Source organism: Klebsiella sp. CN_Kp091 (assembly GCF_040065095.1).
GTDB lineage: Bacteria > Pseudomonadota > Gammaproteobacteria > Enterobacterales > Enterobacteriaceae > Klebsiella > Klebsiella aerogenes.
Map to the genome: position 1 here is coordinate 57672 of NZ_JBEAIO010000041.1, position 54230 is coordinate 111901.

Here is a 54230-nt window from a genome sequence, read left to right on the forward strand (position 1 = left end):
GATACCGTACAAGCATTCATCGTTAATCCGAACTCAGAACGCAAAGAAGTGCTCAAGGAAATATGGATAGTAGAGCGCCATGAAGAATTTCCGTACAACAACTTTAGATTAAAACGACCTGATAACTCGTATGTAACCCCTTGGAACCAGGCATAATACAGTGGAGCTATCTAGGATATTAGGATATTGAGTTGAAATTTGTGCAAACATCTATACGACAGAAAAGTAACTTTCCTTGAGAAAATATTCCAATATTGAGTTGCTTCCTCATGAATGCAGGAGAAGAAATTGCTAGGGACGCGCTACTATTTGCGTTAATCCATTAGACGAAATCAGGGATGCGCCCCCTGCTCGCCATAATTCATTGGCATCAATCTCCACGAGATTGTGGGCACACAAGAGAGGAATCACGGAGAGCTTTCGCAATCGTCCATCCCCCCGTTTACGGGGCCCGCACTCCGAAAAGACCAACTGCTCTATAACCCCCGCATCCGGGGGACACACGTTGCATGGGCGTTGCTGCCAGATCCTCTTTCCCGATACCCCCCCATGCGGGGGGAAATACAACCCCAGAAAGAAACACGTCCACAACCAGTTCCGATAACCCCCGCTAGCGGGGGACATACCAGCCAAACTGCGAAACTGCGAAACCGGGCCGTTAAGCTGCCGTTAACCCCCAGCAGCGGGGGACATACTTGGCGACCACCAGCGTTTTAGTGCAGGGAACCCGATAACCCCCGCTAGCGGGGGGCATACAGTTTGTATGAAAGCCTCATGTTTTGGGCTTACCGATAACCCCCGCATCCGGGGGACACACGCACCTGTGCCGGTGCATATCATCCTCAGAGCCCGATAACCCCCGCTAGCGGGGGGCATACGCATAAAACCTGCAGAGCTTTTCGGGGTGAGCCCGATAACCCCCGCTAGCGGGGGGCATACCCAAACGGGCATTTCAGTCGCAATAGCGCGTCTCGATAACCCCCGCTAGCGGGGGGCATACTCTAAATCCAACACATTGATTAGAATAAATTAAAATGAGCTAAACAAATATACCAACTTATTGAGTTAGCGGGCAGTAAAATCAAACGACTGATTATCATTGAATGCCTTCACCATCGCGACCAGCTCATCCCCTTTAATATCTACGCCATTAGGTGTGATGCTGATCTCCCCGAGAGTAACGGGAACCAGCTCGCCCGGTTTCCACGTAGTCACTGTCCAGTTTGCCTCCACCAGCCCACAGTTATGGTTTGCATGTCCACCAAAACGAGGCTCGGCAGCAAAGCGGATTAGCGCTGAAATGAAAAGACCAGCTTCTTCATCAGTCGCATTTTTAATGGTCATGCGGTGGCTAAGTTCTGCGCCGGTAATGAATGCTTCGTACGGGTCGATCGGGCGTCGAATAGATTCACGGGATTCCTGTTTCTCGTCCTTCCTGGCCTGAATCTTTTCGTCCAGAACTCTCAATTTGCTCTGGAGCTCAGCCTTCACGTCTTTATCTGCAGACTTCATCTCTTTTTTGATTGCGTCCTGTTCAGATTTAATCTGGGAGATATCAACACTGGCTTCTGCCTGTTCTTCCAACAGCCGTTCAAGACGTTCAACCTGGTCAATCTCAAGGTAATCCATCAGGCTTTCGTTTCGTTCAAACATAATGGAGCGAGCCCCACCGCCAAACATAGCCCATTGGTTATCACCTGTAGGAATGGCATTACCAATACCAGCTTTCCCGCTCAGGCCCCAGCGGCCGAAAAGGCTGAGCAGGGGATTTTTCCTACGCAGCTCAGAACCGGCATTGATTTCGCCTGCGGCAAAGGCTTCCGCCTCTCCATTGATATCCACACCCTGGGCAAGCATGAAATGTTCAGCGAGGTCGAACGGAGCTTTACCTTCGCTGTTGGGACCCACACGATCTACAACGACCAGATGCGCAGCATGGCGGAGGGTGCCACGAATGCTGGTGCCGGGAAAATACGGCGCGGAATTAAATCCACCGTTGCGAGGCAAACGATGACCTGTAGCAGTGACTGCATTCTTTAAGGATACGGTCATTGGTTCTAAAGTCGAAATTTTACCGTTGAAGTTTAAAGTTCTCATAATAGTTAGCCTCGCATTAAAGCAGAAATCAGTTGGGTTCGGACTGGTGCTGGATAAACCACGTTGGTTTTTTCACCAATGAAATAGGGAGGAACGAGTGGAGAAACTCCTCTAATCCCACTCAGCCCCTTATTAACAGGGATGGGTCTTGTCGCCATTCCCTCGTTTGAAATGCTCATGTCGCTATCGAGAGGAATAATGATCACATTATTAAATTCCCCGTTACCCGCAGTGAAGTAGTCGTACCCAACACCAACATGGGCGTGGTTAAGGAGTATTTCTACAGCCTCACTGTCGCCGACAAAATCAAAAGTTAAATAAGGCGCGGAATAAGCAGGCCGGGTTGTCATCCTTCTTTTAGTTGGGCCACCGGCCGTGGTTACCCGGGTGAACTTGCCGCCACGGGAGCGAGGTGAAAACATAGTGGAGCTCAATTTCTCATCTCCGAGGTAATCACACCGCACGCAGCTGGCCGCACCAATCCCCTGTTCTGGCGTAATACCGAAACGAAGAGATGATGCGTGAAATACGCCAAGCTCATTGTTGAAAAGGAGAATCCCTTTAAGCCGAGCCAGTACGGTATCAGGCTCGTTGCTGGGGATGGCCTGAGAGAGTGCTTCATAGAGAATGCCATCTAATGACGGAGCAATCCCGCTGATCACTACCGGTGTCAGCGATGACATAATGACGCGATACGGCTTTAGATTTAACACTGGATGTCCTCTTCACAATGCGCTGGGGAGAGAATTTCGCATGAACGGTATTCGCGGCGGAATCGAACAGGAATGATATGCTCCAGGGACCGGTGCTTTGACGACAGGTCTGCAGGTTCCGGGAAGCGCGGGTCAAGAATCATTATTCTGACGCTATCGTTTTCACTACGGATCCCCCGTCCTACAGACTGTTTCCCTTTGCGGATAACTTTCCGCAAATTTTCGAGGTAAATAGTCCGTTGAACGGATTCCAGGGTGCGCCCATAGCCACGGTCTTTCAGGTAACCGTAAAGGCTTTCAACCTTCATCCTGTCCGGCGGCGAAAAAGGGATTCTGGTGATGAGTAGATTGTGGAAAATCTGCTCACCATGTTCTCCTCTCGGACTCAGTCCAACAGATGCGCCAGCTGAAATCAGAATGCCAGGTTTCTGCTGGTAGAGTTTGATTATTTCAGATAGCGGTTGGCCCGCCAGCTGGATATATACTGGCTGCGAAACGTCACCCAGATACCCGGCGATAGCACGGGTTTCTGAATGACTGGCAGTTAACACCAGAACGGGGCCAGGCATACGTGATAACTGGTCAGTGACTGCAGCCAGCCATTTACTGGAAAACGTCTGTTCTTTGGGATCGCTAAATACTTTAGGGAAAGCGGCACCGGCTATAGTAAGAGTCATAGCGCCATAGCTTTCAGGAGCGAAAATTCTTTTGATTGAAACCATATCGTCATTGAGCGCCAGCGCTTTGCACAACCACTCCATGCCACCCTCTGGTGTGTTGGTAATCGCAAGCGTAGCGGACGTTAGTAATGCGCTGTGCCACTGGGTGCAGTACCTGCCAAGGTTCATACCAATAAACGGATTAACAGCGATTAAGGCCGGTTCATAGCGGACTTTAGAGACACCGATCCCTTTTTGCCCACCGGACATCCCAAGCATTTCCCATCTGTAGATGCAATCAAAGAAAGATTTCCGGGTATCTTCATCTTTGATTTTTCGCCCGACCATCCCCAGAGCTTTGAAGCTCCGATCAAAGAGTTCAACGGCTTCGGGAGAACTACAGAAATGAAGTCCACCAGCGATGTCGGTAACATCGCTTTCCAGCTTTTTGATGATATCTACGCCAGCTCGTGGAATATTTGCGCCGAACGAACTGAGCAGCTCACGGAGATTAAAGCGGCGCTGTTTCCAGACATCGAGCATATCGACAAACATGTCAGCTTCATCGACGATCAGGTACAGATTTTCTTTGTCTCCCAGGATGCCGTGATTGCAAAGGCAATCAATCATCACCATCGAGTGAGTTGTAACGATAAAGTCTGCATTCAGTGCTTCACGACGAATATCATTTACATTCTGGGTATCATCCCAGATAGAAAATGTGACCATGTCCGGCTTAATCAGCGTCGGTAGTTCACCATATTCCTCCTCAAACTCAACTAGAGGTTTCGACCAGCCCCGTAGTTTTTCAAGCAGCTGAATGGTCTCCTGGTCATAGGTATCCCTCATGCGAAGGAGCTCCCGCACTTTATCCGGCGAAATATAACTGGCTTTCCCCATCAGGCGCGAAAAAGTTACTTTTATTCCGGCCTCTTCAGCCATACGTTCCAGACGTTGACGATCACTTCTGAAAATCTGGTGCATCAGGGCATGAGAGCTGGTCGCGATAACAAATTTTGCCCCAGGGTTTTTCACCAGAATCTCCATGGCCGGAACCAGGTACCCTAATGTTTTACCCACGCCTGTTTCGGCGCTGAGTAGCGCCAGTTTGTTCTGGACATTAAGTCCCAGGCCAGCGGCCTCAATGAAGTCCTGCTGGACTTTACGTAAAGAAAGCCCGGCGCTTGTGAAACAAGCAGCTGTATCCATGTTCATTGACCCTCCCCTGTCAGGTGCATGAAGCCGCAACCAAAGACCCGTTTGGGACCAATCCCAAAAACGATCGCTTTCTCTGCTTCCTGTTTGTTGCTGACAAAGACCGTCCCTTGGATCGTGAACAAAGGTAGCGTAAAGCCACGACCGGAATTGCCCTTCCCTACGTGAACAATTTCAGCCCCACCCACGACAATATGGTCGGGTTCGAAACCGGCATTGAGTATTTTTTTAACGGCCAGATCATGTTTTTTATCGTCAGAAGGTGCGTACTGACATCGGCCAGTACCTTCTTTCTGACTGCCTTTATGGAAAATGGCCATTGACGTTATGAACGAAATCCCATCCCCCTCGGAAAGGGTAAGCTCACGCGGTTTCTCCCCTGGCAGCTCCAGAGCTGTGGCTGTGCGGACCAGCAGTCTCGAATCATTCCCGGTACCGGGAAAAATTCTAAAAGAGTACGGCAGCTTCTCTCCCTTACGTTCCTGCATAAAGAAGTCCAAGTGCTGGTGGATCCGGTAAACACTTGAGTGAGGGATACGCAACCGAAACGCATTATCGTAGAAAATCATGGTTATACCTTTTTCAACAGGTGCAAAATGCTCAGACGTTGATGGGGATCAGTCGGCAGAAGAAACAGTAACGGAATGACGTTGTTTTTCTTAAACTCATTCGAGGCGGCTTCAGGAGTTATCCGCGAATAGGCCAGCAGGGTTACTGTTCTGATAAAGATGTCCTTCTCTTTTTTGGAGTAGTTTTTTATTTCCTGGTGGAGTTCTTTAGCCTTTTTTAAATCCAGCATGTAAAGGACTTCGTTCTGCCGGGTCAGTAGTTGATCGGCACAGGTATAAATTGCGTCGGCACTCAGACTGACCCGCAGTGAGCGAACAAGCTCGTAGGTTTTCACGCCGAAGTTTTGAATATAAATCAGCGGGAATTTCAGTTCGGTGTTAAACAGGTAGTCCAGGTGCTGACCGCTGGTGGCCGTGATGACGTCTACGTGATCGAAAAAATGCTCAGGAAGCTTACTGACCACTCCCTGAGGGGCTAAAAGCACCGAAGTATTATCTTCAACGTTAATAACAGCCCCAACACCAGACCACATGCCAAATTTCTGGCCGGTTGTTGGTTTTTTGGGGTTCTCCACGCCCATCAGTTCTGGAGCAGAAACAAAAAATGTCTGGCAAGGGCGGCAATGCACAACACGTTCCCTGTAGGCGTTAACCAGCTCGAAGCCTACCCCGTCGAACTCTGAGGGCGCTCTGCCGCAGCATGAACAATTTCTTTGCACAGGCACAGGCTCACCACCCATATAGGGCAATAAAATACTCGTCAGAGCGCTATATACTGACTCTACAGGATGATTCAAAGTTCCCCCTCCCCTAAAATAACATCTGCCATTTTGATGGCAATTTAGTTAAGTGTCCCTGCTCACAAATACAAAGAATTTTCACCAGCCAGCTTAATAAATAATGGTGAAATTTTCTTAGGCAAATTAAACAGGAGTTGCTGATACAAAGACTCATCTTCCGGACGCCCGGTCAAAACCATTTCCCTTCCAGAGGCAAGTGAATGAAGAACGTATTTCAACACATCTCGCATATCAAAAAGAACAACGTCATCAATGATGATATCTTTATCTGATAAACTCTGAATAATTTTTTCACTTGCTATCAGTCCATCTGATGAAATAACTAAGCCATTAATTAATGCACGCTACACCAGAAGGGTTCTCCCTGACACGGAGGGTCCTATTATAACGACAATAAGGTTAGTATCTTTTCCTGAAAAATAGCTAAAGACCTTATTGATACATTTTTAATTTTGATTGTTATCAAATTTCACATCATGATTCCTTTCCAAGAAAATGCCCTCACCTATGGTTATTCCGCTAATTTTAGGGATAAAGTTTACCAGTTAACCTATGTCCTAATGCAGGACGGTTTTTGTTTCCGAATTACCCTTGTCCTTGCCATCGCCAGACATCTCTTGCAGGTCTTGATGGCCCATCAGAGTCACGTACATAGTACGATAACCCACTGGCAAGCGTGACATTAAACCAATGCACAATTCATGGTCTGACGGTTGACCGGTGACCAGAACCTTATGGCCAGAAGCATGCACAGCCAGAATGCACTCCAGGACTTTGTCAGCATCAAAACGGAAAATGTCATCAATAACTACATCAAAACCTGTGAACATTTCCGAAATGTGCTCACATTCTTCAAATTGTTGAGCAGTCGGGTATAGAGCATCCGGAAACTCAAGTTCAGCCAAACAAGATTTCCCAGATCCTGTTTCTCCGATAATAAATACAAGAGCGTTATCTTCTGTTTGCTTGAGATATTTGGTAATAACCCCCATGTTATCCTCAACATTTTTCATTACTAAAGCAGGTAATTTTTTATCAAGATTCATGTTCAACCTCTTATTAAATTTACTGTTATAGAAAAATTGACAATACGTTGTTTATTCATTCTTCCAGTACGTTACACCATCGTCACAGAGATATCCTGTCTGATCAGGTTCCCCACCAATAAATACACCAGCCTGACCTTTTAATGAAATACCCACTCCAGTCGTGGTAGCACCTTCTCTTTTTTCGATAACTTTACAGTGTTCTTTAGCCCAGTTTCGCCAGCCCTGTTCCTTTTCGTAAATTGGTGATAAAAACAATGCCAGAACATAGAGAAATAGTCCTACCAGTGCAAGACCTATCATAATGTAGCAAAGCCATTCAAAAATAGAACCAGCCCCAAAAAACATGTAGTATATAAAAATCACCAGAGAAAATGCAATAATATATATTGCAACAGTACCTGTCATAAAAGGTGCAACTGTTTTAAAAATAGAAGCAATGAAATTTGAAATTTGAACCATACCCCCTCCATTTGAGTTTCTGGGGAAAATCAAGCAACATCTCAACTGTAAAGCATCGCTGCAAACAGATCGCTACAGCGAAGGTATTAAAACACAAAGACCTTCTCCGATTGTTTGAATCCATCGCTACAATGCCATATATTATTCATTTTTCCAGTAAGTCACGCCATCATCGCAACTGTAACCGGTCTGCCCTGGCTCTCCACCAATAAACAGGCCAGCCTGCCCTTTCAGGGATATACCGACACCAGTAGTTGTTGACCCATCTTTTTTAGCAACAATTTTACAGTGGTCTTTTGCCCAGTCTCGCCATTCAGCTTCATTTTTGTTTTTGGCAGAAAAGAATAAGGTCATAAAGAGTATCGTCCCGCCAAGAGCAATTAACAAAACAAACAATGTGAGCAGTGGTTTTAAATGGGAAAAATCTTTCCTAAAAATACCAAAAACAATCATCAGGAACAGCATGACTAATAACAGAATGCCAAACTCACGAACGGGAAACCAGGAACCCGCCTCCCATATAGAAGACAACTCAACACCATCAGATATAGAAGACAATTCAACTCCATCAGAACTCATATTTTCACCTTAATAAATGTGCGTTAATTGACTGTAAATTCTAAAATCGAACTAAATTCCGATTGTTCAGGAAAAACAGGCTTAAGCCCTGCACGTCTAGCCATCCTCGTTGCCAGGATTAATATGTCTGTTGTGTCGGATAATGTGATCTGCTTGTGTGCTATCTGGATATCTTCATCAGTTAGCACGAATCCAGAAGGTGTAAACACCCCTGACTCAATGGTAATAACGAAGGTAGCACCTTGCTCATTAAAGAGAACCATCTCCGTAAGAGCACCAGCAGCACGATAGCTCGTCAAAATAATTTTGGTGATAATCCCGTGAGCTGCGATACATGAATTAATGAATCCATCGCCTTGCTCAGTCTGAATAATACGGTCGGTAGAAGTCACACCAAACAGAAATTTTGAACCGTTTCTTTCCTGATTGTTCGTGTCAGTCATCACTGTCACCAAAGGCTTCATAGTACGCAGAGTCAACAGCCATTCCCGCTTCATAGGCCTGCACCCAGTCAGCCTTTTCTCCAGCGACATCACCATTCAGTTCAGCCAAAATCTGGAGTTGTTCAAACCAAAGCTCAAACGATGAATTTTGTTTTGTTGAAGCGAAATCAGCCATTCTTTTTCACCTTATCACCTGATTAGTTGACCGCCGGAACATCATCATCACAATACCGATACCAATAAGCACGGTCGTTCCGTATATAAAATAGTTCCCAAGGTTATAGATATTTACGCCCAGCAAGGTTATAGACTGTCCGTCAGGTATAAGAAAATTGAAAACAAAATACCACCAGCCAAAAAGTGTACCTTCAAGGAAAAGCATTTTTGGATAAATACTGATTGAACTTGAAGCAAAAAAATACAGAGCCACCAGCAACACAATCATTATCAAGAAAAATGCAGTTATAACAGCTGAAAAACCAAAGCTCAGAAATGTAAAGGCGACGGAATCTTTGCCTGATAAACCGCTGAATCCATAAACCAGCAAAGCCACAACGGCAAATAAAATAATAAACTTAATAAAATTCATTTTATGTATGTCCCTGGCTTGTCTGAAAACAAGCCGGTAATGTGTTCGAAATGAACTTAAAAGGATGTTAGCCGGGGATATCTCCCCGGTTACGGCTTATTACCTTACTGTTCTGTAGTTTTTTTCTGGATTTTTTCCAGATGTTTATCGTAGCTGTCTTTTGCCGCAGTCAGCAGCAGAAACTCTTCATAGGATAAAGTCAGCTGATACTGCGCTTTAGCGAGAACTTCCGCACCGTCCTCCATAAACGGAATTTCTTTCGCTTCAGTAACGATACGGTTAATAACATCAAGGGAGTTGTCTACAATCTCCTTAGAGATTTTTTTCGGCAGCACATCGAATACAGACGGCTGAGTTTTGATATTTGGTTTAGGTTCGCGTTTCGGCGCCGGAGTTGGTGTTGGTTCGGTATTGTCACTCTCTGCACCTTCTTCCGAGCCACCAGCCGCGCCAGCCACGCTACCCGCAGAACCATCAACCGCACCACCGGATGCGCCAGATGCGCTATCAGATGCGTCACCTGCATCAGTCGTTGTAATGGTTGTCACGTTACCATCAGATTCACCGGTGGGGCCGTTTTCGCCTGTCCGTTGAGCCAGAATGACCTGACCAATAGTTTTGTCAGTGGCTTTACCAAACTTATCAAACGCTTCCTGAATGATAGCAACACAGTTATCAGGGTATTTTTCCATCACGTCGAGCGCCGCGTAATATGCGACAACACCTTTTACGATCAGACCTTTTAACGCTTCAGGCGCGGTGTGAACTTTGAGCAATTTACGAACATGAGTAACGGAGATTTTACGGTCCTTGGCAAGCTCTTCAATGCTCATAGGCTCTTCACTGTCGTTGTGCAGGCGATACAGTGATTCTGCCTGCGCAACGATAGAAACCGGCAGCTGGTCGTTACCTTTAAGGTTAAAAAGTTCTGCTTTACTATCCGAGCCACGAAACTCGTCAACACGGATTTTATCAATCGGGGCTTCACCACGTTCTTCGCGAATTTTATTAGCCAGTGGGATAGCACGTTCACGGCAGTGTCCCTGACGAATGACAACCTGCCCATCACGAACCTGAACAACCATAGCGGCCATTTCCAGAGGATTATCGGCATATTGCTGCGCCAGACGTGCCAGGTGGTCCTTAACCTCAGGAAGGTCCCAGTAGGCCTCACCCAGGCCAGCGGTGCGTGTGTTAAAGCCCGGGATGATATTCAGGTGCGCCGGGTCCATAACAAGACCATTGCCCAGACGACCACCGATACCGTTTTTTTCTAAGAAGGTACGCAGAGAAACATTTTCGTTTTTGGTTTTAGCTGGAGTTGCCAGAGTTGCAGTAGTCATTGAATTTTCCTCTTCCTGTTGTATGTGGTTTAACGGTTATTGCCGTTGTTAGACCCAGGATACATTTTCAAAACGCTCCATCAAGCCCCTATTTTCACTTTGGCGTGAAAAAAGTTACTTTTTTTTGTTCACGGCAAAAATTCTACACATGATTTCTTTGTGACAAGGGAACCAGGAGGCGGATTTTAGTGTTTAGAGGAAGAAAATTTTTGTAGTGGTTTCACTTATTCCATAATTTCTGGAGCATTTTGAATGAGATGCGAGAAATGAAGGTCCATAGAGAAGATGCGTGTTTCATTGGTTTTACGGCATAAATCGTCAAAAGTTACTTTTTTTTGAGGGTGGAAAAGACGATCGAACACGTTTACCAGGACAGAAAAGTAACTTTTTCAGGTGCTGAGTCCGTGTTTTCAAAAGTAACTTTTTGACAAAAGCGGCGATGGGAAAGCTTGTGAGGAAGGAAGAAACCATTTTTATCTGATTGTGAAAATCGTAGATGCTTGACCAGTCATGTTGATTCCTGTTCAAACATAGGCCCCCGAACGCCGATGTAAAAGTTACTTTTCAGGTTCAGTTCCACGCCGCCGGAAACATAGCAGGTACAAGTCTCCTGCTATGCACAGTACAGCACATCTGTTTAGTTCACCTTTGATTGCAGCTCTTTACGGGCGTTTGCGATCAACTCGTTCACTTCATCGCGGTCAAATCCTGGCATTGCAGGCAGAGCCGTATCCGAAGGAACTGCATCAATCCACTCCAGTGCCGCAATCAGTGCACTGAGTAATTGTTCGTTGGTTTCCATTCGACCACCTTTTTAACCGTTTTATTTATGGTGTTTTATATTTAAAAGTTACTTTACCTGACTGCAAACCATAACCATACTGAGCAGGTCAACGTTCGTTCCCGGAATGATGCCTGTTCGATCGAATCTCTTCAATTAACTCGTGGTACTTCTGTTCAACCGCGGTCGTGTCGAGCCCCATTTTTTTGGCTTCTGCAATGCGTAGCTCTAAATCGAGCAGGTCTGAACATCTCGTCACCTGCGCTGTATCGACGCCGTTAAGAATGGCAGGAGGATCGAGATAAAGGGCGGTACATTCCATATTGGTAAAAATTACCGCTGATTCCACTTCCCCCCGCTGGAGTTGGCGCAGATTAACAGCATCCACATATGCAGCTGGTTTTTGACTGGCTCTTGTCAGAAACATTTGAGCCAGCCACCGTTTTTCTTCATCACAATACGGGTTATCGGCAATTTCCTGAATGCGCCCTAAGCTCATTCCACCGCCATCGGGCCTGAAGGCTTTGCTCTCAGACATGTTCCGTCCTCTGCATCACAGTTGAGTTAAAGAATCAATCCAGGGTGACGAGCCTGAATGTCTTCGTCAGAAAATCTATGCCACGTTGATATGCGTCAGCCAGAATGCGATCTTCATCAGAAACACAATTCCAGGACCGGATTGTCTCAAGTCGGCTTCGCCAGATTTTCAGCAGCACAACTTCAAGATATACCCGGCGATCCACCAGCAACTCCGGTGAGGCCTCCAGTATATAAAAGTTAATTTGCTTAACTGCCGGGCATTGGGCTATTTCGGTCATTCTGATGCCCATCCGAGAAGAGCGTTATGCAGCTCCAGAGCACCGGAAGTCCGGAGTTCTGCATCACTGTATGAAATACCCAGTCGGTCCATGACGCAATCCGTATCCAGAAAGTCTGAGCTTGCGTCCAGAGCGTCTTTAACAACCTGCTTATGCGTAACATCCATCAACTTACGGATATGTTCTGCGATCTGCAACGCTTTGCCCGTATCAATGCTATTGCCCTGATTGTGTATCTCAATGGTTGTCTGATGTCCGTTATCTACGATACATACAGGGTGTGCATCTTTAGCATCGCCGCAACTTGCATCTTTCGCTAACTCGATAGCGGCCTGGACTGCGGGTATCATGGCTGCGGAGTCAATATCATCAGCAAAAATGATATCTGTTTCCATTTGAACGTTATCCTCAAGCCAGGCGAGAAGTATTTCTAAAGAAGCTTGCGTGCTCATAATAAACCCCAGAATAAAGTAATCAGATATATCATCTTGTAGTGATAAGCAATTTTCGTGCGAAAACCACAGATAACCAGAACACCAGGGTACATTATTTAATTGCGCATGCAACCCCCATTTTAATAACAAAGACGGAGATTGATTGATATGAGGGTTAACGGAAAATCCATTAATCCGAATTAAGCCAGAAAAAACAACAATAACACCTAAATATACCACGCCATAATTTCTGAATTAAAACAGGGTCATGCCGGTGTTATATATGACGATTTATTTTCATTAAACCCTTTGCAGCCATTTTTCAATTTCACCCTCAATCTGGATGAAATTAATTAACTCTTTCTCGCATTGTTCCTTACCCCAGGAACCCTGCCACTGGCAACGATAAAGGTACTTTCTTTCCAGCATTTCCATTTCATCAAGATTCCCCATTGAGAACTGAGGCCATATATCGTGCCAGCATACATCATAGGTGACGTTTGTTGGTGGAACGAACGTCATCGCATCTGCACAGATATTTTCTACGCGTTTATCGTGCGCAAAGCTCGACGCGACAAGGTTGATCACATCCTGCTCTTTCTCAATAACAGTAACGTGCGTAACGTCTGCTTTCATCAACACTGCATGGAGCACCATGCCAAGCCCCAGTCCATTGATAAGCACGTGCCCTGTAGCCCGCTCGATGAAATCCATGCAGGTCCGTATTTCCATCGGCGTGTTGGACATTACTACATCGCTGTTGCATGAGAGACGGCGATACTCTCCAGGAGGAATAAATTCATCCTGATTGCCTGAAAAGTCGGCACGAATAGCGAGACGTTCTGCGTCATTTTCTGTGACAGTGAACGTATCCAGTGTCCACGAGCCGGACTTACCGTCTTTGACGGGGAGATCAGAAAAAATAGCGTTCATAAGGTCTGCCTGAGTTAACGAAACTGCGATGAAGTAAAATTATCACAGTATTTAAACTGATGCTGAGATACGGGGTCAGGAAATCCTGTTTTCCTGTCGCCATTGTATGTATCGCTCAAGTCGCATACACATTACTGCGGTATCTCGTGCCCCCTGAGCCGCAACAGCACCTGCCGTGCGTCGACCGCCGTTGCCGGTGAACTCTCGCAGGGAGGCTCCTTGCAGCGATTTAATATCGCCTCCCATACGTGAGAAAAGGGCTTGCAGGTCTTCAAGGTTCAGGTGTTTCCACAAATTATCCGACTGTTCGATATCCTCCCGGTTTGCTTTCTCATAGCGCTCATCGCGTGTTAAAAGCTCACCCGGTAGGGCTTTCCTGAATGCTTCTGTCGCCCCTTCAATCGCCCGCGCCTTGCTGCTGGCAAAGATATACTTAGCGCCAGCTGAATAGCGGTATTTCCATCGTTCCCCGAATTTCCGGAGCAGGTCTAAATCAATCAACTCTGTTTCCGTTACCATATTTACTCCTTTACGATCAGGATAAATTCACAGACTCAGGCCAGAGATATTTCGGGCGGAATATATATCCACTTCGCAAATAGCCCTTTAAGAACTCGTTTTAGCTGGTGGCAGTGACTGAATATGAAGGCGTGCTTCACCGTCTTTTGGCTCCGGCCACTCACGTGACTTGTTAACGGCCAGCTTTTCAACCATCGCCCGGGTAATTTGCTCGTCAGAGAAACCGGCACGACGCTGAGCATCCCACATTAAGAACTGCATATCCGCCCACTCGGACAAATCATGCGGCTTAGCGATGACTTCCTTAACTTCTCTTCTCAGGTGCTTCAGCGGGCCAATAGGGCCGACATTACCAAACGTTACCTGTGACCATTCGGCATGCTCCTGGCGTATCTTGTCACGCTCCGGCGATGGGGATCCACCAGCGGGGGCAATCATGTCCGGGCCGTTCAGACAGTTCAGTGCAATTTTTAAAGCTTGTAGCGTGTTGTTCCCATCCTCATCCAGCCCGAACGGGATTTCTTCACGGCACGCTTCCATGCCCTGAATGACGTTTTCCAGCCATTCTTTACCGAAGGTATTCGTCACTACCAATCTCCCCCTTCAACCCTCAAACCAGGCGCAGCATGGGCTAATAGCTCCTGCTGCGCCACGTCAGCCTTGCTGTGGCTTTCCCCCAGCATTAAGCATAATGTGCCGGACGCGGCATAATACGTTGCATCCGGGAAATGCTCGCGGACCTCATCCAGGAGTTTGGAGAGAGTTTTTGCCGTCCGATAAAAACGGGAGGCGGCGTTTGGCATTGCTTCGCTCAACAATTCATGTGCTGTAACATCGCTATTGTTAATTGCGTCTAAAACCTGATTTTGATCCATTGAACAGACCTCCCGATACACATCCTGAAGGGGCTGGTACATACCAGCAATTGGCTCATCATGCTCTCGTTAACTGGCTGGTTGACTGAACGTTACTGAGTCGTTCCTTTCAGTGCGAGAACCCGGTGTTTATGCTCATCACTTTGTGGCATACCTGTGAAGTTAACTGCTATAAAATAGTCCAGACGGTCCTGTGGCGTGGCGTCATCAAGCACTACGGCAGTTAACGTGGGTGATCCAAAGGCGTATTGCTCACCACGAGTTAGGTCCTGCCAGAAAACCGGCACACCTGCCAGTTCCAGCGGAATTTTGTTGTTGATAAACAGCCATAACGTTGTCAGTCTCTGCTTGCCGTCAACAACCTCAATATATGCACCGTCCCGGGACGCCCAATCGGGGGCTCTCGCCAGCGCCACATACCCCAGAGGAAAGCCGGATATCAGCCCCTGTAAAAAAGCCTGTTGTTCCTCATGCCCCCAGACATAGTCACGTTGATAGTCGGCATCGAAATCCAGTGCGCCATCCTTCAGCCACTTGATGTACATGTCAACCGGATACTCCCCCGTTCTGGCCCGAAAGATTTCAGCGTCCCGAACTCTGTTGGTACTGGTCATAATTCTCATCTTCCTTTCATACCGGCCACATTCGAATGGCTAACTACACCAGTGAATCACATGGTTTGAGTCGTATTTTTTTCCGTTGACGATGATAGCAACTCCCGTATCGCGTGTGTTGCGTCCAAAACCAACGCCTAACAAATTACCGTTCTCATCCCATGCGATGATCTGCGCTCCATCGAGTGGCCGCTCTTGAGGGAAGTAAGCAGCATACCTCCCTTCTGCAACGCGGAGCCTTTTACCTTTTCGCTCTGTTTCTGCCGGTGCGACTGACGCAGATTGAGCGTTTATGTAAAGCGGCAACGTCTTACCAGACTTTGGCTCAGTCGTCATGGCTGCAAAACGAGTATGCCCCTTGAGAAGACGTATTGCCGCCTCTCCATCCACGTAGAACATAGGGATGTTTGTTTCTTGTTGTTCGCAATCAGGTGAAGTGTTCCCTTTAAGGAGTTGCTCATGCTCTTTCAGACCAGCAGTAGCTACAGAAATCAACGAATCAAAATCACAGACCATCGTCTTACCATGATGCTCATCTGAATTAGCGATGACCGTTAAAGAACGAACGAGCACTGCATTATCAGCAACAAGTATTTTCAACCAATCCTGTAACTCAATGTTCCCAGGGCATGCGGATATCTGGCGTAACTGTAGTTCGTTTAATGCTTTCATTTAATTCACCATGAAATATTTAAGTGAAAATATCGCGTTACCACTCAGATAACACTAATGTTGATTAAATTATCCCAATCCACCAGCTGTTTAGTTGTTCTTTTTTAAAGCAGGCCTGTGGCCTGCTCTTCCAGAATGGATACAAGCGTAAATGTCCATTGTTGCTGGTGGAAGGTATTTATAGGGTTTGCTGTGTATTATTTCCGTTCTTTACCCATTACCGGCACGACACTTTGTTTGTCACACATTACTGAACTTAATCACCGTCAGGGAACTCTTGTTCCACTGCCTGGACCATTTCAGCCTTCTCTTCATGAGTCAACGCTTCCCAGGCAACTTTAGCCAGTGGCGGGTTACCATCAGTCTCTGCTGTAATGTACGACCATAGCTTTCTGTAAAGATCATCACCCACGCCGTCGAGACATTCAGCCACTTCATCAACAGTCCAGTAATTCAGCAGGTCTGGCATGGCGATTTCATTATCAGGACAATCTTCAGAAGTACAAACATCAGTATCGTCATAGATGCGTCCGCAATGATCGCATTCAAAATTAATTACAGGTGTTTTTTGTTCAGGCACATTGCTCATTTTCATCTCTCCCGGCATGTGGTGTCCAGTCTCGGATAATATTATTCGACCTCAAACCAGGATACTATTTAGAATCGTTTGCGCAAGCCCCTAATTGCATATCACCAGGAAAGTAACTTTTTCTGACAGTATCCAATGGTAGCGTCACAAAAAAAATAACCATGGTGGTTTCATAGACACTGAGAAATAATAACCGATGAATGAAAAGTTTCTCCCGAAGCTTGAAAAAATAAATATGGAGAATATCTAAAAACATCCGTAGTGCCGGGTATTATCACTGCTGGGGAGAAAAGAAAGTAACTTTTTCTGACTGTTATGCTGACAGGTATCGGAGATCAATTGCATCCTCGCACTGTAAGCACCCCTCATCCGGAAAAACCGTGCTCTTCCCTTGTCTGAGATCCATTTGCGGCTTTTGCTCCTTCAGGGGTCAATTTCACGCTATACCAGGTGTAATTCTGCTTTACGCAATCACTGCAAAAATCAACGAGACCATTTCTAAAAAGGACGGGAAGCGACGGGCAGTTTACTCTGCGCATACCGTTGTCCTCATCCCCACGTCTTCCATCGCCCTGTAGAAAGTATCTGGTGCCGCTTTTCATTCGGCGCAGCGTATAGACTTGCGCGTCTGTTAATCTGATTTTCTGTGTCATGACTCATCCTTTTTAGCAGCCAGGCAGGCTTCCTTCAGTACCCACACCACGGCATCTTTCCAGGCCCCCGTTTCTACTGACGGATTAACCTTCACAGTCGCAATACAAATCTGCGCAAAATCCCTCAGTTATGCCCATCTACTCAGTCTCCACCTTGATGCCAGCAGCAGCTAGCAAAACGGCCTCTACTACCTCCATGGAAGGAGTACCCTCCCAACATTCGCATTTGTCGTCGTAGCCTATCGCGTTCTGAACTTTGCTGATAAATTCCGGATCAATTTTCCAACCCGGGCCAGAATCTTTAGGTTTCGGCAGCTTCACGGTGCGGGACTCCATCTCTGCAATCTTTCTTTGCTGCTTTAATAGCTTTAGCTGGAGAATGACTAACTGGTCTCGTGCCACTTCATTCTCGGTTTGTATGTTCTCCAGCGCCTCTAGAATGCAACAGTCTGGATTTACCGGAGCATTGCCAGCCAGCATACGGATAATAGCGGAACCGCGTGCGGCATATTCAGTAATGGATACGTCAGAGCCAGTGTCCACATCGTCGATCTCAAACCGTAAATCTACTGTGTCGCTATCGATATCAGCAGCCTCAAAACCACCGATAAGCTCTAGTACGGCGGCTACATGCTCGACCTCATCTGGCACGACCTGTGCTCGCCGCTCGACCTCGGTTCTCCAGCCGTGATACCACATAAATGCGCAGTACGCGGCAACATCGCGGGGGTCACCTTTAGCGATATGCTCGTGGAAAGCTGTCTGGCACTCAATTTCCCAATTTGCGTATGACCAGTTATCTGAGTGGCCGTACTTGAGTTGCGCCTTATACAGTTTTTCAGCCAGTGCTGTGCAGAAGTTGGTCACCAGCTTTTGCGTATCCGGGTGAAGCCCGGATGGAACTGACGGGATACATTTGCCGTTCAGTTTTGCCACTTCATCAATACATCGATTCCAGACGTCAACGCCTGTGCTTAATTCATGCGCATTTATGCGATCATTCGACATCTTAGGGGGAAGCTTAATGCCCACCGGTTCGCGACCTGTTGCTGCCTTGCGACGTTGCTGTAGCTCTGCCAGAAAGGCTTTAGCATCACTGAAGATTTCAAAATTCTCTCGGTCTGCCGGGTCACTGTAATGTTCTTCCATCGCAACAAAGTAATCACTGATGGTGGAGAGGCGTTCGTCTGTTAATGGTAATTTAGTGGTCATTTGTTAAGCCCTCACCCAACCTTTAGAGGTGCTACGGATTTCTCCGGCTTTACGTAGTGCCTGAAGCCGACGATCGAGGATGCGAAATGGCTCGCTTTTTCCTTCTTTCATGGCAATTTTTTTGCATTCGACCGGGATGTCGTCATGGGAAAACAAGAGGTGAAAAGTGATCGGGGTAACACCGATTTTTTCCATGATTTTTCTGTCAAGCTCGGTATATTTTTTCATTGTCTGTTTTACTCTGGCTTTAAATTCTGTATGCAGAACTGAGTAAGAACCATGGCCTTCTCACCCGTGATTCGATACCGGTATGGTCTCCCATAAGAGTCAATCGTGTCGCCAAGTGCGTACCAGTCGTCAGTATAGGAGCACGATTCGAATTTCCTCCCATCACCCCCGGTAACATAACGATGGCGACGGGTAATCCCCTTGTGAGTACAACAACCGCCCTGCCAGCAGGTCGCGCCAGCAGGGATAAAATCGCGCTTAGCCATTACTCCTCATCCTCTGGTACAGGGACCACTTCTATCTGGCAACCAGCAGCACATTTAAACTCTTGACCACCAGCCAAATATAAAGTTACGTCGTGGTCGTCAAAATCGGTTTCAATTACCCTTAATATCAGACCATTAACATTAACAAAGTCACCGGCATCAATGTGCACCGCCACAATCATTCCAGGCTTGTTCCTGTCGACACAACTTGCCTCAGCGTTCATGCCAGATGCTCGGTCCAGTCGCTCAACTTCGGCTGGAATTAGCAGCCCTGACTTCAGTTCTTGGTTTCTCTTTTCCAACTCGGCAATGCGCTGGAACATCTGCGTACGCTCAGCGAAACTGTTAATGGCTTTACGCTCCCAACCGTCGCTTTGCTCACGTAAAGTTGCAATCAGAAAAAGCGCTTCGGCTAATTCCTTAGGTTTTGGTGGGTTAGATTCCAGTTCTCTGATTCGAGCAGACATGGCATCGCCACACGCTTCCGCATTTTCTTCCAGAGTTGGGGGATCGCACTCAATTCCATCAAATGGTCTGACTCCCCGGATACAGGCTGCGGTTACGACTCCAGTCATTACTGAATGCGCCTTCTTCTGCGCCTCCACCAGCGTTGCAATATATTTTCGTAAGACCCGTGCGTATTGAGTAGAGGGTGTGGGGAATTCGCTGATCTGCTTCAGCTGTGCCAACGCAGCATTAATTTCATCTTGTGTCAGTTCGGTGATATCAGGCATCTCTGTCCTCACCGATAATTTCTGAGATCAAACGATCAACAATCCACTTGTTCAAGTTGTGAACTGAAGGGAAGCGTTTATATCTCCCCCCCCTGCCATTTCTTTGCCCACGCTGAGCATTCCAACGCCGGAGTACGCCATTGTTAATTTTAGGCGGCAGTACGGTGATATCAGTTTTCATGCTGGACTACCTTTTGCGCGGGCGATGGCTTCATGCGCAGCCCATACAGAGTGTTTGTCAGGAATGGCGAGGCCACGCTGTTTTCCATCCTGGTCGCGTTCGCCGGTGTCGCAAGCAGCGGAAAGTCCTTCTAGGGCTGTCAGTAATTCATCACGTTGCCCTGCTACCTTCGCATACTCAATCGCGGCGGCTTCCATTGCGGCTTTATGCTTCTTGTAAGCCTCATAGGCGTGCCAGGACTGGCCTTTGCGCACGCTTGTGGTAATGTCCGCTACCTGTTCTGGCGTCAGCGTGGTCAAAGGCTGTGCAGGGTAAATCAACACCTGACCGGCATCCCAGTCGAATCCAGCCTGAATGGACTCGACTTCTACTGATGGTGTTGCTCCGATACTACCAGGCGAGTGGATTAGGATCGTGACTTCAGGATCGCGGCGCTGGTTGATTTTGTTTGCCCATATGGTTGTCACCAGTTCACAGAACTTCGCAAATTTCATACTGCGCTTTCCTCAAATAGAACTTCGCCATCGATACCGCCTAAGGCGTAAATTATCGAGCCGTCGTCTTTGTTATCTATAGGCGTTGCGCTCCAACCTTCTCCGTCTGGTTCATCATCATCGCCAACTAGCGCAAAACCGCCACTTACAACTCTGGCTTCGTAATATTCGCCCTCGGTCCACCACCCCTCAGTGTCTTTGATGCATTTTATTAACATAAAGCGGATCCTTATTGCCTGGTTATATAGAATGCACCCTGAAGATACTGGGCCCAAAAAGCAGGTAAATTCTTTGTGTGCACGATTTATAATTAGAGCTTCCTGACGTAACCAATCTGTGCGTAAGAACCAAGAAGCTCTTTGTCATAGTATAAACGAAGAACATTTTTAAAACGGCCTGTTGGGCGCATTTTCAGGTTATGCGCAGCAAAAAGAGAATTTATTTTTAAGACAGTACACTTAACTATCCCTGCTTTGCCTTTTTCTCTGCTTTCATTTTGTGATAAACAGCCCAACTCAAAGCATCCAGTTTTTTCAACCCAGATTTGTCATATAGGTAGATCCCATTATTACAGGCATGTTCTTCTTCGACTTTCTTTCTGAGTTGGTCTAACTCGTCGTAAGTGAGTGTAGACAGTTTAACGCGGTTCCAACTAAAGTTACGAATATGAGCGCTCATTTGCCTGTCTCTTTCACTACGTGAATTCTATTATTGTTACCACCAGGATAGCAATTTCGAGTCTTAAATCAACCCCTATTAATATTTTATACGTAATACCATTCATAATCACTGGAGAACTACAGCGAGAATATGATAATCAGAACAGTAACAGCGTGATTATTTTTACTCTGATGGTAATAAGGGGTCATTATAAACAACCTGAGCAGCAACGTTTGCAAAGAATGCCTCCTTTGTGTGACTGTTGAGTGCCCGAGCGAAGGTATTGTTGAGCACCCCTGCATCACTGCCGTCAACAATATAAAGTGCAATTTTTGTAGCAAGCCGTGTCTTGGCCTCTTTTAGCTGCATATCACGGCATGCGCGGGGAATATACTCCACGATCTGGGCAATAGATTTTTCAGTTTGATTAAACATTAAAAACATCCTCGGTATGTTTGATAGCAAAGATGGTATTCCTGATTATAATTTATCCTGCACTAAAACAGGTGTTGATCCCATACATAAGATTCACATGCAAGGGGGGGGGAAACAATATTGTTTTAGGTTAATAGATTCAATAACTCCGTGGTGCAACTGGTGTTCAAACAGATAAAAAGTTACTTTCCAGGTAGTCAGATGATACGGCAGTTATAAACTACTTTCCAGTCGTGATAGTCTTTCCCGTCATTAAGAGGGCTGAGTTTAACGACATTTTCCGCCAATCCATTCATAACCAGCACACGCTCAATTCCGGAAAACCAGTCGTCATCAGAATTTAACGGGAACCAGAGATTATGATTAGCACCACTGAGAAGCTCATTATTGCAGAAATGAATCCCTCTCCCATGTTTTGAAACGCAGCCGGTGACAATAACTTCATGTCGACCGCCATTATCGGTCGCTGGTAAATCCGACTGAACTGAATTACACCCGTGTTCTTTTCCCATTTCCGACCCCTTGTTTTTCTATACTACCCATTACATTTAAGCCTCGGCCCGATAGGTTGAGAGGCCCTGGTAATTAGTTGTTACCAGTCCCAAGCCCGCAGGCCATCTATGATTTCTGCGTCACGGTCAAAATGAACACATTCGTACCCTGCTTTAAGTACTTTTTCGATATTTTCAATTGTAGGCCATGAGATACCATCATCACGTAAAAGCTGTTTCCACCCCGGATTTTCAACGCTGGTCCGAATAATAAAACCATATTCGTTTACGTGAATCCAGCTACGTCCACTATCTGTACGGGGATTATAACTGGCATCCGTTAATAACTCGGTATCTTCTTTAGCAATGTGCGCGGTGCTGATAACAGCGGTGGTATAGCTTTCTTTAATTTCAATAGTCATGTCAGGTTACCTTAACAATTAGTCATATATGTTTAAATAAGTGGGTGTATTTTTCAGACTCTGGATGGTAGAGCGTCAGGGTATCGACTAGCCACAATCTCATTAATTTTTTCAACGAGATCAGGGCGTGTAAAAGTCACATGAGCTGAACCTTTCCAGAAGGATTTAATAGTAAACCACTCACAGCTAAATACACCTTCTAACGTATAGCTGTTTAGGCTAATAAAATCCCTGTACTGGCTTCCTTCAGCAACCCGGGAATCTGGCACGTTTTTCTTGTCGAGCAGGCAAAAAGCACGAGCGAGATCGTTAATCCAGTTCTGAGCATTAGTCCTGACCGAAGCGTATCGGGTTCGTGACACATTTATGGACAATACACCTTCGAGGATAATTTTCTTGCTCAGACGGCAGGGATTATTTGTTTTGTAGTCCCAGGACAGATTACGGAAAACATCAATAATACCAGTAACAAAAGTTTCATTTTTCGAGGCATGAAGATGCTTAAAAGTACTGATGACATTGTCTAGGGTGACTTCCGGGCATTCTTCGCTGTATAGCTGGTCATTCCATTTGTCATGTTGCTCACTGCTCATCAACGTAAACATCCCAGTCTGGGTCATCAAGCGTGTCCAGATACTGCTATCAACGCAACGAGCCACCCGGCGTCGGAGAGCCTCTATATCATTTTCTTTATGACAACGCCTGCCGGTCGCAACGATCTCATCCAGCCCCGAGAACCAGTCCTTTTCAGCCGCAGCGGCAAACAGCTGTTCCGCTTCTCTGAGTTTCTCTAAACCTTCCATAAACGCCGCAATCCCAGCTGTGCGTTGAGCAATGATTAAATCAATAGCAACAGAAGGTATAATATCTCCACCATTCTTTGATGTGTTTAATTCAGCGGTCAGTGCGTGTTCAACGGACATAATAGACTCCAGAACGATTAACTCAAAATTGGAAGTAACTTTCTACTGGAGCCAGGATACCTTTTTTTATCATCCCATCAACCCCCTATTTAATATTTTTGGAAAAAAATCCGATTGCGCGACGACATTAAAATTCATATAAGCAGATAATCATTCAGTGTTTGTAGGGTTAGGGAAATAAATGAAAGATATCAGAAATGGATAAACAATCACTGTTTACAAATAATTTATTTTCGTAAACATTGTGGCATTGCATCCACACTAAACACAAAAATAAATGATTTCATTCTCATCTATTAGATTGAGCATTTTTTACTTGCCATGGGGAAAATTGGTGTGAGAAGTAAAGCCCGTGAATGAGCGAAAGGCTTTACATCGTTATTGCGCTTAACTAATGTTATTGCCATTCTTTCCATTTTTAAACATCAGTTTTATTTCTTCGCAACAATAATTAGTCACGGCATTTTTATTGATTGCGTTCAACTCCTCTTCTGTTAAACAAGTCGACAAGGTTTTTGTGATGTTTTTCTCAACAACCCTTACATTTTCTCGTCGGAAAACAATCCCCGACTCGATTAGCTTCTGGTAATACGCAAGCCCATTATTATATTGGGAAATGATGTTCCTGTGTATATTCAAATCTCTGTAAAATATTAAACTATCAATTTCATATTTAATGTCTGAGGGCGTTAATGGTTTGTAGTCCATAACCTTAATAATAATAATTGGGTATATCAGTATAGCAACAAACATCATTGCCCATTTACACATACGGATAACTCTATCGTCGCTAATGAAAGCAGACAAATTTCGCTCTGTTATTAGCGGAGAGGTGTTCATATTTTTAAATAAAAACACCAGAAAAACAATGAACCCAATATAAACTAAAGACACCAAAAACATCCAGTATGGAAACCAGTTATTAAGCTCTTCCTGACGCTTGTAATACTTATAATCACTCATAATTCCTCCTATTTTAACAACGAGTGCAGATTTTTAAAAGTTCTTATTCTGCTGGCATTATGTATAATTTAGATATTTATTGCCGATTCAAGTAAAGGGAGGCGGTCGATAAATAGACCGTATGAAGAGATTCTTTCTGATTGCAATGTATGCAAAAGCAATGTCTCCATTCTTGACCTGAGAATATCACGCTCCCATACGTCATGCGGCAACTTGTTTATTGCATCCCCGGCTCGGTATGATTCCATTGTCGGTTGAATTTTAACAGGAGCAACATTGTGATAAGAAGCATGGAGTCTTGGTTTATATTCATCCAGACCGATGTTTAAGCCTATGCACTGTGAAACAAGGTCAAATTCGTTGTCAAGCACAATTGTCTTTACCTGGTGCTGAATATTCCCTATGTCTTCAATAGACCATTTATACTCTGTAGTAAAATGGTTGATTTTCTTGTCATATTTAAGCAACAATCCAACCGTCGCTTTACGGCTTTTTTGCATACCCACATTCAACCGTTTATTTGGATACGGTCTTCCACATGAAAGCGCATCACCCTTAATCTCGAATCCTAATTCCGGGATCGTCACTGATTCAAGTTGGCATTTATTTGAAATAATATGGTATAGCGTTGGAACAAGATGCAGATACATGATTCCCTCCAAAACGTTGCAGATCAAGCAACCTAGTTTATTCAAGTCAAAACTGTGTTATTGCTACTCTGTCTCCCCTAAGTAGTTGCTTTAAATTAGCCTCGTGAAAAGCCTGGTAATGCTCAATGTTCGATTCACAAAAGGCTTCAAGTTCTGGTTCGGTCAGTCGAGGTGAATAAATCAGGACTGTCTCGGTTTCATCGTCCGCAAACTGCTCTGTGCCATCTGGATACATGAGCCGTGGAACTCCCCCAATAAGCATTTCTACCTCGGTAATAAATGGGGTCTTATCTTCTCCATGGATATTTAAAAAAATCGCTCTGTCATTCATTGATGTGCTCCTGTAATCAGAAATATAATATTTTGTATTTATCCGGACTGAACCTCACGTTCAGGAACAGCGGCGTATACCCTGGCTCTATGGTGTGTTCATCAAAGAAAAGTCCACGAGCATTATTTTCCCTTATCTTTCTTTTAAGCAGTTTTATAAACTTTGACTTTAAAAATGACTCTTGCGACACTTCCACCTGTGAAATCGGTATGGAATAAATATTTTTCGAGTGCCGGTAACCATCGAGATCATTATAACACAGGTTTATACTAATTAATTCTGGGCGCAAAGCTCTTACTTTAAATGCTAAATCATATGCAGATTTCTTATCTGACTCTTTGATTTTAATAAATGAAGAATCATGATAATTCTCCGGTAATACCGTAACGATACATCCAGATGTTATATCCCTGATTAGTACGTACCAACCTTCATCCAGGCGACTATAAATCAGAATATGTTTTTTTAATATTCCTGGCTTTGAACCCAAATCGACATATTCCCTTTTGTCGATCATATCAGTGAGTACATGCAGGGGAAGTCGGGAACGCTGCATAAGTCTGAGTCTGGCGTGATCGGTTATTCCTGTATATACCATATCTCCTCCTTACCTACTGATTTGTGAGAAATTAATTATTCATCCCTGACTGTTAATCACCCCCACCGCATCCTGAATCTGAAGTGTCCGAATTACTGCAATCGGCACCATTGTTAATGATGCTTTCCGCATGATTGTTGCTTGTTGATGAGTAATAAGCGCTATGCATAATCAGTGAAGAATCACTACTATCATTCTGTTTATACTGATGAGTCTGGGGTTGACCCACGATGGGTAATGATTTCTCTTCGTTCTTTATCGTTCCCGGTTCAAAAGTTGCGTTACGGGTAATGAAAAGATACCAGCTAAATGAAAACAACCATGCGATCATCCCGTAATAGAACAACCAAGGCCAGTCACGTAATAAATAGCCTCCGTGATAGGCCAGAAGTAAGATACAACCCCCACCCAACAGCACCAATTTCCGAAAAAGCATACGCACCTCCATGCAAAAGTAACTTTTGCGAGTGAGTTTTAAGAATGCAGCATGCTTTTCTGGTCCATAGATTGCCCGGAATGCCCAATATCAATAACCGTCGCCGTAGGGAATGCAATACCGATTACATTATCAATAGCGGCACATCGACTTACAGCACCAATAATCATGTGCAAATCATTAAGAGTTAAGGAAAAATCCAGATTCACGCGCCTGATAGCATCTGCTTGAATAGCCGCATCAGCAGTTTTGTACTTGTTGTGGTTATAGAAGGCCACACAGATACTCTCACCCTCACTAATGTCCTCTGTGAGAGCATCATCGACAATGATACCAACCGATGGCTCAATGCCTGCGCACGTGCAGATAGCCTCTGAGATAGCCATAAGTTTGTTCAGGCTGGGATTACAACAGATCTCAATTGATACCGTCGCCCTTGACTTGATAGCTTCAGTTGAGTTTTGGTAGTGTTTCTGACTATAAAATGAAACTGTCATGCTGCTCATAAGATTCCTTTTCTGAGTTAACGTGTATCAGCAAAATGGTGTGGCCCAGAATTATGAAAGTCCAGGCCATCACTGGAATTGTTTACTGTCCGGTTGCGTCACCCGTTTGGTCAGCATCTTTTGCTTCTTTTTTCTTCAGTCCAATGTGGCATATAAAATAGGCCACAGCCAGGATCCCGTATACCTGCCAGAACGCCCAATCCGAGAGGAAATAGCCCATATGATAAGAAAGAATCAGCAGGCCGATGATGGGCACCAGTAATGCTTCGCGTTTAATGTTCTTCATTTTTACCTCAAAAGTTACTTTTATTGGTTGATGTACAGTTCGTGTATTGTGTGACTACCCTTCTTTGCTCTCAGTCGCAGTTCACCCCCACAACAAAAAGGACCAATCCATTACTGACATTAAGTCTGTCAAGATTGATTTGATCTGAGGTTAAAGCCCTGAGGTTTGATTCAGACGCATCCAGGGGGTATAGCGGTTGTGTCAAAAGAAGCGCATTGTCATCCGAGCACGTTAACCCGGCAGACATAACAAATGACTGGTAATCCCGACGGATACATTGTCGAACCTCATCGCTATCAAAGTTAAAATAGTCGAGAGATTTTGGACAAAATACTTCGCCTGCAACCTGCTCCAGTAGCACAATTTTTTCTGGGAGTATTTTTAGCGGTAACACCGCAGCCTGGAACTGGTTACAACTGTACCCTCCACATTGTTCTTCCCCGAGAAACCAGTCCTGTGAGGGTGAATCAGGGACAGTGATCGTTGAGGCCAGCACCAGAACTGGGTATTCATCATTAGGGCAAAACCAGGGCGCGAAATGTTTTTCCGAAATATCAGAAATATTCCTTCCATACAGAAATGGTTCAATAGTAGGGATCATATACCTTCGCTGCTCCGATATAATTCCTTATTAATTATATAAGGACATATAATCTTGTGACCGGCACATAGTTTGTTCATAACATCCGTGCAAGACCTGAATACAACAAAATTGTATCCTGGAGCACAAATAAATTTCTTAGTTATGTAGATGAATTACCCTTTGTAGAAAATTTATTTTCCCTGAATGTCAGGTATGCCTGTTTTCCTTCTCATCAGGTATTGATGCACACGACGCGCAGCAGATGAGTAAGATATGTATTCATGTCCACATTGCCTGCATCGACAGACATAGCCGGTACCTTTGGCTTCCTCGACCGAGACGTCTTCCCAACCAGTATAATCGAGCCCTGCTCTGGCCCGGTGCCAGTTCTTTTCGTAGCAAGGTACGCAACGCAGGCTACGTGTTCTCCGACAGCTTCCTCTCCCCCCCATAAGCGTTCTACACCTTCTTTTACTTCCTAATCAACAGGAACAATTATACAGATTTAAACGCTGTGTAAACCCCCAAAGTTAATATTTAGAAATAAAAATCCTTTTAGTTTCATAAACATTCAGTGATTTTAGAATAAAAAGAATGAAGAGACTGAAGCTACAATGTTGAGATGAAATTGTGCTGATGGAAGTAAAACCCGCCAGCACTAATGTGCTGAGTTATGCTTATTTGCCTATTTTACCTATGAGTTGATATCTTCAAATTTCGACAGACCAATTACGTAAATCACGATTGCACACGCTCCAAGGCCCAGTGATTCGCTAATGTCCCGGGTAGAAACAAGATAAACCAGACAAGCGGTAAGCACCTGTGTAACGAGAGCTCCGGCAAAGAACATGAAAACTCCCCGTCTTATTATTGCCAACAGAGCAACCAGGGCTGGTGTTATGATAAAAACGACTAAAGTACCTATAAGCTCGACTACCTCTGGAAAGTTGCTTTTAAGTGAGTAAAGCAACGCCATAAACAGCAATGCGGGAATACCCACAACAAGGGTGTCTTTGAGTGGTAAATGTTTCATGTTATTCATTTTGTTACCTCGCCCGGAAGTTAAACTATCTAAATAATACTCATTATAACCATCCATCTAAAAGAATTTCCCTGACGTCCTGGCAGTAACGGACTGTTTAAGTTATTTCTTTTCCTCACTGAAAGTTTGAAGATCGATTATTGCATCATCCGCGCACTGTTTATTTATACAGTATTGATATCTAATGAGTTTATTTCCGATATCCTTCCAAAAAAGTCCCATAGTTCCGAAAAATTATTTCAGCACATTGTAAAATTGTTCAACCTGTGATGAGCAACGACATTCCGGTGCTACAGCTGGTGGGTTAGTTTAAAAAAGTTACTTTTGATTGTGATAAGCCTTGAGTGATCAATTGAGGCTAGGACAAGCCAGACGTACAAGTGAAGACTCATTTATGGGCTTCGATGCCTTGCTCAGTCCTATCTCTCATTTATATGTTCGTCCGGATGCACGACGAAATGGGATCAGCTGCTCTGACAGGGCTTATCGCCAAAAGTAACTTTTAGTCCCAGTTAAGTGGTGGAAGATTGAATCTCTAAAGCGCGCTGTCAGGAAAACTCTGATGCGTTTTTAACAGGACAACGCATCGGGCAAGTATGAAAAGTTACTTTTGAGTAAGGGAGTACCGCCGTACGAGTATCAATACCAATTAAATAACGCTGAATGTTAAGGGTTTAGGCCGGAGACTAGTTCCGCACACATCTGTTATCAGATTTTCTGTTCAGTAGAACAATGATTCTGATCCATTTTGTCATCGCTCATACGTACGAACGATGACTTTTTGCGTTGCGCTAGTGATAGCGGAAACTGTCTTTAGAAGACAGTATGAGTGAAGGGAAGGTGTATATGTAGCTTGCGACAATATATCCAATTGATTTTTATTAATTTAATCATCAATTCATACAATCTGTTTTGTTCCAGAACGTTCCTGGCATTTGCCTTTTTGTCGGGAGTATTTTTGACGAGCAAAGTACGTTAACGTACGAACGATGACAATAGGTCCGGATACACGCATCCGTAAACCTTGAACGTACGAACGATGACGTTTTGAAAGTTAGATGGGGTATGCCCCAGGTTTTTTTGCGTCCGAAGGAAGGCAATCAGAAAATGAACGAGTCTCATAGCATCCCTGAACGGTAGGGAAGCGCTTCCCGTGTAGTTTCAGAAATCCAAGTCTCCCTCTGTTAGTTGAGCAGTCTCACTCCTCGCTAAAATCCGCGTCTTCAGCCTCTTCATCATTATTCTTGCCGTTTATCTTTTTCATCTTATCGATGGAAACAAGAACTGCAGCAATCTCTTCGCCGGTAAACCCAGCTGCTTTCATCATTTTCAGTTTTTCAAGCAACGGGTCATCCAGGATCGGGTCATTTTGTGCAGGTGCCAGAATAGGTTCCTTTTTCGCACCGAGAGATGGGCTTCTTTTTAGGATATGAAATTTGATGTTTCTACCGACCTTCTCTTCATGGTATTGCAGATAACCTATCTCATGTAGCTCATGAAGTGAGCGCCGTATAATTTCATTCTGAGCGGAGACGCGGGAAGTTAACCGCAGCCGGTCTCGGAATCGTTTCATGCTGATTGGAGCCGGGTTCTTCGGCAAGCTCGCCAGATAGGTATACAACGCCTGTGCAGACTCTTTTCGTTGTAAGCTGTCCAGTGCCTTAAGCCGCAAAAAAACCTTATAATCAATCGCGTAAAGCTCTTTGATGCGGGGGTCACCTTCTATCTCGATCTCATTTGTTTTGATGTTATAACGTGCCCAGTTTATCAGGCCGGTAGTAAGCGTGGAATCTTCGTTTCTGAACTGAAAGGTCACCATTCTTAGCTTAACCATCGAGGCGTCGATACGCGCTTTCATGTGCTTATTCGATCGTGCCGGGTCAAATCCACAGTTTTTGAGGAACGTTGAGAATGGTAATTTTATTCTTCCCGAAACTGAGACATCGTTAAAATCGTGAATCGTCCTGACAATTCCCAACCAGACTCGAAAATCGGTGTTCATATCCAGCCGGGGGCTAGATAGGGAGATCTCCTTGTACCCTTCACTGGAAGCGACCTCCATATGCTGGAGCTCGTTTGACACGTCCATAGTCACGACTTTATCAATGGAGCGTGTTTTGCCAGTAGCCAAGGGAGTCGGGACAAATACCCCTAGTCTTAGCAGCGCAACGGGTTGGACAGTGCCTGTGTTCCCAGGTGCGAAGTGAGTAACTTTGCCTGTTTGTCCTGTCACTTCAAAAGAAAAATCACCCTTCCCACTGATATCTTTAGATATTTCTTGGTTTACTTTCTTCACAGGCTATCCTTGTGCAAACGTACGAACGAGTACCTAATATCATATCAACGATGTTAAAAATACATACAAACGATGACTAATTTCAACCTACCAATGACATAATCACGTACGAACGGTGTCAAAATCCCGTACGAACGATGTAAAAAAGTGACGATTTTTCTCATATAATCAATGGGATGAAGGAGCGGGGATCCTTTAGGTTTTATTTGGGTTAGATCTTGGATCATATTGGGATCTATTATTGGTTATACCCTGTGGATAACGGTGATAAGTGTCTTGACCCTCCAGGTTGTTCACAAAACCAGCAAAATAGGTCCTTTCCGGGTATTCACCCCCTGCACCTCCCGAAGCTGGATTCCAGATCGGGATAAACAACGGCAAACAAGCGGAAAAAGACAACGTACGAGCGCTGTCATTTTGTTTTAAAAACTGTTATTTATTAATATGATAAAAAAAATGACAATGGGTGTTGTATCTCTGCCGGGCAATGCTGGTGGTAGAATTTTGGAACAGCTAACTGTGAAAATAATCGCCTCTAGGACAAAACGCCCCTGAAACGCCACAGGATTAATCGTAAAATTTTTACGTAGGTAGATACCTTTTTTCTGATAAATGTGTCCAGAGAGCGTTTACGGGCTTCTGAGGGGCTAATTGACTGACGGATTGGCTTGCTGAAAGGTTAGATCCTGTTTGATCCGGAAAGGATCTGCGAAATGTTGGATAAGCGGGCCAAGCGGATCCCTGAAAACCTAGAGACATTGACCATTTTGAGGACGTTAACCGGAACCGTCCATAGGGGACGAATAGATATTTCTTCGTTCGCTATCACCGGCTGGACAGGCGAAGCGCGGCAATCACCTTTCGCTGTTCCACTGCCCTACCGGGGCCGGAATGACGCAAGTTCTGGGCATTCCGATACCTGTATCTACTGAACAGCCGTAGTTTTTTCAGCGAAATTTAAGCCAGTAAACATCGGATATTCTCTACGTCGTAATTCTTTATGAATTACTGGATAGTGCTATAATGATTTTCCTTTCTGAATGTGACAGGTATTTTTATTCTTCGTTTGGAAATTTTAAAAAAGGTGCGACATCATATATAGGCGCACCTCCCTGAATACAAATTATGACCTGATGTTTTTCAGTTCACTACGTGCATCTTCAATATTTCCACGCGCTTCTTCAAACGCTACCCTTAACCATTCCCGGTCAAACCAGTTCCGCACCGGACTATTTTCGTAAATGTGGACCAGTTCGGCATAATGTTGCCCGTAAACTTTTCCTGTAGATTTCCCTCTCACTATGATTTCGAGGTTCTTCAGTACACATTTTCCGTTAAGAATATCCGCTATACACGAATCTTTATATTCATCATCCCAGGTATCAGACGTGTCCCAGAACTCCTCTTCGCTTTCGGTGACAATGATTTCCAAATTGGCTGTTGCTCGTGACATAACAAGCTCGCCTTCATAGGCTGGAGTCATGCTTTCATGAATTTTATAACCGTCATTTTCAAGCGTGTTACAAATCTGCTCAATACTTTCCCTTATGCTCTCCAGAACGTCATTAAAGCGGACTTCATATTCGATGTTGTCAGGGTAATTTTCTAACAGAGTCCGAATTGTATTGGCATGCGAATATCGGTAGCCATAACCGTTGCGCTCAAGGATGAGTGTAGTGCCACTGTCTTTTATTACTTCGGCAACCTCTTCTGCTAGTTTTTCAGAGATGTGGTTATCTTTCAGCAGACCAGACAGTAAGGTCAAAATTTCTTTGTCATGCAGCACACCGTAAAATGCCACTCCATCTCCCTGGCAGTAACGTAATGAATAGTCCAGTTCCAGATCGGCAGGCCAACCATGACCCAGCAGAGTGTTTTGACAGTGACGGTTAAACAGATTGTTAAAAGCGTTCATTGCGGATTCTCCAGCAGTTAAGGATAGTGTGCGGCTTGACCTGTGCCGTGAGACAAACGCAGACGGGGAAAACAGAACAAAAAAGGGCGATGAAGGAAGCCGCAGCTCAAATTTTTTGCAGGCTGAATGCCTGTAAAAAATTTGTGACCGGGTGACTGAGGCGGCGATAGCTTCCCTTTGAAGTGATGTGACCCGGCTAAAGTGGTCTCACGGCACAGGTCCCGGTACCCGGTACCCGGTACCCGGTACCCGGTACCCGGCAAACCGGGGACCGTGGGCCTGTGCTGGTGGATTGAACGAAATTTAAATTGCAGGGGGGTAAAATGGAGAAAAGTGGATCTTGATGATTTACTCGTAACCGTATTTTGTGGCGGCTTTTACGGTTGCATCATAAAATTCCTCTTTAGCCATTTTTTCTTCTCCCCCACAATCAAGTGTCACGGACCTGAAACTTGTGAGATCCGGTTCATTACGCGATTTTAACTGGCAAGATAAATATTCTTTCCCTATTGGTACCAGGCCCATGTTTCTGTCTTGCCAGCTGGAATAAGACACGTACGACGCAGCGATAACGCTAAAGAATACGAGAAATGTCCATTCTTTCCGGTTTAGCAGGTCCTTACGGAAAATTGCTCCGGCGATGGTCATCACCGGCATAATCCACACAACAATACTGGTTAAAACAAAGAGCTGGCTAAACATTAAGACCCCCTAATACCACCTTTCGTTAATTCCTGCAGGCGGTTTGAATTTATCACCGGACGTATGTTTCCTTACGGAACTGTCCGCCTTAAGGATAAACATCATTGCCAACTCTTTATTATCAAAACTATGTCTGGTTACCGTATGCACCGGTGCTTCGATATTGCTCAATGAAATGGTTCCGTCCGATCCTTGTGGACAGATATCGAACCAGTGGTGAATTCGATATATATCCCCATCACATTTCAGCACCGGGAGTGGGCCTTCTGACAGAGACTTGGGCAGTTTGACTTCGAATACATCAACGGCTTCCTGTTCCTGTAGATGAGACGAGCCCAGTAGTTCATCGATGATAAACTCGCCATTATCGTCTTTGAGGTTATCTGCAATATAAATCCGGCGGTGTAGCCCACGGTCAGCTTCCGAGATAACAAAAAAGAGTCGGTTTTCTAACATCCGGAGTTGGCTGTAGGCACTGAACGAAACAGAACCGTATTCAACGTTATCCATACTAAGCTTACGGTCAGCACTAAACATGCCGACATCTGGAGTTTTCTGCGACATGCCCAATGCCAGCCGATTACCCTGTTTTTCAATCCTTTCCCGTTTGCCTTCCTTTTGAGCAAAGCGCGAGACGTACTCATGGAAAAGTTCCTTTTTTAAGGAATCGCTGGCGTTGTGGTAAAAATACCCCACAGCCTCATTTCCTGTGGTTACGTATACGTACTGCCAAACTCCGCGATCGATGTAGATGCCAACAGGTATCATTAAAGTGGGCTGTTGCACTTGGCCTCCGGTTTTGCGGTAATCATTCATTTCGCAGTAAGCCATCATCCATTCACGCACTCCAGCCTCAAATTCTACGGAATTAGCCGGAGACAGCTTTTGCAGATCCTCTTTACCCGTTTCAATAAATTCAAAGGCTCTTTGTTTCTCTTCGAAACTGCCGAAAGCCGATTTCAACCCTTTCCACTCGCTGGCCTCCGGCCATTGGTAGAGTGTGGTTTCACATACGCTATTTTTGCTTAGCAATACAGGTCTGGAAGAATCGAGTTTTAACCCTTTTAGTGACAATTTAAAGGTCAGCAATATAACCCATTTATGGGTTTCCAGGCGGTCATCTCGTTCCTCGTCAGTAGGGGTAACATACAACGCCAGCCGGGAATTAGTGGTAACAACCAGACGTAATGGCAGGCTCCCACGAGAAATGGCCATCTCCACGGCGGCCTCTTTATGGCTCAAACCACGCCAAGCGATCAGGTCCATCATGCCAAGTATTTCTTTCCAGCTTTTCTCGTTTTCAATGCCTTCGCTAAGTGGTTGACCTTTTCTATCCGCACGCCAGTTGATGATTGTCTTATCGACGATCTCCGCACGGTTTGCTTTCGTCCCTATGTTGCCATCCACCAGCGCTCTGAGGAGCTTTTGTCGATATGGCTGCTCATGTTCTTCTTCCTTTCGAAGAACGGCAGAGAGACGCTTGAATAGCTTTATGAAGTACATGAAACCTTTACGGCTTGGTCGGCTGTGAATGTAATAGTCGAGGTCGTCCGCTTTTACCGCATCTAGACAGAGGTATCCCACACTGCTGGAATCTTCCCACACATCACGTTTGAAATTCGTGAGTGACACTTTCGCATTAAACTCGCGCACATCATTAGGCCGTTTACGCCGGTAGATATCCTTTTTGACCGGTACATCCACGCAGATCTCATTGTTTCGGGTATAGGCCACCGCCATTCCCTCATCATTGATAAAATCGGCCGTAAAATAATAGGAGCCCCGATAACTGGAGCCAGTGTCAGGTTTCGTAGCACCCGGCGCGGTTTTAGGGTTACAAACAGTTCTCCATTCGCAAAACACCCTTGAACCAGGCCGCAAATGGCTGTTGGCCTCACTTATGTATTCTTCAATAGAAGGACGGACTTTTGCGTCAGGATCGTCCAGTAACCCGGTACCGTCATGGTCATGAATAAAGCGACAATACTTTTCCTGGAATTCCATAGAAACAAAACTAAAGCGATCCTGCGGGTCGTAGAACTCACCAAACAGCTTGAGCCGGTGGTCAAGACCACAGCAGAGGATGAGGAACCGATAATAGTGCAGAGCAACCATCTCATGCGTTTTCAGGCGGTCCGTATAGGACACGTCATTGAAGGTAACCTGTGCACCATCAGCACCGCGAAAAATATTCCCCTGTTCATCAGTTGTCGGGAAAAGCGTATGGGCGCCGAGGTGAGATTCTACACCGGAATATACCTGGAACAGTCTTTCTCCGTCCCGGATCATCAGGAAAACGGTCTGGTTTCTGGCATTCATCTCCCAGTTAGCCCACCGGTCCTGATAATCAATATAGCGGCGGGTGGTTGTCATACACACGACACACCGCTCAGACGGGAATATCTGCTCTACCAGGCCAGGATGGTCATTCAGTGCTTTGAAAAACAGTGGTAGTTTTTCAAAATCGAACCATTCTCCGATATCGAGGTAAACCGCCGTTTCTTCATCGACCACCAGCTTACGTTGAACAAAGGTTAACGGAACGTGTGCCGGTGCCGAATCGCCTTCTTTGATAGTGTTCACGACAACATCTTTTCCGATGTAGAGGTCGAGGGATTTAATACCATCCATCAGCTTGTTAAGCGTTTCCCGGCTTTCTTCCGCGACAGCAAGTTGAGCTGCTGCTGATTCTTCCAGATAGGGTGTGATAGCCTGAACCGCCCTCGAAATCGCAGAATTTTTTTCTTTAATCCAGTCGATTTGAGCCTGTGCAATTTCATGTCTGAACTCTACGACCTGTTGCAGCTGCGCTATCTTTGTTTCGTCGATACCAGATGACAGAGCGGAGCCAAGAGAGGTTATTTCGGTAGACGGCGAGTGACGCGTAAGCATGGGCAGCTGTTTTTTATCATTACCTGCAGCTGATGAACTAGCCTTCTTAGCTTCTACGCGCGAGAGTAATTCAGTTCGCAGAGCATCAGGGTCAGCCATGGTTTCGGTCATTTGCTGAGTAAGCTGGCTCACACGGTTCTGAGCAGCCATAAGTTCGTGGCTACGGATATCCTGTCCGTCATCTGCAAATTCAAACTTGCCCAGAAAGTCGTTGAATAGAAAGCGATGCTCTTTGAACGATTTTGCTGTGCTGCAGCTGCGACCAGCTGCATCGGTATATTTGTAAACAAAGTCCTTATTGAATTTTGATGGGTGGGTGCGGAGGATCACAGTGTGCAGAGCATTATCGACCCAGCGGAGCGACTCAATCAGTAGCACTTCATCCTGTTCAATACGTTCTTCAGGAATAGCGTGCTTAGCACGCCAGTATTGTCCACCCTGGAGAGAATGGAATTTCTGAAAGCGCTCTGGTTGCTGTTCGTGTGGGATAATGTCAGGCATAAAGCCATCTCCTGTGATTGTTCACTCCGCTACAGGCAGAATGAATAATGAGTTTTTTACCTACAACGGCCACTACGCGAATAACTCACCGTTATCAATAATCGGGTTCATCTCAAATCCCGGAAATTCTGAGAAAAAACCGGTGGCCGAAATTCGTAACCATTCGAGAATACTATCAAAACACATCCACCTGCGGTTGAGCCGTTCGGCGGCAAGGCCTGTTTTGAGAGACCCGGCGAAAGGATCAACGACAAGTTCGTTTTCGTCTGTCAGGAACCGAATGAAAAAGTCAGGGATGGCCGTCGGGAACATTGCCCCATGTGCCGGCAGCCCTAAGCGCCTAGCCTCCTGATGAAACCGGCGAGTGTCTGCACATGCATGCCCTCTGATAATCACATTTTTAGGGATAGCCCCGTTTGTGTTGTGAGAAAAGGCCCCGGGTTTCAGGGTATGAGCACCGTCGCCGTACATGGCCGTACGCATCTCTCCGCCCTGGGCGATCAATGCGCTATGCCTCTCAGTATGGGGCTGCAACACACGCTGGTTACAGGAGCGGACAGCATCAGGATTATTGGTCAGCCAGAAAATCATTTCATGGCCTGCCAGCAGGTGGATTTTTTTGCGGCAAGCCCAATATGTCGGCGAAGGTGCCTTACTCATATTGACCCATGGCACCCTGTCCATAAGGTAGAGGTCAAGCTTCTCGCACAAAGACAGTAACAGTCGCTCCGGATAGAGAGAACGTGAAGGCTGACCCGGATTAAAAATGTCCTGACCGATATTCAGTACGACAGAACCACCGTCGACCAGCTGGCGTGCAATCGGTCGAATAGCGTCCACGATGAAATCAATATAGTCACTGTCGGTTCTGAAGGCGGCGGCATAATCCCGCTGTTTTCTTAGCGGATATGGCGGCGACGTCAGGCAAAGATGAACCGGTTCTGTATTTCCTGGTAGAGCCATCGTAGAGTTACCAAAAATAGCGACTCCAAGGTCCGTACTGAATGCCACTAAACGTGCCCCTTCCCGCGCTTCGGATAGTCCGGATTTGTTTTTCCTGCAGTGACGCCATAGAGAACGGCCAGAGCTCAAACGTTCGATGACATTCATGGATTTTAGTGTTTGTTGAAACCAGCGAATACGGTGTTTAATTTTATTATGGGCAACACCCGCCGTACCGAATTTTTCTTTTGTATTGAACGCATCATCTGAAATAGCAAGGCGAGACTGAACTTCCCGATACAACTCATCATTGGTGAGTTCGCGGTCAGATTCAGAATAAATAGCTTCGATTAAATCCATGTTCAGACGTGACATAAAAGACTCCAGTGAAATTCACAAACTCATTATCTCACATTTAGATCTGTGCGCCAGGGGTAGATTATAAAAAAGGAAAATTTAATGTGTGTTGCTGATGGCACCAATATAAACATTAACTGTTTATGGTTTGTTTGTATTAATATTTTGATAAACCATTTGCTTCTGATTGTATTGTCTGATGGTTCTCTGGTTATGTTTGCGAGCCCCTCCTGAACACAGAGAGGCTCGATAGTTTCATTCGAGTTAAGTAGATAATTTACTGGGTGGAAATTTGCGGTAAGGTCAGACTCAAAAAGTTTAATAAGATATCCTGGGATTCTTCCATAACTTCATGGGCAACTTCATGAGACATCCGGCCATTTTGAAATTTAACATTATCACAGGACAAGATTTTTTCCGCCCATTCAATATTGTTTACAGCTAAACAGCTTTCGTCAGATAACAAGAATAAAAAACCTCCATGTTTGATAAACTCACTCTGCCCCAGAAAAGTTGTGTACATAAACGTCACCCTTTAAATGCATTTAATTGCTGACTGCGTTAATTCGTTCTTCCGGTGTATTCCCAAGTTCAAGCTGAACACCCTATTAAACCGAATGCCCAGCTCATCAACCATACAGATTCAATAATTAGGTAAAATATTTTGACTGTGATGTTCCAGTAACGCATTGAGCTCTTTACTACGTAAACAGACGATACGATACAGATTTTGTCTCTCAGGTTCGTCCATAGACCGGTAGATCGAGATCAGAAGCTCTGAATCAGTCTTATCGAAAGAATTAACCGTTTCAGGCGATTGTTCTTGGTTCTCTTGCGGTTCATTAAGCTCGATGAGAGTATCCAGCGCCTGACATTGTTCAAGCTTGAGCCTGAAGCTTCTTGCCAGAGTAGTGATTTCTTCATCTGGAAGCTTCTGAAGTTCTTTAGCCAGACCGTCACAATTAGCCTTCAACGAATCCTCATCTCCGGATACAAAGCCGCGTATCCATTCCGTTGACACACCAATAGCACTAGCGATGTTATATAAGTCTGATTCGCGGGCAAGGCCGGTGTGAAACCATGATTCGACATCAGCAGAATCGACACCCGCGATCACCGCAACTTTATCCGCGTCCAAATTATAGGCCATCATAATATGAGTCAGATTGAGAGGTTTGAAAGAGACCTTTCTGTCCAGGCCTGAAGAAACATAATGAGCTAAAGCAAGACGTTGTGCAGTTTCAGCAGGATCAGGTGAGAGGTATTCATAGTTCACAGATGCTTTGTCCAGAGGCCCACCACGAAGCTGGTCGAGGAAAATCTTATTTACTCCCGGCGTATGTGCCAAAATGCTGCACTCTTTGCCCTGGTCTTTTTTATCACAACCCTTCTCATTCTTACCTGCATCATTATTCTGAGGGGACTTGCTGTCTTCATAAGCCATGATTTTTCTCTATGTAATTTTGAGTGTTAACTATCACTGAATTTTCTACCCAGTGGTGAGACTATCAGATTCGAAATGAGCGTTTCCCGTTTGGCACCATTAAACGCCGTTACAGACAATTTATATTTTGAAAGTTACTTTCTCTGACTGTTAAGGGCAGAAAGTCCCCTCATTTTCTGAAGTGCTGCACACTTGATAGTGCGTCAGCTGCTGGCTATAAATCCTGGCGTCGATAACATGTTGCCCGTCATCACACATCAGAACGACGATGGGATAACCAAGGCCGCTTACTTCGGGTCCTTGCTGGTCAATGAACGTACACTGAGTAAAGTCCCTGGAGCCGGACGATACTTCCTCATTTCCAACCGCAACAGAGGTTTCAAGGGAATGGAAAGCCAGACAAATAACCAGGGCGCTGACTGTTAAAGTCAGAGCGAGTGGACTACGTCTGCACCATGCTAAAACAAACCCACAGGTAATAAAAAACGCAATCAGAATAAGGGCGAGGTAGTAAATTTTCTCTAACATTTTAATCTAATGACCGTTCTATGATTAATGTCAGTCAGTACAAAGCTGGTGGCGTCTCATCTGACGATTGGCTATACGTTGTTTGATCCGTACCTGGGCTTCTGCTCTTTCATCTATGCAGAGCATCTGTCCTATCAACATAAGATGCCTTTCTCCGCGCTCCTCATCCGTAAGAAAATCAACCGGAGTACCCGAATAATCAGGCGGCAACGGCTTTGCATCCTCCCAGCGTGATATCGCTATAGCCGAAAGGCTATCAAGACGGGTTTGTACGCATTCCCGACCGAGAGACTTGAACAGTTCGATCGCCCGTACCTCGTCCAGAGTACTTTCCGTTTCTGGCTGTTTCATCATAACTCCTTAAGCATGGGCATGAGCGGTAAGCTTGACCCGGCTTGCGCCACCATCACCCCAGGTAAAGAGCAGGCGGTATTTTGATGAAACCCGGATAGACGACATTTCGCCTGCCCTTTCACGTTCACGCAGCCGGGTATGATGGATTTTTTCATAGTTGCGGCTCTTCAGGCGTATCAGGTCAGCTTCGCTTGCCGCATTATGCAGCTCCTCAAGCGCCCTTTTCAGACTGTTAGTTATATCCGTTGGAAGACCTGACTGCGATTTCCCGCTTTTAAATAACTTCTCAAGGTTCTTTTCTTCAAATGAATGAATCATATTTTCTCCTTTGTTGAAAACATGATTGCATATTAAAACGCTGCATCAAGGGGTCATTTTTAGTTTGATCGTAAAAATTCATAAATTAATTACCATAAACATACGCCATTTATGATTGATTATTTTCCAACAGGGCCGGTTCTGATTTCATAATTTCTGAATGTTTATGATGATAAAACTTTCCCGGGATGATTTTTCACTCATCGCATAATTAGGGGGTTATGGTGGCTTGGTGAAATGATATAATAAGATATAGATAAAGGGGGCGGCTTATGTCAGGTTATATCAATTGTCAGACTATCTTTACTGAAAAAAGCAAAATGCTTATAACCTCAGAAAATAGTGCAAACTCTATCCTGGAGCAACTTGAGTCGGCGGGGGTTCCTGTTGAATCACAATGCCGTTCAGGTTTTTGTGGTGCATGCAGGCTCAAGAAAAAATCAGGAGAAGTCACTTACGACTGCGTCCCCCTGGCTTACGTGGGTGCGGATGAAATTCTTCCATGCTGCTGCCGTCCCTGTGGCGATGTAGTCCTTGATATTTGATAATTTACCCTGATTGCTACGCTTTAAAACCCGGGGGGGCTATGGCGAAGAAAGGAATAGAAAAAATCGTACAGGAGGCTCTGTTAAAGGGTTATACCGTAAACAGAAGTGGAGACCGGTTTGAAATTTCTAAACCAGGTAAAAAACTAATTAGCCTGGTGATCTTGCCTGATGGTACGGCCTATCGCGGTGATGTAGAACTGACCATTACCAAAACGATATGGACACAGAAACAGATGAAAGAAGTTCTTGGGCTTTCTGTCTCAGAAAAGTAACTTTTTTGATTGCAGCAACTATCAACAACACGAGAGAGACCACTATGTCGGACCAGGCTAAGTATTATGATTATTACCTTGTTGAAGGGCCAAAGGTTAAGGAGTTAATTGAATCCTATTATGCACTCGGCGAACAACGTTCCAGGGTGCTTGATGAGGCCTGCAAGTCAGTCGGGGCAATTGCATTCATTAATTCAAGCGGTTTGGGGGATAAAGGGGATAAATTGCGCGCCTTTGCCTGGGATGCCGATTTTACGTTTCCGTGCCCCATCACGATAAAAGAACGATCTATATTCAATAATAAACCGGTACTAATTGTACGTGGCAAAGGCAACACAAAGGAAGGTCGTGAGTACAATATAAAACTTGATTCAGTCATTAAATCAGCAAATGAAAGCCTCGGTTCGTACCCTTGTTGGGCATCTTACATCATTAACCACTATGGCGTGATGCGTACAGCACAAGGAGGACCATCCTCCTTCCACAAGCATGCAACAGCCATGCTGACAACAAATTGCGGTATGCTCCGGGAAAGAAAAGATGCTCTGGTATTTTGTATTCCGAATAGTGAAGATAGATTCAGAAACGAAATATCTATCCCCCCTGAGTTTAAAAAATTAACCTATGGACAGTATTATGATATGACTTCCACTCAGTGAGTGTTTGTGATTATCTTAAACTGACATAGCAAGCAACATTTATTTTAATAGAAAAAGGAAAGAGCATGAGTGATTTTATTATGGAGCTATATTTGTATTAATTATAATTCTAGATGTTAGGGGGTTGATGGGCGAGTTAAATGGAGTAGGATAACACTAATAACTAAAGAGAGGTGGTGATGAAACTTCAACAAAATGAAAACTGGCAAACCCGTTCTCGTGGTGATAACGACAGTGAATACCAGAGTTATCTTGCCTGTGCAGATAATGGTAACGGTATTGACGTCACTACCGGAAAACCACTAAAAACTTACGATGAATGGTGTAACAGCTGATTAAGGGAGCCATAAATGGGTAAGTATTATTGGGCAATTTGTCATCACTGTGAAGGCCACGGTACCATGGACAACCCGGCGTTTTCGGATGGTTTTACCAGCTCTGAACTTTACGATATGGAGCCAGAGGAACGGCACAGGATCCTCAACGGTGCATATGATGTTGCCTGCAGCAGCTGTAAAGGCAGTGGGAAAATTAAGGTCCCCATCATCAGTGCCCTGACTTTCAGTGAAAAAAAAGCGTTGGTCTTAGAACGCCGCGATCGTCGTGAGTTGGCTGACTTAGCTCAAATGGAAAAAATGGAACGGATGATGGGGTGCTGATTCTATCAGCACCTATCTGTTGCGGGCATACGCAAGACTGACTTTGCAAAAAAAAAAGCTAAATCCTTTTTTATGGTCAGTAAAGACAGAAAATCAACAGCATTGGCCTTTACGATAGAGAGACTACGATCCAAAAAGTTCAGGAAGCTATTATGACCCCCCCAAAATTTTCAAACGTGCCCCGTGCCCTACTGCCAGCCCTTCTGCTGACGGTATTCATGAGTTCTGGTTGCTTTGCCAGCCGTATTGATGAGCCACCCATAGATACATTTTGCTCTAATGATTCACGAGAGTTGAATCACATTACCGATCTGATGAATGAACGAGGCCCTACCTCTGTGAAGATTTCAGAGGAAACCACAGTTCATCCAGAACTGGACGAACTGTCAAATAAAATGTCCCTTATGTTGTTGAACACAGTTAAAAAAGGTGACATTGAAGAGCTTAATTCAAACATCAAGCACCTGATTACTATTATTGAAAGCAAAAACAACGAAGCGGATATTTCGAAGGTTGGCGCGGAACTCAATAAGTTAACATTATCAAAGAGTGAGATTGCTGATTTGATGGCTTCTGATATCGCAAAAGAAGCTCAAACGACTCTTGTAACCATTGATAAAAATTCGCTCTTTCGTTCGACGATATTAGCAGGTAAACAGGAAGTGAATGATGTCAGTAACGATCTCAAGCAACTTGAAGACTTGAGAAAATTGAGCATTCGGCTTGAGTTTTATTTAAATTGTTTCCATCTTTTTATTCTGTCTATTGGTATGATTTCATTGATGACATTGATCGTATATAAGTACACCCCGATCAGGAATATATTAGCCAAGCTAAAAAAGTAACAAAGTAACAAAGTAACAAAGTAACAAAGTAACAAAGTAACATGATGTTAGTCATCTGGTTGACACTAAAATCTTCAATTTGGATTTTGCTGGGGGGTTATTTAAATGATTTCTAACGCACCAACAGGTCGGATGGTAAAAGTCATTAGGACGACTGGCCGGGGTAGTGACTATCTGGGGCCTTGCGAGATTTGCTCGAAAAATATGTCCGAGTCGTATGCAGCCCGCTATGGAAGGGAAAGGTTGAGAGCAAATGGAGTCGTATATATCGATAAATCAGGGGGTAGCACATACGGGCATAAAGAATGTTTATTGGCAATGGTTGATGTTAAGCCTGATACCTTAGCACTCCATCTCTGCTGCGGAAAATCAAAAAAGTAACTTTCCTCTACCTGATTGCACTTCACTTTAAGCCCGGTTCCGGGACTCTTCTTTGAAAAAAAAGCCTGTCATAGACAGGCTAAACTAAAAATTCAATCTCAATGCACTACATGAATATTTTAAAACTGCAATGTCACTGAAACTCACCTTCTTCGAGCATCAGCGCATCACCGACTATGTAATCATCAGGCCTGATAGCAGTGACCGCCATTAGGGTCGCATTGTTGTTAAATGGCAAGGATAGAAGCTTCCCTTCTTCATTGATAACTAACCAGGTGTAACGCGTATCTTCATGTACGATAACAGGATTAAGTCTCACTGCCTGAATGTAACCGCCTACCATTTGTTGCATATCTGCAAGCGAGAATGCACCATCATTATCACGACTACCTTCAAGGTCCCGAGGGGATAGCTTTCGAATGCTATCATCTGCTGAAATCAGTAATGCCATAGGTTCTTCCTTTCCAGGGATGCAGTATTCATTCGTCTTTGGCTGCATGCATTTTTTCAATGAACGGGATAACCCATGGCTGAACATAGTGGAAATACTGTTCATCATCAGTTTTAGTGTCAGAGTTTGGCGCTTTTTTTACCTTTGTCATTGTATTGTAAACAACAACATTGTTCACAGACTCCAGAATAATACGACACATTTTTATATTACCCGTCTCTCCCTCTACAGATGCCTGGTAATTCAATTCTGCAGTAATCTGGTCTCGGATTTTCATATGTTACCTTTTAGAGTGATACGGGATGCATCTATCTTTCCACATATAAATGCATAGTCAATAAAATCCCGCATTTTGATTGTAATAAATAATAATGAGTACGCATGGTGTCGACTTATCGGAACGAGTTCAATGCTCTTTCCTCCGAGTCTTTCATTGATAAGAACATCGCGCATATCTATTCTTACATTTAAAGTTGCTTCGTCAATCCCCTATATCTTTCGAATGTCATTTTTAAATATGGAGGCATTCCTCATCTCATAAACAGTGAGAAATTATAAAGAAAAAATAACACTGCTGTGTTTTCTAACTAGATTTTAAAATGTAGGCGTGAGTACTTTAAAGAACAAAATGTGAAGGTGGTGATGATATTTAAACCCTGGTCATTATCGATTTTATAAAACAATCAGTGCTAGTATTCACGTCTTTTTATGAGTGTAACCTCTTGAACATATATATAAATTCAGAGTTAGTTATTCCCTCTCCCCAGCCGCACTCTGTCTCTTTTAGCCTTGCTTCTAAACTCAGGATCCGTAACATCGCTCATAAACAGTGAGTGTTTATGGGGGAGTGGATTGGATGAGTCTTCTGGCTGAGTGGTTGCAAACAAAGTGCTCTGCGAGTGTCTGGGTATACGTTAAGCGCTTATCTGCGAACGATACCGGTGCAACAAGATCACACCAGTCTGGTCTTTACATGCCAGGGGCTGTCATTGATGAGCTGTTCCCTTCACTCCGTGATACTCAGTTAAGAAATCCAGAAGCTCTTTTTTCAGTGCATGTGTCATCTCATCCTGATTGCCCTGACCTTCATAATGTAAGGGCCATTTACTATAACAATAAATTTTTCGGTGGCACCCGCGATGAAAAACGCCTGACGGGCTTTGGTAGACAAAATCCTATCCAGAATCCGGAGAATACCGGAGCTCTGGCACTTCTCGCGTTCGACCATATCCCCGGAACATCTTCCAGTTATTGCGATGTCTGGGTCTGCAAGGACCTGTCCGAGGAAGAGGTTCTTGAACCAATTATTGGTGAAGTTATCCCGGGAGCAACAATATTTGGTCCTGGAGACAAAATAATTGGGGGATTCGTTACCGAACTCTCTCCAGCAAGAACTAAGTATGAGCTGCCGCCGGAATGGACCCACCACTTCCCTTCAGGAAGGGAAATTATTGGTTTTGCCGCATGTCATTACGATAGAACAACTGACGATCCGGACTCACAACTGACGCGGAGAAGGAAAATTGAGTTTGAAATTTTTCTTGCCGTTGAGGAACTGCACGTGCTGGGTCAGATAGCTGAAGGCTTTGCCACGGTGAATGATTTTATTACGCTTGCTAACTCAGTGAGTAACCGCAGGAAGTCTCGTGCCGGGAAAAGTCTTGAGCTTCATCTAGAAGCTCTTTTCACAGAACACGGTGCAACAAGTTTTGAAACCCAGGCTATCACGGAAGGTAAGAAAAAACCCGATTTCATCTTTCCTTCCGGTGCCGCCTATCACGATCCTGATTATCCAGTTGAACGGTTACGCATGTTGGGGGTTAAAACCACCTGTAAGGACCGCTGGCGGCAGGTACTGAATGAGGCTGACAGAATTGATACAGTACACCTGTTCACCGTACAGCAGGGCGTATCTGTGGCCCAGTTCAGGGAAATGCAGTCTGAGGGGATACGGCTCGTTGTACCGGTAGGGTTGCATAAGGCCTTTCCCGAGGAAATCAGGGGTGAGCTAATGTCACTATCTGCGTTTATCGATGAAATCAAAAAACTCTATTGGTGAAATCCACCCCCACATCTGGCGAATGTCTTATGCGCAATGGGATGATACCAGCATAGATTTTTGAAGAGCCCCTTAGGGCTCTTTTAATACATTTATTTCCGCGCCTTCACAGCCTCGATGATCCGTGACTCCAGCAATTTCGCTACTGCATCGAATACAGGCACGATGACGGAATTTCCGAACTGCCGATAGGCCTGAGTATCGGATACGGGGATTCGGAAAGTTACTTTCCCTGGCTGCTCAAATCCCATTAGCCGAGCACACTCACGAGGCGTTAAGCGGCGAGGACGTCGGCTCATGTTTTCCGGGTCATTAAAGTCCTTTTCACCGAGTTCGGTATCCCAACCACGGTCAACAAGCGATTCACTTCCGTCTTTGTGGTATCTCGCTGAAATTGTTCGAGAAATTGCATTATCATTATCAGGTTTAACCAGGCCAAAACCGAATCCATTTCCTTTTTGCTGGTGTTTTTTGGCGTACTTATAGAGATAATCCCACAGCTTTGGCGTTAGTGTATATTTGTCTTCAACATCACTATCAAGAAGCTCTCTGAACAGGACCTTTCTTTCCGGGAACAGAGAAGAAATGTCAGCAAGACTAAATCCCTGGCTTAAATTTAGGTCACGTCTGAACCCCACCAGAACAATACGCTCCCGGTGTTGCGGAATGAAATGTTTACCATCTATAACTTTTGGATCATCTGCACCTGTTGCTTCAGCGTCGGCAACGTCGTAACCGAGTTCATTTAGGGTATCCATAATGACGCGGAATGTTTTGCCCTTGTCGTGGCTCTTGAGGTTCTTGACGTTTTCAAGGACAAAGATGGCTGGCTTTTTCGCCATGATGATGCGGGCGACATCAAAAAATAGCGTTCCCTGAGTATCGCACTCAAAACCATGTTTGCGGCCCAGAGAGTTTTTCTTACTGACACCGGCAAGGCTGAAAGGCTGGCATGGAAACCCAGCTAACAGAACATCATGATCGGGTATAGATTTGTCGATATTGGCATAGGCGGATTCTTCGCTGACATCATCTTTATGACTGAGCGTGACATCCCGGATGTCCGAATTAAAAATATGCTCATCGGGGTCACAGTACCAGTTCGCCTTATAAGTCTTGACTGAATAGCTGTTCCATTCACTGGTGAAAACACACTGGCCGCCAATGGCCTCAAATCCATGACGGATGCCGCCGATACCGGCGAAGAGATCTATGAAGCGAAATGCATAATCGGGGTGGTTAGCAGGCGGCTGAGGGAGCATCTTTTCGAGCAGAGACGCTTCGGTTACGGTGAGCGAACGAGGTCCACATTTACCATTAATCCAGCGATTTAGCGTTTCCCTGGTCCAGTCTGAATTACCCAGCTTACGGAGAAGCTCTGCAACGAACTTCTGATCATAAATTTCCAGGACTTTACCTATCAGTGTCAGGTCCCGTTGCTGTTGCTTGGCCTCTTCATTTCTTGCTTCTTCTACCAGCTCTTCCGCAAGGGATTCAAATTCAGACATTCTTACCTCCAAAGGTTATATGAGTGATAGTCTATCACTCATATAACCCAGGGGGAATGATATCTGTGTTTTTAACCAGTACAAAGAGCTCTGCCGAGCCAGGACTCCCATTGTTTGTCCTTTCTTATAGGACTCACGGTTGGTTATATTCTGAACGGTGATTCTCTATAATCTGATGAAGGGTCTCATGGACATGGTCATCAATGGTGATTTGGTGGCCCTCAATATACTCTGGAGCATCCTTTAGCCCTTTGTATACGATTTTGTCCATGCCAAACTGATCTGCCGTGATATCGACAACAAAAAGCATTCCATGTACGTTGGCAACAACCCAATAATGCCCCTTCATACCGGCGGCAGTAAGAATTCCACCATCATCAACACCATCTCCACCGGCGATGCGTGTCCTGACACCTGAAAATTTCTCGAGGAGCATGGAAACCAGAATCGAACCATACATACAGGTTCCTGTGGTATCAGAAGTATTGAGGCTACTGGAGATTAAATTTTCAAAAATACGCCGGGACATCTCCACGACTTCACGCGGAGGCGAGAATTGTTGCGTCACTTTCCCCCCTCCCTACTGTCAGCTCAATGAACCTATACGTTCTCATTCGTCCTGTCTTGAATGTGTTTAGCTATCAGAGCTATTTCGGAACTTCGGTCATTCAGTAGACCACTCAGGTCATCCCATATTCCAACTGGAATTGGTCTGTCACCAGAAAGCCACTGACGGATGCGCCTGCCGTCTGACAGGCCAAGGGCTCTGGCGAGTTCCGTTTGCCAGCGCTCACCAAACAACAACTGACCTGCACTGATGAGTAATGCCCTACTATCGTCTTTCTCATTGGTTGATTTCATCTCTGCGGGTGAGCTCCAATCTTGCGTATTGCCGAAATACTTTCGTCAACGCCAAAAAGGGCTTCAGCTGGTGGTTTCTTGCCTGAGAGCTGGCAGGCGGTGCAGGCTGCATAATATGCGTTAGCTCGCTCCCGGTGAAGAGCCTGGAGAGCGACTACAACCAGAGTACGGTCGTCACCTGTTAAATCTTCAAGTTTCATACAAGCCTCATAAGTTATGGGTCAGTAGGAGCTGAGAATGGTTAATCCTGATTAATACCGTACGCTGTAAAGTCCTGAGCGTTTCCTGTCACAGCAGACAGAAGGCGGAGGATGTTCTCTTCTCCGATGACAGCGAGCGCGGTCGGCATCAATCCGAACTCATCGTTTGTCAGACCAATTGCCATTTTATGCTCGCTGTGTCGACTAGCCGACTCGATACGGTCTATAAAGACGTCAATGCAACCATCGATACCACGTGCTGCGGCAGCTTTGGTCATATCACAGGCATGGTCCCCGTTCAGTACGAAAAAGACACGGCCATCCAGAACCAGAGCGGTTGTATCGCAGCCATACCCGGCAGATGAACTGTTATAGCTGATATTAAAGCGCTCAAATCCGCGAGTCATATTGGGCGCTGGGGTATTGATCACAGGTATAACATCTGAGGTAAAACCCAGCTCAGCTAATTGAGGGATAGTTGACATAAACGCCTCCTGAGGCAGTTATTGGGCGGCTCGGTAGCCTTCCCTTTCAATATGCATTGTACCTTAAACTAGGTACAATGCAAGCTACTATTTATACTCTAAATTCATCTGGAAGATAAACCATATTTATATGAAACATATGGTTTTTTTGGGATATAATATAAGCGAGACCGCAGGTCTTATTCGTCCTTGAATGACGATACTTCAGGGACATTTTATAAATGAGAATGGAGAAAGCCTATGGCCTAATCTGTTGTAAGGAGGTGTTTTATGGATAAATGGATTTTTGAAGAAGATAAAGTGACGCAGGGAATTGTAGCGTTACAAAAGGTAGGACGTATTCCGACAGTGACAATCAATCCGGCTTCAGCTGTTTTGAAGCGTCACCAGAAGAAGCGTTATGCAAGTGCAGTACAGTTCAGTGCGCCAGTGTTATTTGAAGATTGTGGACGCTACAACCCACCCGGTGGTTCGATTGCCGTGTGGTACGCTGCAGACTCATCATTAACGGCAGCGGCGGAAGCATACGGACGTTTACTTCATTTGGGTGGTCCTGTTAATTACCCAGAGAAAGTCTTACATCAGCATTATATGTGCTCGATAGATGTCAACAGAACGGTAAAAGTGATCGATATTGTTGGTTTATGCCAGCTGCTTCACATTCCACCTGACAGCGTTGAAAACGAAAACTATACCTTCACACAATGGCTTATGTCGTATTTGCATACGCATTTTGGAAGTGATTTTGATGGGATCTCTTATTCTGGAAGGCACTATCGCTACAAGCGTTGTTATGCTTTCTGGGAAATGCCTGGTAAGCCACCAGCTTTCACTGATACTCCCGGGGGGATGGTACCTTATGCATCTTTCAGGGAGACAGATACAGGGATTTTTCCTGTAGGTTGGCATGGTACGTTCATGACCGGCGAAGAGATGTTTGAGGAATTACTAAACTTCAGAATTATGCCCGAACCGAAGTAATTAAAAAGGGGCGCGGTATGCCCCTTTTTCTTAATCTCAGCTGGCAGTATGACTGCCGAATAGTCGTGCGGCCCGAACGGCCAGAGCCAGTTCATCTTCAGCTGCGCCATCAGTCAGGATCTGGACGGGTGTTTTGGTTTTCTCATCGCTGACCGCAATCGGTGCTTTGAAAACCTCCAGCCGCAACACCGGATGAGTATCTTCATCGAATGCGTCCATGATGTCTTTAAATCCAGGTCTCAGACCTTTATCCGTAAACTGGAAGACCGGGAACATAAAGTCACCGTTTTGCTTAAAGGCCAGAAGCTGATTCTTCTTCACCCGGATGTTCACTGCCTGTCGGGTAATCCCCAGTATGTCAGCCACATCATTGACTTTAAGGGTGCCGCCTATTTCCTGAAGGCTTCTGTAAAAAGCTTCCAGATTTTCACGACGGCGATGAACCTTACGCATTTCATACTCAGATGCACGCGTTTTCTGCTGCATTTGCACAGAGTACAGCAACTGCATCAATGAGCCATCATCCAGTGTGATCGCTTCCATGGCCTGAGATTTGTCCTCAAACTCAGGCATCAGAGACAGTGCAATATTGTTTATTCTTTTCAGTAGATTAAGCTGAAAATCTGTCAGGTTACCAGTAGTGTCTGGTAGTTTTTCCGCTGTGGTGTTTTTGTACATAAGCCACCTCCATTTGACGATTATTATATATCCGTTTCGCGGAATGGTCAAACACAGAGGCTAGCACCAGGAATTAGCCAGGTTCCAACTATCACGGAATGTCCGTATGATCGGTGTGATGAGAATAAACAGGATAAGTCGTTATGTTTAAAAGCCTTGCCGAGTATCTGCAGTCTCAACGAGACAGGGAGGAAGCACAGAAACGTAAACTAAGCCTGTTAAAGCGTACCGTCAGAAATGGTGACGAAAGGGAGATAATCTCAGCCCTGATTGATATCGGAGCAACTGGAGTTGACTTTAAACAAACGCCGTTCGACTATATATATGAGTATTTTTCCTCAGCCCGCATTATCGATGTACTGGTGATTATGTTATTCCTAAACATGAAACATCCTCTCTCTGAAGGTGCAATAAAAAAAGCCTACGCAAGGCTGTCCGACAGTGAGGAGTCGAGATCTGCTTACATAAGTCTCATTGTAGACACTATTGAGAAGCGTTGACAGGTGTTTAAGTACTGTTTAACAAAACCATTATTGAAAGCAAACTCTCAATTAATGCTCCGTTATCACCAAGTGGTATTAAGCTAGTAAAAGAAAATCGGATTTGTGTCCAGCAAAATATATCTGAGAAATGAGACATATCCCCATGGTTTAAGTTGAGATGTCTGGCGACGACTGATACATTGCTATAAAATTGTTTCAGACAACAGAGAGAAGACCATGAAAACTTACGATATTCATGAGGTAGAAGAAAACCGAGCTAAACTAAGGGCTGGTAGAGGAACCGTAAGGATCGAATCCTCGATGACTGACGAACATATTGGGAAGCTTATTAGAATGAAGCTGGAACAAGCTTGCGGCGCAGATATTAGTGTTACGTATGATTTAATCACAGATGAAATGCAACGAGCTGCTCAAGATTTTTAATATCTTCAGGAAAAAAATCATGACATCTTCATTTGTTAGAAATATCTTCTTAAAGAAGGTAATAATATCCTCATAAAAATGAACGGAAAATCTAAAGTGGTATCTGAGATGGCATGCGTTTATCCGTTTTAACCATGTTGAGGCATAAAGCCGGACAGACGCGATACGATTACTGGTAGATGCATAATGTCCGATAATGCCTAGACTTGAAAAATCATATATAACAGGGAATAGGAACAATGCAAAAAAAATTGCTGGTTATGCTGGTCTGCGCCACAGGACTTCTTTAAGGCAGTAAAGACGAAGCTATCACCCCAACTGGTAAAGCATGTCTGGGCACTGATATGACCGTCTGGTAGAAAGTCTGGAAGGAAAGTGCCAGAAAGGCGATACCGTTGCGACAAAGCATCCGGCATACAAAAGCGAGATTGCATTTAATATTTTCAACAGTCCGATATGTATTTATACCGGGAAACAAGCTGAGGAACGGATTAAAGAAGCCGACAGCAGCCCAAGAAAAGACAGCAAACCTCAACCCTGATAAGCCTCCCGGTGTGCCAAAAAATATGAAAGCTGGGGTTCAAGTTCTTTTGAGGCATCGTACGCCTCAAACCAGAAAACCACAGGTTTCTCAATAACCGTTATCAGCCCAAATCGTTGGGCTGTGCGGAAATTGACTGAGTATGCCTGAGCCCGCTCCGGCTGGTGGGCAATCTGTTTCCTGAATCCCTCGATCGAATATGTCGCTTTAAAAAGGTTGCATGCTGAACATGCAGGGAAAAGATTATCTAAATCATGGCGATCAGGATGAAATACTCGTCCATTGCTTCGTGCAACGTGAGTCACCCTACTCCCCTGGGGTGCGCGAACTATATCGAAATCTCTACGAACTGGCTCTACATGATCGGCATGCCATCCCTTTTCCTTCAACTCACAGCCGCAATAGGCACACCGGCACGCAAATTTTAATCTGAGTTCTGCTCTTTGTGCTTTGGTGATTTTCGTTTTGGGTTTTTCTGTCTTGGCCTGCATATCGGCTTTTCCGGCATTGTTATTGTGAGAGGGCAACTCTATGAGCTCTCCTCCCCTTTTGATTATCTTTTCAGACATAGCTCCCCCAGAAAGTAACTTTCCGAAATTTGATAAATGGAACTTAATGAATTAAAGCTATTACTACCAAGAAGTTCTGTTTAATTTCCATGTTATGCCTGCTTATAAAGCATCTATTTAAATGTGAATTTAAAATAAAGAAATGTTTGTAAATATTATTACCACTCATCTTTTGTAAAGTACTTTAACGCTTGTTTTTGCTCATTTAATGCTTTTCTTTGCTCATTTAGATCTTCGCTTCTTAATTTATTTCCCTGACATTGGATGGCAATAGAATTTGCTCTGACGATACTTATCGGATTTTGCTCTATGACTCTGGAGATAGGTTCTAAAGCGCATGGGGTAGCTTCAATGATATCAATTAACTCTTGTTTCGTTGCGGGCTCATCTGTTTTTGAAAGTTCTTTTGCAAGAAAGTATGCGACAAGCAAACTTAATATTATAATAAATGATGTGTATATATAATGCGCTGAATGACTAAATGAGTTGCTGATGATTTTCGTTCTCATATAAC

70 protein-coding genes and 2 pseudogenes (2 of these 72 cut by a window edge) are annotated in these 54230 nt (G+C 44.8%); 11 read left to right on the top strand and 61 right to left on the bottom strand.

From position 1 onward, the window contains the following. Nucleotides 1-156 carry the final stretch of a hypothetical protein gene (locus ABLV17_RS16095; RefSeq protein WP_348854394.1) on the top strand. Its footprint begins 258 nt before the window's first position, so 156 of the gene's 414 nt are visible here — the last part of the coding sequence; its start codon lies off the left edge, out of view; the stop codon is at nucleotides 154-156. Between the two features lie 909 nt (nucleotides 157-1065). On the opposite strand, the gene ABLV17_RS16100 is transcribed toward ABLV17_RS16095, so the two are convergent. The 53 genes and pseudogenes from ABLV17_RS16100 to ABLV17_RS16360 all read right to left on the bottom strand — a co-directional run bounded on the left by ABLV17_RS16100 (nucleotide 1066) and on the right by ABLV17_RS16360 (nucleotide 41093). Further along, a complete protein-coding gene (locus tag ABLV17_RS16100) occupies nucleotides 1066-2097 on the bottom strand; it encodes a CRISPR-associated protein Csf2 (protein ID WP_348854395.1) in 1032 nt (343 codons plus the stop codon). Nucleotides 2098-2102: 5 nt separating this feature from the next. Continuing rightward, nucleotides 2103-2810 (bottom strand): hypothetical protein, encoded by a 708-nt coding sequence (locus ABLV17_RS16105; RefSeq protein WP_348854397.1) that lies wholly within the window; start codon nucleotides 2808-2810, stop codon nucleotides 2103-2105. Further along, nucleotides 2804-4684, bottom strand: coding sequence for a helicase C-terminal domain-containing protein (locus ABLV17_RS16110; protein ID WP_348854399.1), 1881 nt, complete (start codon nucleotides 4682-4684; stop codon nucleotides 2804-2806). Before ABLV17_RS16110 ends, ABLV17_RS16105 begins: the two co-directional genes overlap by 7 nt. Then, complete coding sequence (locus ABLV17_RS16115) at nucleotides 4681-5253, bottom strand: type I-E CRISPR-associated protein Cas6/Cse3/CasE (RefSeq protein ID WP_348854400.1); 573 nt, start codon at nucleotides 5251-5253, stop codon at nucleotides 4681-4683. The genes ABLV17_RS16110 and ABLV17_RS16115 overlap by 4 nt, the downstream gene beginning before the upstream one ends. 2 nt (nucleotides 5254-5255) lie before the next feature. Next, the gene (locus ABLV17_RS16120; protein WP_348854401.1) at nucleotides 5256-6050 is read right to left on the bottom strand and encodes a hypothetical protein; all 795 of its coding nucleotides are present in this window, start codon (nucleotides 6048-6050) and stop codon (nucleotides 5256-5258) included. A 560-nt stretch (nucleotides 6051-6610) separates the two neighbouring features. Next, nucleotides 6611-7099 (bottom strand): hypothetical protein, encoded by a 489-nt coding sequence (locus ABLV17_RS16125; protein WP_348854402.1) that lies wholly within the window; start codon nucleotides 7097-7099, stop codon nucleotides 6611-6613. A gap of 51 nt (nucleotides 7100-7150) precedes the next feature. After that, nucleotides 7151-7561 carry a hypothetical protein gene (locus ABLV17_RS16130; RefSeq protein ID WP_348854403.1) on the bottom strand — a complete coding sequence of 137 codons (411 nt, stop codon included), beginning with the start codon at nucleotides 7559-7561 and terminating at the stop codon, nucleotides 7151-7153. 141 nt (nucleotides 7562-7702) lie between these two features. Further along, complete coding sequence (locus ABLV17_RS16135; RefSeq protein ID WP_017900691.1) at nucleotides 7703-8140, bottom strand: hypothetical protein; 438 nt, start codon at nucleotides 8138-8140, stop codon at nucleotides 7703-7705. A 23-nt stretch (nucleotides 8141-8163) separates the two neighbouring features. Next, nucleotides 8164-8583 carry a hypothetical protein gene (locus ABLV17_RS16140; protein WP_017900692.1) on the bottom strand — a complete coding sequence of 140 codons (420 nt, stop codon included), beginning with the start codon at nucleotides 8581-8583 and terminating at the stop codon, nucleotides 8164-8166. Next, complete coding sequence (locus tag ABLV17_RS16145; protein ID WP_009654202.1) at nucleotides 8576-8758, bottom strand: hypothetical protein; 183 nt, start codon at nucleotides 8756-8758, stop codon at nucleotides 8576-8578. The genes ABLV17_RS16140 and ABLV17_RS16145 overlap by 8 nt, the downstream gene beginning before the upstream one ends. A gap of 6 nt (nucleotides 8759-8764) precedes the next feature. Continuing rightward, a complete protein-coding gene (locus ABLV17_RS16150; RefSeq protein WP_069476683.1) occupies nucleotides 8765-9172 on the bottom strand; it encodes a hypothetical protein in 408 nt (135 codons plus the stop codon). Between the two features lie 104 nt (nucleotides 9173-9276). Further along, complete coding sequence (locus ABLV17_RS16155) at nucleotides 9277-10515, bottom strand: hypothetical protein (RefSeq protein ID WP_348854404.1); 1239 nt, start codon at nucleotides 10513-10515, stop codon at nucleotides 9277-9279. A gap of 637 nt (nucleotides 10516-11152) precedes the next feature. After that, nucleotides 11153-11317 carry a hypothetical protein gene (locus ABLV17_RS16160; RefSeq protein ID WP_176221077.1) on the bottom strand — a complete coding sequence of 55 codons (165 nt, stop codon included), beginning with the start codon at nucleotides 11315-11317 and terminating at the stop codon, nucleotides 11153-11155. Between the two features lie 88 nt (nucleotides 11318-11405). After that, on the bottom strand, nucleotides 11406-11834 hold the full coding sequence (locus tag ABLV17_RS16165) for a hypothetical protein (protein WP_348854405.1): 429 nt from the start codon (nucleotides 11832-11834) through the stop codon (nucleotides 11406-11408). Nucleotides 11835-11868: 34 nt separating this feature from the next. Further along, nucleotides 11869-12114 carry a hypothetical protein gene (locus ABLV17_RS16170; RefSeq protein ID WP_069476686.1) on the bottom strand — a complete coding sequence of 82 codons (246 nt, stop codon included), beginning with the start codon at nucleotides 12112-12114 and terminating at the stop codon, nucleotides 11869-11871. After that, the gene (locus ABLV17_RS16175; RefSeq protein WP_348854406.1) at nucleotides 12111-12788 is read right to left on the bottom strand and encodes a hypothetical protein; all 678 of its coding nucleotides are present in this window, start codon (nucleotides 12786-12788) and stop codon (nucleotides 12111-12113) included. The genes ABLV17_RS16170 and ABLV17_RS16175 overlap by 4 nt, the downstream gene beginning before the upstream one ends. A gap of 60 nt (nucleotides 12789-12848) precedes the next feature. Continuing rightward, entirely contained in the window at nucleotides 12849-13481 is a 633-nt protein-coding gene (locus tag ABLV17_RS16180; protein WP_348854407.1) for a hypothetical protein, read from the bottom strand. A gap of 75 nt (nucleotides 13482-13556) precedes the next feature. Then, complete coding sequence (locus ABLV17_RS16185) at nucleotides 13557-14000, bottom strand: phage tail protein (protein ID WP_348854408.1); 444 nt, start codon at nucleotides 13998-14000, stop codon at nucleotides 13557-13559. A 117-nt stretch (nucleotides 14001-14117) separates the two neighbouring features. Continuing rightward, nucleotides 14118-14540: pseudogene (locus ABLV17_RS16190) on the bottom strand (dATP/dGTP pyrophosphohydrolase domain-containing protein); the annotation flags it as partial. A 47-nt stretch (nucleotides 14541-14587) separates the two neighbouring features. After that, a complete protein-coding gene (locus ABLV17_RS16195; RefSeq protein WP_348854409.1) occupies nucleotides 14588-14875 on the bottom strand; it encodes a hypothetical protein in 288 nt (95 codons plus the stop codon). 92 nt (nucleotides 14876-14967) lie between these two features. Then, entirely contained in the window at nucleotides 14968-15489 is a 522-nt protein-coding gene (locus ABLV17_RS16200) for a DUF262 domain-containing protein (RefSeq protein ID WP_348854411.1), read from the bottom strand. 39 nt (nucleotides 15490-15528) lie between these two features. Continuing rightward, nucleotides 15529-16161 (bottom strand): hypothetical protein, encoded by a 633-nt coding sequence (locus ABLV17_RS16205; RefSeq protein WP_200795711.1) that lies wholly within the window; start codon nucleotides 16159-16161, stop codon nucleotides 15529-15531. Nucleotides 16162-16417: 256 nt separating this feature from the next. Beyond that, nucleotides 16418-16750 (bottom strand): hypothetical protein, encoded by a 333-nt coding sequence (locus tag ABLV17_RS16210; RefSeq protein WP_348854413.1) that lies wholly within the window; start codon nucleotides 16748-16750, stop codon nucleotides 16418-16420. A gap of 365 nt (nucleotides 16751-17115) precedes the next feature. After that, nucleotides 17116-17403, bottom strand: coding sequence for a hypothetical protein (locus ABLV17_RS16215; protein ID WP_348854414.1), 288 nt, complete (start codon nucleotides 17401-17403; stop codon nucleotides 17116-17118). A 138-nt stretch (nucleotides 17404-17541) separates the two neighbouring features. Beyond that, nucleotides 17542-18615 (bottom strand): hypothetical protein, encoded by a 1074-nt coding sequence (locus ABLV17_RS16220; protein WP_348854415.1) that lies wholly within the window; start codon nucleotides 18613-18615, stop codon nucleotides 17542-17544. Nucleotides 18616-18618: 3 nt separating this feature from the next. Then, nucleotides 18619-18843, bottom strand: a complete 225-nt coding sequence (locus tag ABLV17_RS16225; protein ID WP_348854416.1) for a hypothetical protein — start codon at nucleotides 18841-18843, stop codon at nucleotides 18619-18621. Between the two features lie 265 nt (nucleotides 18844-19108). Then, on the bottom strand, nucleotides 19109-19843 hold the full coding sequence (locus ABLV17_RS16230) for a hypothetical protein (RefSeq protein ID WP_348854417.1): 735 nt from the start codon (nucleotides 19841-19843) through the stop codon (nucleotides 19109-19111). Beyond that, the gene (locus tag ABLV17_RS16235; protein ID WP_064371377.1) at nucleotides 19836-20024 is read right to left on the bottom strand and encodes a hypothetical protein; all 189 of its coding nucleotides are present in this window, start codon (nucleotides 20022-20024) and stop codon (nucleotides 19836-19838) included. Before ABLV17_RS16235 ends, ABLV17_RS16230 begins: the two co-directional genes overlap by 8 nt. 176 nt (nucleotides 20025-20200) lie before the next feature. Continuing rightward, nucleotides 20201-20518, bottom strand: a pseudogene (locus ABLV17_RS16240) (hypothetical protein); the annotation flags it as partial. Then, nucleotides 20515-20736 carry a hypothetical protein gene (locus ABLV17_RS16245; protein ID WP_042928365.1) on the bottom strand — a complete coding sequence of 74 codons (222 nt, stop codon included), beginning with the start codon at nucleotides 20734-20736 and terminating at the stop codon, nucleotides 20515-20517. The pseudogene ABLV17_RS16240 and the gene ABLV17_RS16245, both read right to left, overlap by 4 nt. A 244-nt stretch (nucleotides 20737-20980) precedes the next feature. After that, entirely contained in the window at nucleotides 20981-21196 is a 216-nt protein-coding gene (locus tag ABLV17_RS16250) for a hypothetical protein (protein WP_085551611.1), read from the bottom strand. Between the two features lie 165 nt (nucleotides 21197-21361). Beyond that, nucleotides 21362-21613, bottom strand: a complete 252-nt coding sequence (locus ABLV17_RS16255; RefSeq protein WP_085551667.1) for a hypothetical protein — start codon at nucleotides 21611-21613, stop codon at nucleotides 21362-21364. A 197-nt stretch (nucleotides 21614-21810) separates the two neighbouring features. After that, nucleotides 21811-22125: a hypothetical protein gene (locus tag ABLV17_RS16260; protein WP_348854419.1), complete on the bottom strand. Its 315-nt coding sequence runs from the start codon at nucleotides 22123-22125 to the stop codon at nucleotides 21811-21813. Between the two features lie 80 nt (nucleotides 22126-22205). Further along, complete coding sequence (locus ABLV17_RS16265) at nucleotides 22206-22526, bottom strand: hypothetical protein (protein ID WP_085551609.1); 321 nt, start codon at nucleotides 22524-22526, stop codon at nucleotides 22206-22208. Between the two features lie 53 nt (nucleotides 22527-22579). After that, nucleotides 22580-23449 carry a DUF4942 domain-containing protein gene (locus ABLV17_RS16270; protein ID WP_348854420.1) on the bottom strand — a complete coding sequence of 290 codons (870 nt, stop codon included), beginning with the start codon at nucleotides 23447-23449 and terminating at the stop codon, nucleotides 22580-22582. Nucleotides 23450-23836: 387 nt separating this feature from the next. Beyond that, entirely contained in the window at nucleotides 23837-24412 is a 576-nt protein-coding gene (locus tag ABLV17_RS16275) for a hypothetical protein (RefSeq protein ID WP_348854421.1), read from the bottom strand. A gap of 68 nt (nucleotides 24413-24480) precedes the next feature. Continuing rightward, complete coding sequence (locus ABLV17_RS16280; RefSeq protein WP_085551606.1) at nucleotides 24481-25062, bottom strand: DUF6012 family protein; 582 nt, start codon at nucleotides 25060-25062, stop codon at nucleotides 24481-24483. 46 nt (nucleotides 25063-25108) lie between these two features. Further along, nucleotides 25109-25393 carry a hypothetical protein gene (locus ABLV17_RS16285; RefSeq protein WP_348854422.1) on the bottom strand — a complete coding sequence of 95 codons (285 nt, stop codon included), beginning with the start codon at nucleotides 25391-25393 and terminating at the stop codon, nucleotides 25109-25111. A 16-nt stretch (nucleotides 25394-25409) separates the two neighbouring features. Beyond that, the gene (locus ABLV17_RS16290; RefSeq protein ID WP_348854423.1) at nucleotides 25410-25991 is read right to left on the bottom strand and encodes a hypothetical protein; all 582 of its coding nucleotides are present in this window, start codon (nucleotides 25989-25991) and stop codon (nucleotides 25410-25412) included. 52 nt (nucleotides 25992-26043) lie between these two features. Further along, entirely contained in the window at nucleotides 26044-26427 is a 384-nt protein-coding gene (locus ABLV17_RS16295) for a hypothetical protein (RefSeq protein ID WP_348854425.1), read from the bottom strand. Between the two features lie 38 nt (nucleotides 26428-26465). Then, nucleotides 26466-26933, bottom strand: coding sequence for a hypothetical protein (locus ABLV17_RS16300; RefSeq protein WP_069476703.1), 468 nt, complete (start codon nucleotides 26931-26933; stop codon nucleotides 26466-26468). A gap of 82 nt (nucleotides 26934-27015) precedes the next feature. Continuing rightward, on the bottom strand, nucleotides 27016-27219 hold the full coding sequence (locus ABLV17_RS16305) for a hypothetical protein (protein ID WP_009654220.1): 204 nt from the start codon (nucleotides 27217-27219) through the stop codon (nucleotides 27016-27018). Nucleotides 27220-27289: 70 nt separating this feature from the next. Then, nucleotides 27290-27820 carry a hypothetical protein gene (locus ABLV17_RS16310; RefSeq protein ID WP_085551603.1) on the bottom strand — a complete coding sequence of 177 codons (531 nt, stop codon included), beginning with the start codon at nucleotides 27818-27820 and terminating at the stop codon, nucleotides 27290-27292. A gap of 676 nt (nucleotides 27821-28496) precedes the next feature. Continuing rightward, the gene (locus ABLV17_RS16315; RefSeq protein ID WP_069476705.1) at nucleotides 28497-28901 is read right to left on the bottom strand and encodes a hypothetical protein; all 405 of its coding nucleotides are present in this window, start codon (nucleotides 28899-28901) and stop codon (nucleotides 28497-28499) included. Nucleotides 28902-30042: 1141 nt separating this feature from the next. Next, nucleotides 30043-31140 (bottom strand): RepB family plasmid replication initiator protein, encoded by a 1098-nt coding sequence (locus tag ABLV17_RS16320; RefSeq protein ID WP_009654211.1) that lies wholly within the window; start codon nucleotides 31138-31140, stop codon nucleotides 30043-30045. Nucleotides 31141-32263: 1123 nt separating this feature from the next. Next, the gene (locus ABLV17_RS16325; protein WP_348854426.1) at nucleotides 32264-33055 is read right to left on the bottom strand and encodes an NgrC; all 792 of its coding nucleotides are present in this window, start codon (nucleotides 33053-33055) and stop codon (nucleotides 32264-32266) included. A 348-nt stretch (nucleotides 33056-33403) separates the two neighbouring features. Further along, a complete protein-coding gene (locus ABLV17_RS16330; RefSeq protein WP_348854427.1) occupies nucleotides 33404-33757 on the bottom strand; it encodes a hypothetical protein in 354 nt (117 codons plus the stop codon). A gap of 9 nt (nucleotides 33758-33766) precedes the next feature. Then, on the bottom strand, nucleotides 33767-37150 hold the full coding sequence (locus tag ABLV17_RS16335; protein WP_348854428.1) for a hypothetical protein: 3384 nt from the start codon (nucleotides 37148-37150) through the stop codon (nucleotides 33767-33769). Between the two features lie 72 nt (nucleotides 37151-37222). Further along, nucleotides 37223-38467, bottom strand: coding sequence for a site-specific DNA-methyltransferase (locus ABLV17_RS16340; protein WP_200795697.1), 1245 nt, complete (start codon nucleotides 38465-38467; stop codon nucleotides 37223-37225). A 259-nt stretch (nucleotides 38468-38726) separates the two neighbouring features. Continuing rightward, on the bottom strand, nucleotides 38727-38972 hold the full coding sequence (locus ABLV17_RS16345; RefSeq protein WP_348854429.1) for a hypothetical protein: 246 nt from the start codon (nucleotides 38970-38972) through the stop codon (nucleotides 38727-38729). A gap of 120 nt (nucleotides 38973-39092) precedes the next feature. Then, the gene (locus ABLV17_RS16350) at nucleotides 39093-39893 is read right to left on the bottom strand and encodes a hypothetical protein (protein ID WP_348854430.1); all 801 of its coding nucleotides are present in this window, start codon (nucleotides 39891-39893) and stop codon (nucleotides 39093-39095) included. 558 nt (nucleotides 39894-40451) lie between these two features. Then, nucleotides 40452-40772 (bottom strand): hypothetical protein, encoded by a 321-nt coding sequence (locus tag ABLV17_RS16355; protein WP_348854431.1) that lies wholly within the window; start codon nucleotides 40770-40772, stop codon nucleotides 40452-40454. Between the two features lie 9 nt (nucleotides 40773-40781). Then, nucleotides 40782-41093 (bottom strand): type II toxin-antitoxin system RelE/ParE family toxin, encoded by a 312-nt coding sequence (locus ABLV17_RS16360; RefSeq protein WP_064371306.1) that lies wholly within the window; start codon nucleotides 41091-41093, stop codon nucleotides 40782-40784. A gap of 272 nt (nucleotides 41094-41365) precedes the next feature. Between ABLV17_RS16360 and yfaE the strand changes: the two genes are divergently transcribed. The 6 genes from yfaE to ABLV17_RS16390 all read left to right on the top strand — a co-directional run bounded on the left by yfaE (nucleotide 41366) and on the right by ABLV17_RS16390 (nucleotide 44076). Then, nucleotides 41366-41638 (top strand): class I ribonucleotide reductase maintenance protein YfaE, encoded by a 273-nt coding sequence (gene yfaE, locus ABLV17_RS16365; RefSeq protein ID WP_071984198.1) that lies wholly within the window; start codon nucleotides 41366-41368, stop codon nucleotides 41636-41638. 41 nt (nucleotides 41639-41679) lie between these two features. Further along, on the top strand, nucleotides 41680-41913 hold the full coding sequence (locus ABLV17_RS16370) for a hypothetical protein (protein WP_069476765.1): 234 nt from the start codon (nucleotides 41680-41682) through the stop codon (nucleotides 41911-41913). Between the two features lie 44 nt (nucleotides 41914-41957). Continuing rightward, the gene (locus ABLV17_RS16375; protein WP_348854432.1) at nucleotides 41958-42572 is read left to right on the top strand and encodes an Eac protein; all 615 of its coding nucleotides are present in this window, start codon (nucleotides 41958-41960) and stop codon (nucleotides 42570-42572) included. Nucleotides 42573-42751: 179 nt separating this feature from the next. Beyond that, nucleotides 42752-42907: a hypothetical protein gene (locus tag ABLV17_RS16380; protein ID WP_348854433.1), complete on the top strand. Its 156-nt coding sequence runs from the start codon at nucleotides 42752-42754 to the stop codon at nucleotides 42905-42907. Nucleotides 42908-42922: 15 nt separating this feature from the next. Next, nucleotides 42923-43231 carry a hypothetical protein gene (locus ABLV17_RS16385; RefSeq protein ID WP_348854434.1) on the top strand — a complete coding sequence of 103 codons (309 nt, stop codon included), beginning with the start codon at nucleotides 42923-42925 and terminating at the stop codon, nucleotides 43229-43231. A 152-nt stretch (nucleotides 43232-43383) separates the two neighbouring features. Next, complete coding sequence (locus ABLV17_RS16390; RefSeq protein WP_348854435.1) at nucleotides 43384-44076, top strand: hypothetical protein; 693 nt, start codon at nucleotides 43384-43386, stop codon at nucleotides 44074-44076. Nucleotides 44077-44590: 514 nt separating this feature from the next. Here ABLV17_RS16390 and ABLV17_RS16395 read toward each other — a convergent pair. Both ABLV17_RS16395 and ABLV17_RS16400 read right to left on the bottom strand, forming a co-directional pair. Further along, complete coding sequence (locus ABLV17_RS16395) at nucleotides 44591-44908, bottom strand: DUF3846 domain-containing protein (protein WP_348854436.1); 318 nt, start codon at nucleotides 44906-44908, stop codon at nucleotides 44591-44593. 28 nt (nucleotides 44909-44936) lie between these two features. Beyond that, the gene (locus ABLV17_RS16400) at nucleotides 44937-45185 is read right to left on the bottom strand and encodes a hypothetical protein (protein ID WP_200795688.1); all 249 of its coding nucleotides are present in this window, start codon (nucleotides 45183-45185) and stop codon (nucleotides 44937-44939) included. 579 nt (nucleotides 45186-45764) lie between these two features. Here ABLV17_RS16400 and ABLV17_RS16405 point away from each other — a divergent pair. Beyond that, a complete protein-coding gene (locus ABLV17_RS16405) occupies nucleotides 45765-46967 on the top strand; it encodes a type II restriction endonuclease (RefSeq protein ID WP_348854437.1) in 1203 nt (400 codons plus the stop codon). 92 nt (nucleotides 46968-47059) lie between these two features. On the opposite strand, the gene ABLV17_RS16410 is transcribed toward ABLV17_RS16405, so the two are convergent. The 3 genes from ABLV17_RS16410 to ABLV17_RS16420 form a co-directional block, all read right to left on the bottom strand. After that, nucleotides 47060-48475, bottom strand: coding sequence for a DNA cytosine methyltransferase (locus ABLV17_RS16410; RefSeq protein ID WP_069476717.1), 1416 nt, complete (start codon nucleotides 48473-48475; stop codon nucleotides 47060-47062). 133 nt (nucleotides 48476-48608) lie between these two features. Further along, nucleotides 48609-49043 carry a hypothetical protein gene (locus tag ABLV17_RS16415; protein WP_348854438.1) on the bottom strand — a complete coding sequence of 145 codons (435 nt, stop codon included), beginning with the start codon at nucleotides 49041-49043 and terminating at the stop codon, nucleotides 48609-48611. Nucleotides 49044-49577: 534 nt separating this feature from the next. Then, the gene (locus tag ABLV17_RS16420) at nucleotides 49578-50021 is read right to left on the bottom strand and encodes a hypothetical protein (RefSeq protein ID WP_348854439.1); all 444 of its coding nucleotides are present in this window, start codon (nucleotides 50019-50021) and stop codon (nucleotides 49578-49580) included. 270 nt (nucleotides 50022-50291) lie between these two features. On the opposite strand from ABLV17_RS16420, the gene ABLV17_RS16425 reads away from it, so the two are divergent. Continuing rightward, the gene (locus tag ABLV17_RS16425) at nucleotides 50292-51002 is read left to right on the top strand and encodes an RES family NAD+ phosphorylase (protein ID WP_009652442.1); all 711 of its coding nucleotides are present in this window, start codon (nucleotides 50292-50294) and stop codon (nucleotides 51000-51002) included. A gap of 36 nt (nucleotides 51003-51038) precedes the next feature. Here ABLV17_RS16425 and ABLV17_RS16430 read toward each other — a convergent pair whose 3' ends face one another. Next, the gene (locus ABLV17_RS16430; protein ID WP_348854440.1) at nucleotides 51039-51680 is read right to left on the bottom strand and encodes a DNA-binding protein; all 642 of its coding nucleotides are present in this window, start codon (nucleotides 51678-51680) and stop codon (nucleotides 51039-51041) included. A gap of 143 nt (nucleotides 51681-51823) precedes the next feature. Between ABLV17_RS16430 and ABLV17_RS16435 the strand changes: the two genes are divergently transcribed. Further along, the gene (locus tag ABLV17_RS16435; protein ID WP_069476723.1) at nucleotides 51824-52180 is read left to right on the top strand and encodes a hypothetical protein; all 357 of its coding nucleotides are present in this window, start codon (nucleotides 51824-51826) and stop codon (nucleotides 52178-52180) included. Between the two features lie 219 nt (nucleotides 52181-52399). Then, nucleotides 52400-52606 (top strand): hypothetical protein, encoded by a 207-nt coding sequence (locus tag ABLV17_RS16440; protein ID WP_069476724.1) that lies wholly within the window; start codon nucleotides 52400-52402, stop codon nucleotides 52604-52606. 531 nt (nucleotides 52607-53137) lie between these two features. On the opposite strand, the gene ABLV17_RS16445 is transcribed toward ABLV17_RS16440, so the two are convergent. Then, nucleotides 53138-53716, bottom strand: coding sequence for an HNH endonuclease signature motif containing protein (locus ABLV17_RS16445; protein WP_069476725.1), 579 nt, complete (start codon nucleotides 53714-53716; stop codon nucleotides 53138-53140). Between the two features lie 158 nt (nucleotides 53717-53874). After that, a protein-coding gene (locus ABLV17_RS16450) for a hypothetical protein (RefSeq protein ID WP_348854441.1) crosses the window boundary here: on the bottom strand, nucleotides 53875-54230 show its 3' portion. 43 nt of this gene lie beyond the right edge of the window; 356 of the gene's 399 nt are visible here — the last part of the coding sequence; the start codon falls outside the window, past its right edge; its stop codon occupies nucleotides 53875-53877.

What these genes read in the sequence shown, in the direction of transcription:
- ABLV17_RS16100 (WP_348854395.1), bottom strand. Translation starts at nt 2,097, where the DNA reads ATGAGAACTTTAAACTTCAACGGTAAAATTTCGACTTTAGAACCAATG.
- ABLV17_RS16110 (WP_348854399.1), bottom strand. Translation starts at nt 4,684, where the DNA reads ATGAACATGGATACAGCTGCTTGTTTCACAAGCGCCGGGCTTTCTTTA.
- ABLV17_RS16115 (WP_348854400.1), bottom strand. Translation starts at nt 5,253, where the DNA reads ATGATTTTCTACGATAATGCGTTTCGGTTGCGTATCCCTCACTCAAGT.
- ABLV17_RS16125 (WP_348854402.1), bottom strand. Translation starts at nt 7,099, where the DNA reads ATGAATCTTGATAAAAAATTACCTGCTTTAGTAATGAAAAATGTTGAG.
- ABLV17_RS16130 (WP_348854403.1), bottom strand. Translation starts at nt 7,561, where the DNA reads ATGGTTCAAATTTCAAATTTCATTGCTTCTATTTTTAAAACAGTTGCA.
- ABLV17_RS16135 (WP_017900691.1), bottom strand. Translation starts at nt 8,140, where the DNA reads ATGAGTTCTGATGGAGTTGAATTGTCTTCTATATCTGATGGTGTTGAG.
- ABLV17_RS16140 (WP_017900692.1), bottom strand. Translation starts at nt 8,583, where the DNA reads ATGACTGACACGAACAATCAGGAAAGAAACGGTTCAAAATTTCTGTTT.
- ABLV17_RS16145 (WP_009654202.1), bottom strand. Translation starts at nt 8,758, where the DNA reads ATGGCTGATTTCGCTTCAACAAAACAAAATTCATCGTTTGAGCTTTGG.
- ABLV17_RS16150 (WP_069476683.1), bottom strand. Translation starts at nt 9,172, where the DNA reads ATGAATTTTATTAAGTTTATTATTTTATTTGCCGTTGTGGCTTTGCTG.
- ABLV17_RS16155 (WP_348854404.1), bottom strand. Translation starts at nt 10,515, where the DNA reads ATGACTACTGCAACTCTGGCAACTCCAGCTAAAACCAAAAACGAAAAT.
- ABLV17_RS16160 (WP_176221077.1), bottom strand. Translation starts at nt 11,317, where the DNA reads ATGGAAACCAACGAACAATTACTCAGTGCACTGATTGCGGCACTGGAG.
- ABLV17_RS16165 (WP_348854405.1), bottom strand. Translation starts at nt 11,834, where the DNA reads ATGTCTGAGAGCAAAGCCTTCAGGCCCGATGGCGGTGGAATGAGCTTA.
- ABLV17_RS16170 (WP_069476686.1), bottom strand. Translation starts at nt 12,114, where the DNA reads ATGACCGAAATAGCCCAATGCCCGGCAGTTAAGCAAATTAACTTTTAT.
- ABLV17_RS16180 (WP_348854407.1), bottom strand. Translation starts at nt 13,481, where the DNA reads ATGAACGCTATTTTTTCTGATCTCCCCGTCAAAGACGGTAAGTCCGGC.
- ABLV17_RS16185 (WP_348854408.1), bottom strand. Translation starts at nt 14,000, where the DNA reads ATGGTAACGGAAACAGAGTTGATTGATTTAGACCTGCTCCGGAAATTC.
- ABLV17_RS16195 (WP_348854409.1), bottom strand. Translation starts at nt 14,875, where the DNA reads ATGGATCAAAATCAGGTTTTAGACGCAATTAACAATAGCGATGTTACA.
- ABLV17_RS16200 (WP_348854411.1), bottom strand. Translation starts at nt 15,489, where the DNA reads ATGACCAGTACCAACAGAGTTCGGGACGCTGAAATCTTTCGGGCCAGA.
- ABLV17_RS16205 (WP_200795711.1), bottom strand. Translation starts at nt 16,161, where the DNA reads ATGAAAGCATTAAACGAACTACAGTTACGCCAGATATCCGCATGCCCT.
- ABLV17_RS16210 (WP_348854413.1), bottom strand. Translation starts at nt 16,750, where the DNA reads ATGAGCAATGTGCCTGAACAAAAAACACCTGTAATTAATTTTGAATGC.
- ABLV17_RS16215 (WP_348854414.1), bottom strand. Translation starts at nt 17,403, where the DNA reads ATGACACAGAAAATCAGATTAACAGACGCGCAAGTCTATACGCTGCGC.
- ABLV17_RS16220 (WP_348854415.1), bottom strand. Translation starts at nt 18,615, where the DNA reads ATGACCACTAAATTACCATTAACAGACGAACGCCTCTCCACCATCAGT.
- ABLV17_RS16225 (WP_348854416.1), bottom strand. Translation starts at nt 18,843, where the DNA reads ATGAAAAAATATACCGAGCTTGACAGAAAAATCATGGAAAAAATCGGT.
- ABLV17_RS16230 (WP_348854417.1), bottom strand. Translation starts at nt 19,843, where the DNA reads ATGCCTGATATCACCGAACTGACACAAGATGAAATTAATGCTGCGTTG.
- ABLV17_RS16235 (WP_064371377.1), bottom strand. Translation starts at nt 20,024, where the DNA reads ATGAAAACTGATATCACCGTACTGCCGCCTAAAATTAACAATGGCGTA.
- ABLV17_RS16245 (WP_042928365.1), bottom strand. Translation starts at nt 20,736, where the DNA reads ATGTTAATAAAATGCATCAAAGACACTGAGGGGTGGTGGACCGAGGGC.
- ABLV17_RS16250 (WP_085551611.1), bottom strand. Translation starts at nt 21,196, where the DNA reads ATGAGCGCTCATATTCGTAACTTTAGTTGGAACCGCGTTAAACTGTCT.
- ABLV17_RS16255 (WP_085551667.1), bottom strand. Translation starts at nt 21,613, where the DNA reads ATGTTTAATCAAACTGAAAAATCTATTGCCCAGATCGTGGAGTATATT.
- ABLV17_RS16260 (WP_348854419.1), bottom strand. Translation starts at nt 22,125, where the DNA reads ATGGGAAAAGAACACGGGTGTAATTCAGTTCAGTCGGATTTACCAGCG.
- ABLV17_RS16265 (WP_085551609.1), bottom strand. Translation starts at nt 22,526, where the DNA reads ATGACTATTGAAATTAAAGAAAGCTATACCACCGCTGTTATCAGCACC.
- ABLV17_RS16270 (WP_348854420.1), bottom strand. Translation starts at nt 23,449, where the DNA reads ATGTCCGTTGAACACGCACTGACCGCTGAATTAAACACATCAAAGAAT.
- ABLV17_RS16275 (WP_348854421.1), bottom strand. Translation starts at nt 24,412, where the DNA reads ATGAGTGATTATAAGTATTACAAGCGTCAGGAAGAGCTTAATAACTGG.
- ABLV17_RS16280 (WP_085551606.1), bottom strand. Translation starts at nt 25,062, where the DNA reads ATGTATCTGCATCTTGTTCCAACGCTATACCATATTATTTCAAATAAA.
- ABLV17_RS16285 (WP_348854422.1), bottom strand. Translation starts at nt 25,393, where the DNA reads ATGAATGACAGAGCGATTTTTTTAAATATCCATGGAGAAGATAAGACC.
- ABLV17_RS16290 (WP_348854423.1), bottom strand. Translation starts at nt 25,991, where the DNA reads ATGGTATATACAGGAATAACCGATCACGCCAGACTCAGACTTATGCAG.
- ABLV17_RS16295 (WP_348854425.1), bottom strand. Translation starts at nt 26,427, where the DNA reads ATGCTTTTTCGGAAATTGGTGCTGTTGGGTGGGGGTTGTATCTTACTT.
- ABLV17_RS16300 (WP_069476703.1), bottom strand. Translation starts at nt 26,933, where the DNA reads ATGAGCAGCATGACAGTTTCATTTTATAGTCAGAAACACTACCAAAAC.
- ABLV17_RS16305 (WP_009654220.1), bottom strand. Translation starts at nt 27,219, where the DNA reads ATGAAGAACATTAAACGCGAAGCATTACTGGTGCCCATCATCGGCCTG.
- ABLV17_RS16310 (WP_085551603.1), bottom strand. Translation starts at nt 27,820, where the DNA reads ATGATCCCTACTATTGAACCATTTCTGTATGGAAGGAATATTTCTGAT.
- ABLV17_RS16315 (WP_069476705.1), bottom strand. Translation starts at nt 28,901, where the DNA reads ATGGATGGTTATAATGAGTATTATTTAGATAGTTTAACTTCCGGGCGA.
- ABLV17_RS16325 (WP_348854426.1), bottom strand. Translation starts at nt 33,055, where the DNA reads ATGAACGCTTTTAACAATCTGTTTAACCGTCACTGTCAAAACACTCTG.
- ABLV17_RS16330 (WP_348854427.1), bottom strand. Translation starts at nt 33,757, where the DNA reads ATGTTTAGCCAGCTCTTTGTTTTAACCAGTATTGTTGTGTGGATTATG.
- ABLV17_RS16335 (WP_348854428.1), bottom strand. Translation starts at nt 37,150, where the DNA reads ATGCCTGACATTATCCCACACGAACAGCAACCAGAGCGCTTTCAGAAA.
- ABLV17_RS16340 (WP_200795697.1), bottom strand. Translation starts at nt 38,467, where the DNA reads ATGTCACGTCTGAACATGGATTTAATCGAAGCTATTTATTCTGAATCT.
- ABLV17_RS16345 (WP_348854429.1), bottom strand. Translation starts at nt 38,972, where the DNA reads ATGTACACAACTTTTCTGGGGCAGAGTGAGTTTATCAAACATGGAGGT.
- ABLV17_RS16350 (WP_348854430.1), bottom strand. Translation starts at nt 39,893, where the DNA reads ATGGCTTATGAAGACAGCAAGTCCCCTCAGAATAATGATGCAGGTAAG.
- ABLV17_RS16355 (WP_348854431.1), bottom strand. Translation starts at nt 40,772, where the DNA reads ATGAAACAGCCAGAAACGGAAAGTACTCTGGACGAGGTACGGGCGATC.
- ABLV17_RS16360 (WP_064371306.1), bottom strand. Translation starts at nt 41,093, where the DNA reads ATGATTCATTCATTTGAAGAAAAGAACCTTGAGAAGTTATTTAAAAGC.
- yfaE (WP_071984198.1), top strand. Translation starts at nt 41,366, where the DNA reads ATGTCAGGTTATATCAATTGTCAGACTATCTTTACTGAAAAAAGCAAA.
- ABLV17_RS16370 (WP_069476765.1), top strand. Translation starts at nt 41,680, where the DNA reads ATGGCGAAGAAAGGAATAGAAAAAATCGTACAGGAGGCTCTGTTAAAG.
- ABLV17_RS16375 (WP_348854432.1), top strand. Translation starts at nt 41,958, where the DNA reads ATGTCGGACCAGGCTAAGTATTATGATTATTACCTTGTTGAAGGGCCA.
- ABLV17_RS16380 (WP_348854433.1), top strand. Translation starts at nt 42,752, where the DNA reads ATGAAACTTCAACAAAATGAAAACTGGCAAACCCGTTCTCGTGGTGAT.
- ABLV17_RS16385 (WP_348854434.1), top strand. Translation starts at nt 42,923, where the DNA reads ATGGGTAAGTATTATTGGGCAATTTGTCATCACTGTGAAGGCCACGGT.
- ABLV17_RS16390 (WP_348854435.1), top strand. Translation starts at nt 43,384, where the DNA reads ATGACCCCCCCAAAATTTTCAAACGTGCCCCGTGCCCTACTGCCAGCC.
- ABLV17_RS16395 (WP_348854436.1), bottom strand. Translation starts at nt 44,908, where the DNA reads ATGGCATTACTGATTTCAGCAGATGATAGCATTCGAAAGCTATCCCCT.
- ABLV17_RS16400 (WP_200795688.1), bottom strand. Translation starts at nt 45,185, where the DNA reads ATGAAAATCCGAGACCAGATTACTGCAGAATTGAATTACCAGGCATCT.
- ABLV17_RS16405 (WP_348854437.1), top strand. Translation starts at nt 45,765, where the DNA reads ATGAGTCTTCTGGCTGAGTGGTTGCAAACAAAGTGCTCTGCGAGTGTC.
- ABLV17_RS16410 (WP_069476717.1), bottom strand. Translation starts at nt 48,475, where the DNA reads ATGTCTGAATTTGAATCCCTTGCGGAAGAGCTGGTAGAAGAAGCAAGA.
- ABLV17_RS16420 (WP_348854439.1), bottom strand. Translation starts at nt 50,021, where the DNA reads ATGTCAACTATCCCTCAATTAGCTGAGCTGGGTTTTACCTCAGATGTT.
- ABLV17_RS16425 (WP_009652442.1), top strand. Translation starts at nt 50,292, where the DNA reads ATGGATAAATGGATTTTTGAAGAAGATAAAGTGACGCAGGGAATTGTA.
- ABLV17_RS16430 (WP_348854440.1), bottom strand. Translation starts at nt 51,680, where the DNA reads ATGTACAAAAACACCACAGCGGAAAAACTACCAGACACTACTGGTAAC.
- ABLV17_RS16435 (WP_069476723.1), top strand. Translation starts at nt 51,824, where the DNA reads ATGTTTAAAAGCCTTGCCGAGTATCTGCAGTCTCAACGAGACAGGGAG.
- ABLV17_RS16440 (WP_069476724.1), top strand. Translation starts at nt 52,400, where the DNA reads ATGAAAACTTACGATATTCATGAGGTAGAAGAAAACCGAGCTAAACTA.
- ABLV17_RS16445 (WP_069476725.1), bottom strand. Translation starts at nt 53,716, where the DNA reads ATGTCTGAAAAGATAATCAAAAGGGGAGGAGAGCTCATAGAGTTGCCC.